This is a genomic window from Chryseobacterium sp. YR221, from assembly GCF_900176315.1.
Classification (GTDB): domain Bacteria; phylum Bacteroidota; class Bacteroidia; order Flavobacteriales; family Weeksellaceae; genus Chryseobacterium; species Chryseobacterium rhizosphaerae.
In genome coordinates this window covers 865,069-922,351 of sequence record NZ_FWXM01000001.1, presented here as the reverse complement: position 1 = coordinate 922,351, position 57,283 = coordinate 865,069, and the positions used below count along the sequence as shown (strand labels likewise).

At 36.9% G+C, this 57,283-nt stretch carries 60 protein-coding genes and 1 tRNA gene (2 of these 61 running past the window's edge); 29 read left to right on the top strand and 32 right to left on the bottom strand.

Features of this window, described 5'->3' with window-relative positions:
• Both B8967_RS04235 and B8967_RS04230 read right to left on the bottom strand, forming a co-directional pair.
• Window positions 1-637, bottom strand: the 5' portion of a protein-coding gene (locus tag B8967_RS04235; protein ID WP_047490539.1) for a hypothetical protein. It extends 77 nt beyond the left edge of the window; 637 of the gene's 714 nt are visible here — the first part of the coding sequence; the start codon lies at window positions 635-637; its stop codon lies off the left edge, out of view.
• 202 nt (window positions 638-839) lie between these two features.
• Window positions 840-1,721 carry a cupin-like domain-containing protein gene (locus B8967_RS04230; RefSeq protein WP_047490536.1) on the bottom strand — a complete coding sequence of 294 codons (882 nt, stop codon included), beginning with the start codon at window positions 1,719-1,721 and terminating at the stop codon, window positions 840-842.
• A gap of 381 nt (window positions 1,722-2,102) precedes the next feature.
• On the opposite strand from B8967_RS04230, the gene B8967_RS04225 reads away from it, so the two are divergent.
• From B8967_RS04225 to putP, 3 genes are all read left to right on the top strand, one after another.
• Window positions 2,103-2,522, top strand: coding sequence for a DUF4279 domain-containing protein (locus B8967_RS04225; RefSeq protein WP_084084641.1), 420 nt, complete (start codon window positions 2,103-2,105; stop codon window positions 2,520-2,522).
• A 393-nt stretch (window positions 2,523-2,915) separates the two neighbouring features.
• Complete coding sequence (locus B8967_RS04220; RefSeq protein WP_084084640.1) at window positions 2,916-5,480, top strand: M1 family aminopeptidase; 2,565 nt, start codon at window positions 2,916-2,918, stop codon at window positions 5,478-5,480.
• A 142-nt stretch (window positions 5,481-5,622) separates the two neighbouring features.
• Window positions 5,623-7,119, top strand: a complete 1,497-nt coding sequence (putP, locus tag B8967_RS04215; protein ID WP_084084638.1) for a sodium/proline symporter PutP — start codon at window positions 5,623-5,625, stop codon at window positions 7,117-7,119.
• A 93-nt stretch (window positions 7,120-7,212) separates the two neighbouring features.
• On the opposite strand, the gene B8967_RS04210 is transcribed toward putP, so the two are convergent.
• Both B8967_RS04210 and B8967_RS04205 read right to left on the bottom strand, forming a co-directional pair.
• Window positions 7,213-7,989: an MBL fold metallo-hydrolase gene (locus B8967_RS04210; RefSeq protein WP_084084636.1), complete on the bottom strand. Its 777-nt coding sequence runs from the start codon at window positions 7,987-7,989 to the stop codon at window positions 7,213-7,215.
• A 179-nt stretch (window positions 7,990-8,168) separates the two neighbouring features.
• On the bottom strand, window positions 8,169-9,311 hold the full coding sequence (locus tag B8967_RS04205) for an MFS transporter (RefSeq protein ID WP_084084634.1): 1,143 nt from the start codon (window positions 9,309-9,311) through the stop codon (window positions 8,169-8,171).
• Window positions 9,312-9,415: 104 nt separating this feature from the next.
• Between B8967_RS04205 and B8967_RS04200 the strand changes: the two genes are divergently transcribed.
• The 5 genes from B8967_RS04200 to B8967_RS04180 all read left to right on the top strand — a co-directional run bounded on the left by B8967_RS04200 (window position 9,416) and on the right by B8967_RS04180 (window position 12,565).
• Window positions 9,416-9,811, top strand: coding sequence for a winged helix-turn-helix transcriptional regulator (locus B8967_RS04200; protein ID WP_047496274.1), 396 nt, complete (start codon window positions 9,416-9,418; stop codon window positions 9,809-9,811).
• A 77-nt stretch (window positions 9,812-9,888) separates the two neighbouring features.
• Window positions 9,889-10,884 carry an MsnO8 family LLM class oxidoreductase gene (locus tag B8967_RS04195; RefSeq protein WP_084084632.1) on the top strand — a complete coding sequence of 332 codons (996 nt, stop codon included), beginning with the start codon at window positions 9,889-9,891 and terminating at the stop codon, window positions 10,882-10,884.
• Window positions 10,885-10,940: 56 nt separating this feature from the next.
• Window positions 10,941-11,519 (top strand): AAA family ATPase, encoded by a 579-nt coding sequence (locus B8967_RS04190; RefSeq protein WP_084084630.1) that lies wholly within the window; start codon window positions 10,941-10,943, stop codon window positions 11,517-11,519.
• Between the two features lie 56 nt (window positions 11,520-11,575).
• Window positions 11,576-12,001, top strand: a complete 426-nt coding sequence (locus B8967_RS04185; RefSeq protein WP_084084628.1) for a GNAT family N-acetyltransferase — start codon at window positions 11,576-11,578, stop codon at window positions 11,999-12,001.
• Between the two features lie 3 nt (window positions 12,002-12,004).
• Window positions 12,005-12,565 carry a DUF6624 domain-containing protein gene (locus B8967_RS04180; RefSeq protein WP_084084626.1) on the top strand — a complete coding sequence of 187 codons (561 nt, stop codon included), beginning with the start codon at window positions 12,005-12,007 and terminating at the stop codon, window positions 12,563-12,565.
• 112 nt (window positions 12,566-12,677) lie between these two features.
• Here B8967_RS04180 and B8967_RS04175 read toward each other — a convergent pair whose 3' ends face one another.
• From B8967_RS04175 to B8967_RS04145, 7 genes are all read right to left on the bottom strand, one after another.
• Complete coding sequence (locus B8967_RS04175) at window positions 12,678-13,166, bottom strand: DUF2938 domain-containing protein (protein WP_084084624.1); 489 nt, start codon at window positions 13,164-13,166, stop codon at window positions 12,678-12,680.
• 9 nt (window positions 13,167-13,175) lie between these two features.
• Window positions 13,176-13,475, bottom strand: coding sequence for a thioredoxin family protein (locus B8967_RS04170; RefSeq protein ID WP_052188805.1), 300 nt, complete (start codon window positions 13,473-13,475; stop codon window positions 13,176-13,178).
• A 103-nt stretch (window positions 13,476-13,578) separates the two neighbouring features.
• Window positions 13,579-14,658: a DUF418 domain-containing protein gene (locus B8967_RS04165; protein WP_084084622.1), complete on the bottom strand. Its 1,080-nt coding sequence runs from the start codon at window positions 14,656-14,658 to the stop codon at window positions 13,579-13,581.
• Window positions 14,659-14,759: 101 nt separating this feature from the next.
• A complete protein-coding gene (locus B8967_RS04160) occupies window positions 14,760-15,326 on the bottom strand; it encodes a Crp/Fnr family transcriptional regulator (RefSeq protein WP_084084620.1) in 567 nt (188 codons plus the stop codon).
• Between the two features lie 119 nt (window positions 15,327-15,445).
• Window positions 15,446-16,396 carry a helix-turn-helix domain-containing protein gene (locus B8967_RS04155; RefSeq protein WP_084084618.1) on the bottom strand — a complete coding sequence of 317 codons (951 nt, stop codon included), beginning with the start codon at window positions 16,394-16,396 and terminating at the stop codon, window positions 15,446-15,448.
• Between the two features lie 138 nt (window positions 16,397-16,534).
• Window positions 16,535-16,873 carry a nuclear transport factor 2-like protein gene (locus B8967_RS04150; protein ID WP_084084948.1) on the bottom strand — a complete coding sequence of 113 codons (339 nt, stop codon included), beginning with the start codon at window positions 16,871-16,873 and terminating at the stop codon, window positions 16,535-16,537.
• Between the two features lie 74 nt (window positions 16,874-16,947).
• Window positions 16,948-17,367, bottom strand: coding sequence for a GNAT family N-acetyltransferase (locus B8967_RS04145; protein WP_084084616.1), 420 nt, complete (start codon window positions 17,365-17,367; stop codon window positions 16,948-16,950).
• 187 nt (window positions 17,368-17,554) lie between these two features.
• Here B8967_RS04145 and B8967_RS04140 point away from each other — a divergent pair, with 187 nt between their 5' ends.
• The gene (locus tag B8967_RS04140) at window positions 17,555-18,325 is read left to right on the top strand and encodes a hypothetical protein (protein ID WP_179140027.1); all 771 of its coding nucleotides are present in this window, start codon (window positions 17,555-17,557) and stop codon (window positions 18,323-18,325) included.
• A gap of 67 nt (window positions 18,326-18,392) precedes the next feature.
• Here the strand turns inward: B8967_RS04140 and B8967_RS04135 are convergent, their stop codons facing one another.
• A complete protein-coding gene (locus tag B8967_RS04135; protein WP_084084614.1) occupies window positions 18,393-19,535 on the bottom strand; it encodes a tetratricopeptide repeat protein in 1,143 nt (380 codons plus the stop codon).
• Window positions 19,536-19,731: 196 nt separating this feature from the next.
• Here B8967_RS04135 and B8967_RS04130 point away from each other — a divergent pair, with 196 nt between their 5' ends.
• Complete coding sequence (locus B8967_RS04130; protein ID WP_084084612.1) at window positions 19,732-20,235, top strand: DinB family protein; 504 nt, start codon at window positions 19,732-19,734, stop codon at window positions 20,233-20,235.
• 195 nt (window positions 20,236-20,430) lie between these two features.
• Window positions 20,431-20,515 (top strand) — tRNA-Ser (locus B8967_RS04125).
• A gap of 234 nt (window positions 20,516-20,749) precedes the next feature.
• Here the strand turns inward: B8967_RS04125 and B8967_RS04120 are convergent.
• Complete coding sequence (locus B8967_RS04120; RefSeq protein WP_084084610.1) at window positions 20,750-21,400, bottom strand: DUF6624 domain-containing protein; 651 nt, start codon at window positions 21,398-21,400, stop codon at window positions 20,750-20,752.
• A 448-nt stretch (window positions 21,401-21,848) separates the two neighbouring features.
• On the opposite strand from B8967_RS04120, the gene B8967_RS04115 reads away from it, so the two are divergent.
• A complete protein-coding gene (locus tag B8967_RS04115; protein ID WP_143330462.1) occupies window positions 21,849-24,026 on the top strand; it encodes a prolyl oligopeptidase family serine peptidase in 2,178 nt (725 codons plus the stop codon).
• A gap of 121 nt (window positions 24,027-24,147) precedes the next feature.
• Window positions 24,148-24,414, top strand: coding sequence for a lantibiotic dehydratase (locus B8967_RS22760; RefSeq protein ID WP_084084606.1), 267 nt, complete (start codon window positions 24,148-24,150; stop codon window positions 24,412-24,414).
• Here B8967_RS22760 and B8967_RS04105 read toward each other — a convergent pair.
• Together B8967_RS04105 and B8967_RS04100 are read right to left on the bottom strand one after the other, a co-directional pair.
• Window positions 24,375-25,103: an NAD-dependent epimerase/dehydratase family protein gene (locus B8967_RS04105; RefSeq protein ID WP_084084604.1), complete on the bottom strand. Its 729-nt coding sequence runs from the start codon at window positions 25,101-25,103 to the stop codon at window positions 24,375-24,377. The two genes, B8967_RS22760 and B8967_RS04105, sit on opposite strands and share 40 nt — an antisense overlap.
• 148 nt (window positions 25,104-25,251) lie before the next feature.
• Window positions 25,252-26,439 carry an MFS transporter gene (locus tag B8967_RS04100; RefSeq protein WP_084084602.1) on the bottom strand — a complete coding sequence of 396 codons (1,188 nt, stop codon included), beginning with the start codon at window positions 26,437-26,439 and terminating at the stop codon, window positions 25,252-25,254.
• A gap of 88 nt (window positions 26,440-26,527) precedes the next feature.
• Here B8967_RS04100 and B8967_RS04095 point away from each other — a divergent pair, with 88 nt between their 5' ends.
• Window positions 26,528-27,373: an AraC family transcriptional regulator gene (locus B8967_RS04095; protein ID WP_084084946.1), complete on the top strand. Its 846-nt coding sequence runs from the start codon at window positions 26,528-26,530 to the stop codon at window positions 27,371-27,373.
• Window positions 27,374-27,643: 270 nt separating this feature from the next.
• On the opposite strand, the gene B8967_RS04085 is transcribed toward B8967_RS04095, so the two are convergent.
• Window positions 27,644-28,189: a hypothetical protein gene (locus B8967_RS04085; RefSeq protein ID WP_084084598.1), complete on the bottom strand. Its 546-nt coding sequence runs from the start codon at window positions 28,187-28,189 to the stop codon at window positions 27,644-27,646.
• A gap of 21 nt (window positions 28,190-28,210) precedes the next feature.
• Window positions 28,211-29,668: a DUF11 domain-containing protein gene (locus B8967_RS04080; protein WP_179140025.1), complete on the bottom strand. Its 1,458-nt coding sequence runs from the start codon at window positions 29,666-29,668 to the stop codon at window positions 28,211-28,213.
• A gap of 431 nt (window positions 29,669-30,099) precedes the next feature.
• On the opposite strand from B8967_RS04080, the gene B8967_RS04075 reads away from it, so the two are divergent.
• From B8967_RS04075 to B8967_RS04040, 8 genes are all read left to right on the top strand, one after another.
• The gene (locus B8967_RS04075; RefSeq protein ID WP_143330461.1) at window positions 30,100-30,852 is read left to right on the top strand and encodes a hypothetical protein; all 753 of its coding nucleotides are present in this window, start codon (window positions 30,100-30,102) and stop codon (window positions 30,850-30,852) included.
• A gap of 12 nt (window positions 30,853-30,864) precedes the next feature.
• Complete coding sequence (locus B8967_RS04070; protein WP_143330460.1) at window positions 30,865-31,626, top strand: hypothetical protein; 762 nt, start codon at window positions 30,865-30,867, stop codon at window positions 31,624-31,626.
• A 4-nt stretch (window positions 31,627-31,630) separates the two neighbouring features.
• A complete protein-coding gene (locus B8967_RS04065; RefSeq protein ID WP_084084590.1) occupies window positions 31,631-32,407 on the top strand; it encodes a hypothetical protein in 777 nt (258 codons plus the stop codon).
• Between the two features lie 260 nt (window positions 32,408-32,667).
• On the top strand, window positions 32,668-33,513 hold the full coding sequence (locus B8967_RS04060; protein ID WP_084084588.1) for a hypothetical protein: 846 nt from the start codon (window positions 32,668-32,670) through the stop codon (window positions 33,511-33,513).
• A 158-nt stretch (window positions 33,514-33,671) separates the two neighbouring features.
• Window positions 33,672-34,538, top strand: coding sequence for a helix-turn-helix domain-containing protein (locus tag B8967_RS04055; protein WP_084084586.1), 867 nt, complete (start codon window positions 33,672-33,674; stop codon window positions 34,536-34,538).
• A gap of 97 nt (window positions 34,539-34,635) precedes the next feature.
• Window positions 34,636-35,460: a helix-turn-helix domain-containing protein gene (locus tag B8967_RS04050; RefSeq protein WP_084084584.1), complete on the top strand. Its 825-nt coding sequence runs from the start codon at window positions 34,636-34,638 to the stop codon at window positions 35,458-35,460.
• 179 nt (window positions 35,461-35,639) lie between these two features.
• Entirely contained in the window at window positions 35,640-36,077 is a 438-nt protein-coding gene (locus B8967_RS04045; protein ID WP_084084582.1) for a transposase, read from the top strand.
• 27 nt (window positions 36,078-36,104) lie between these two features.
• On the top strand, window positions 36,105-36,419 hold the full coding sequence (locus tag B8967_RS04040; protein ID WP_084084580.1) for a transposase: 315 nt from the start codon (window positions 36,105-36,107) through the stop codon (window positions 36,417-36,419).
• Window positions 36,420-36,542: 123 nt separating this feature from the next.
• On the opposite strand, the gene B8967_RS04035 is transcribed toward B8967_RS04040, so the two are convergent.
• The gene (locus B8967_RS04035; RefSeq protein WP_084084578.1) at window positions 36,543-37,367 is read right to left on the bottom strand and encodes a helix-turn-helix domain-containing protein; all 825 of its coding nucleotides are present in this window, start codon (window positions 37,365-37,367) and stop codon (window positions 36,543-36,545) included.
• Window positions 37,368-37,776: 409 nt separating this feature from the next.
• Here B8967_RS04035 and B8967_RS04030 point away from each other — a divergent pair, with 409 nt between their 5' ends.
• Complete coding sequence (locus B8967_RS04030; protein ID WP_179140024.1) at window positions 37,777-38,607, top strand: helix-turn-helix domain-containing protein; 831 nt, start codon at window positions 37,777-37,779, stop codon at window positions 38,605-38,607.
• 1,154 nt (window positions 38,608-39,761) lie between these two features.
• Here the strand turns inward: B8967_RS04030 and B8967_RS22755 are convergent.
• Window positions 39,762-39,908, bottom strand: a complete 147-nt coding sequence (locus B8967_RS22755) for a bacteriocin-like protein (protein ID WP_410493777.1) — start codon at window positions 39,906-39,908, stop codon at window positions 39,762-39,764.
• Window positions 39,909-39,939: 31 nt separating this feature from the next.
• Complete coding sequence (locus B8967_RS22750) at window positions 39,940-40,083, bottom strand: bacteriocin-like protein (protein WP_157845090.1); 144 nt, start codon at window positions 40,081-40,083, stop codon at window positions 39,940-39,942.
• Between the two features lie 282 nt (window positions 40,084-40,365).
• On the opposite strand from B8967_RS22750, the gene B8967_RS04025 reads away from it, so the two are divergent.
• The 3 genes from B8967_RS04025 to B8967_RS04015 all read left to right on the top strand — a co-directional run bounded on the left by B8967_RS04025 (window position 40,366) and on the right by B8967_RS04015 (window position 42,303).
• Window positions 40,366-41,232: an alpha/beta fold hydrolase gene (locus B8967_RS04025; RefSeq protein ID WP_084084574.1), complete on the top strand. Its 867-nt coding sequence runs from the start codon at window positions 40,366-40,368 to the stop codon at window positions 41,230-41,232.
• Window positions 41,233-41,294: 62 nt separating this feature from the next.
• Window positions 41,295-41,888 (top strand): dihydrofolate reductase family protein, encoded by a 594-nt coding sequence (locus tag B8967_RS04020; protein WP_084084572.1) that lies wholly within the window; start codon window positions 41,295-41,297, stop codon window positions 41,886-41,888.
• A gap of 49 nt (window positions 41,889-41,937) precedes the next feature.
• A complete protein-coding gene (locus B8967_RS04015) occupies window positions 41,938-42,303 on the top strand; it encodes a VOC family protein (protein ID WP_084084570.1) in 366 nt (121 codons plus the stop codon).
• 134 nt (window positions 42,304-42,437) lie between these two features.
• Here the strand turns inward: B8967_RS04015 and B8967_RS04010 are convergent, their stop codons facing one another.
• Window positions 42,438-43,415, bottom strand: coding sequence for an alpha/beta fold hydrolase (locus tag B8967_RS04010; RefSeq protein ID WP_084084568.1), 978 nt, complete (start codon window positions 43,413-43,415; stop codon window positions 42,438-42,440).
• 94 nt (window positions 43,416-43,509) lie between these two features.
• On the opposite strand from B8967_RS04010, the gene B8967_RS04005 reads away from it, so the two are divergent.
• Window positions 43,510-44,373 (top strand): LysR family transcriptional regulator, encoded by an 864-nt coding sequence (locus tag B8967_RS04005; RefSeq protein WP_084084566.1) that lies wholly within the window; start codon window positions 43,510-43,512, stop codon window positions 44,371-44,373.
• A 136-nt stretch (window positions 44,374-44,509) separates the two neighbouring features.
• Here B8967_RS04005 and B8967_RS04000 read toward each other — a convergent pair whose 3' ends face one another.
• From B8967_RS04000 to B8967_RS03960, 8 genes are all read right to left on the bottom strand, one after another.
• Window positions 44,510-45,313, bottom strand: coding sequence for an SDR family oxidoreductase (locus tag B8967_RS04000; RefSeq protein WP_084084564.1), 804 nt, complete (start codon window positions 45,311-45,313; stop codon window positions 44,510-44,512).
• Between the two features lie 77 nt (window positions 45,314-45,390).
• Entirely contained in the window at window positions 45,391-45,948 is a 558-nt protein-coding gene (locus B8967_RS03995; protein ID WP_047496345.1) for a Crp/Fnr family transcriptional regulator, read from the bottom strand.
• 438 nt (window positions 45,949-46,386) lie between these two features.
• Window positions 46,387-47,331, bottom strand: a complete 945-nt coding sequence (locus tag B8967_RS03990) for an MBL fold metallo-hydrolase (RefSeq protein WP_084084562.1) — start codon at window positions 47,329-47,331, stop codon at window positions 46,387-46,389.
• A 172-nt stretch (window positions 47,332-47,503) separates the two neighbouring features.
• Window positions 47,504-48,091: a YciE/YciF ferroxidase family protein gene (locus tag B8967_RS03985; RefSeq protein WP_084084560.1), complete on the bottom strand. Its 588-nt coding sequence runs from the start codon at window positions 48,089-48,091 to the stop codon at window positions 47,504-47,506.
• A gap of 192 nt (window positions 48,092-48,283) precedes the next feature.
• The gene (locus tag B8967_RS03975; RefSeq protein WP_084084556.1) at window positions 48,284-49,408 is read right to left on the bottom strand and encodes an agmatine deiminase family protein; all 1,125 of its coding nucleotides are present in this window, start codon (window positions 49,406-49,408) and stop codon (window positions 48,284-48,286) included.
• A 69-nt stretch (window positions 49,409-49,477) separates the two neighbouring features.
• Entirely contained in the window at window positions 49,478-50,302 is an 825-nt protein-coding gene (locus tag B8967_RS03970) for an AraC family transcriptional regulator (RefSeq protein WP_084084554.1), read from the bottom strand.
• Window positions 50,303-50,443: 141 nt separating this feature from the next.
• On the bottom strand, window positions 50,444-51,262 hold the full coding sequence (locus tag B8967_RS03965; RefSeq protein ID WP_084084552.1) for a helix-turn-helix domain-containing protein: 819 nt from the start codon (window positions 51,260-51,262) through the stop codon (window positions 50,444-50,446).
• A gap of 115 nt (window positions 51,263-51,377) precedes the next feature.
• Window positions 51,378-52,793, bottom strand: coding sequence for an aldehyde dehydrogenase family protein (locus B8967_RS03960; protein ID WP_084084550.1), 1,416 nt, complete (start codon window positions 52,791-52,793; stop codon window positions 51,378-51,380).
• A 453-nt stretch (window positions 52,794-53,246) separates the two neighbouring features.
• Here B8967_RS03960 and B8967_RS03955 point away from each other — a divergent pair, with 453 nt between their 5' ends.
• Window positions 53,247-53,855, top strand: coding sequence for a DUF1062 domain-containing protein (locus B8967_RS03955; protein ID WP_084084548.1), 609 nt, complete (start codon window positions 53,247-53,249; stop codon window positions 53,853-53,855).
• Window positions 53,856-53,962: 107 nt separating this feature from the next.
• On the opposite strand, the gene B8967_RS03950 is transcribed toward B8967_RS03955, so the two are convergent.
• Complete coding sequence (locus tag B8967_RS03950; RefSeq protein ID WP_228406016.1) at window positions 53,963-54,877, bottom strand: PhzF family isomerase; 915 nt, start codon at window positions 54,875-54,877, stop codon at window positions 53,963-53,965.
• 89 nt (window positions 54,878-54,966) lie between these two features.
• Entirely contained in the window at window positions 54,967-56,085 is a 1,119-nt protein-coding gene (locus tag B8967_RS03945) for an FAD-dependent oxidoreductase (RefSeq protein ID WP_084084546.1), read from the bottom strand.
• 93 nt (window positions 56,086-56,178) lie between these two features.
• On the opposite strand from B8967_RS03945, the gene B8967_RS03940 reads away from it, so the two are divergent.
• Entirely contained in the window at window positions 56,179-57,135 is a 957-nt protein-coding gene (locus B8967_RS03940; protein WP_084084544.1) for a helix-turn-helix transcriptional regulator, read from the top strand.
• A gap of 107 nt (window positions 57,136-57,242) precedes the next feature.
• Here the strand turns inward: B8967_RS03940 and B8967_RS03935 are convergent, their stop codons facing one another.
• On the bottom strand, window positions 57,243-57,283 hold the 3' portion of the coding sequence (locus B8967_RS03935) for a DoxX family protein (protein WP_084084542.1). 361 nt of this gene lie beyond the right edge of the window; 41 of the gene's 402 nt are visible here — the last part of the coding sequence; its start codon lies off the right edge, out of view — the gene reads right to left on this strand; the stop codon is at window positions 57,243-57,245.

Genomic DNA, 57,283 nt, shown 5'->3' with positions numbered 1-57,283 from the left:
AACGGAAGTTTTCTTTCAGGATATAATGCAGGGCTTTGAACAGTTTAAAAAGACCGATAAGTCCTATAATGGTAAATACTAAGAAAACAATAAAAAATGCATAATCCCTGGCTCCATAGGTTTCCAGTTTTTCAAGATGGCCCAGGTAGGCCTGTACATTAACCGTCTGCCCAAGAAACATAGCCGAAAGAATAAGTAAAAAGAATGGAGTAGAGGTATAAACAGTTGTGTAGATGAAAGAAAACAGTAATGTACGAAAAGTAGGTGTATTTACCTTTTCTTTTTTATACCATAATAATATCACACTGAATAATACCGCTGTAAAATTATTGATCAGGAATATAAATAAGGCTTTTTCCACCATACTTAATCCTTTGATCTTGGAAATAAAACTTTGTTCACCACCGTAATCCATCAGCAATACAGAAATAATGACAGAGGTATATACCGAAAGTTTGATTGGCGATAAATAATCCTGGAAGCGTTCCGTTTCTTCTTTTTCCATTTCATGTACAGAAAAATCATAGCAACGCCTGGGCTCCTGAAACAATTTAAAGATAGTTACCGGAACCAATAGTATTTCGATAATAATCTGGAGACAGAGTTTCTCGAAGCTATCAATGAGTTTTTCAAACATATAGACCAAATAAAGAATGAGAAAATAGTTTGTCTATGCAATTTAAATAAAATTTTAATTGATATGATGGATAAAAGTAAAATTGTGTATTAAAGAGTAAAGAGTAAAGAGTAAAGAGTAAAGAGTAAAGAGATTTTCAGTTATAATACAAAAACAGGTTGAAAGAAGCTTCTTTCAACCTGTTTTTTAATGAGTTTATTACTTATTTTGGCAGTCCTTTTTTTAGGGCTATATGAGCTCTCTCCACAGCCTTTCTTTCTTTCCAGTCCATATATCTCTTTTTATAGCGTCCCTTCATGAAATTATCAAAGTTTCGCTGAACGGTCAGATTCCAAAGAGAATGTGCCTTTACAGCCCAGCTTTTGTCCCATGCACGAAGAGAGATAGAGAAAGATCCATCCAGGTATTTCATCCAGTGCCACCAACCGGTAGGCATGAATAAAGTGTCTCCATGTTCCAGATAACATTCAATTCCTTCAATCCCATCCAGTGCCGGAAATTTTTCAAAATCAGGATTGGCAATATCATAATCTTCCAAAGCATATGTTGCATAAGGGAGCTTATACAAACGGGTTTTCCATTTGTATTCAAAAAGAAGAACATGCTTTCTTCCGTTAAAATGAGTATGGAAAATATGAGGCATGTCTATATCATAATGAAGGAAGGTTACAGAACCTTTTCCTCCAAAGAACATACTTGGATATTTGTCCAAAAATCCTCCCATCAGATTTTTGGGTGGGATATAATCATCCAGTAATTTGGGCGCAAATTTAATAGGGTCAAAAAAGAAAATTCTCAGATCGGTAGGCTCCCGTTGAATCAAATCAATATAGTCTGCGAATTTCATTTTGGTAGTAGGGGTGTTGATGGGGGCTGCAGGATCAGCTTTAGCACTGTCATATAAAGGGACAGTCACATCACCTACGACCTCTTTCATGTACTCCATTGTCCATTTTTGATAGGCAGGCCACTTTTTAGCCATATTCTTGATTACCACTGGCTTACATGGCTTTAGATACTTCTCACGGAAATCTTCTTGTGAAATGTCATCTACTACATCAATTGGTTTAAGGAATAGTCCCATTTGTTTAAAATATTAGGCTAAATTATTAAATATTTATGACAATGGATATAATGAATTTAATTTATTTGGAACTAATATAAATAAACGGAGAATTGGGTGTTTCCTGCTTTGGTAATTTTAGCTTGTTTTTATATTTTGGTTGAGATTTTTTTATAAAATGAACAATTGCTAAATCATATTTATCAACATCCGGTAAATATGATTTAGTATATCATCCTGAGAATGTAAATATAGTAGCAATAGGAATTATTGTGACGTTGATCAGAAGATATTGGAAATAGCTGTAAATTTATAAACAAATGTCATGATTAACATGAGCTGGAATCTAGCTCTATTGGGGAACCAATACATACGGGTGAATATATAACTGACAAATAAATTATGGATTACAATACTAATATCAAGATAACTTTTTCAATATTTGGATGTTCTTTTAATCCAAACGATTTTACACTATTATTAGGAATTGTTCCTACCAATACATGGATGGAAGGTGAATTGATCCCAAATAATAAAAAAAATAAAAAGAGAGAGGAATCAGCATGGGAATATTCAGTATATTCTAGTACGGTATATTTTGAGGAAGTTTCAGATAAACTTGTTGCTGTTTTTAAAGAGAAGATGTCACTTGTGGATAATTATATAAATGAAATAAATCATCTTACAATAAAATTTGATATTGTGTTGGAAATAATAGAAGAACAAGGTATAGTATTATATTTTAATAAATCTTTTTTAAATATGGTAAATGAATTAAATGCAGAAATTGAAGTTGATACTTATATTTTAAAAAGTGAATAAGTATAATTTTATTTTAGAATTGTAATCTCCGTCGGTGGCACGAGTTTCCACCTGCTGTCCAGAATAGAAAAAGACCCTTAGCAATAGCGAGGGTTCTTTTTTACAACACAGTTATTTTCCCTATTCTAGAAGATTGGGCAGAAATATAAAATTTATGAAAGAAAAGTCGTACTAGGAATTATTGTGATGATTATCAGTAGATATAGGAAATAGATGTGAATTTATAAAAGAATGTTTAATTTAGACTTTAATGAAGATGGAGTGCTGGCACATCTTGCTCGTGCCCAGAATAATAAAAACTAAAGCCCTTACAATGCAAGGAGTTTGTTTTACAGTAAAATTCTGGTGGACGTTTCTATTTTCCATCACAGTTTCAATCCTTATATTTGAATTATGAAAAAAGGGGTACTAGCATTATGCTTTGTTATTTTTAGCAGTAGTTATCATACACAGGTAACATCTTTACCGAAGATTGAATCCGGTGTTTCATATGAATTGGCTCAGTTGAGAAAGAATACAATAAGTGAGATTAAATATGAGCTCAGTCTGAAGATTCCTGAAAGCAAATCGGAGAGGATTTCCGGGACAGAGGTTCTTAGTTTTAACTATAAAAAACAAAATGAAACCCCATTGCAGATCGATTTTAAAGAAGAAGCTTCTTCACTGATATCAGTGTTTGTGAATGGGCAGATGACAAAACCTGCTCTGGAAAACGAACATGTAATCATTGATGCAAAATACCTGAAATCAGGAATGAATCAGATTCATTTCACTTTTCTTGCCGGTAATGGAGCTTTGAACAGGCGTGATGGCTACTTATATGCTTTATTTGTACCGGACCGTGCGCGGACAATGTTTCCGTGTTTTGACCAGCCTAACCTGAAAGCTAATTATTCTTTGACCTTAACCATCCCTGAAAAATGGAGTGCCATAGCGAATGGAAAGCTTAAGGAAACAACTGTCTTGCAAGGGCAAAAAACCTTAGAGTTTAATCAGTCGGATTTACTTCCCACTTATCTCTTTTCTTTTGCTGCCGGAGATTTTAAGACCTCTACAGAAAAAATAGGACAGCAGGACTCCAGACTTTTATACCGTGAAACGGATTCCATGAAAATTAAAAACAGCATGGATTCTATTTTCTCGCTGTATAGAAACTCTCTTGCTTACTTCGAAAAATGGACTGATATTCCTCATCCTTTTCAAAAGCATGGAATGGTTGCCGTTCCTGATTTTCAGTTTGGAGGAATGGAGCACCCCGGAGCTATCTTATTTCAAAATTCCACATTGTTTTTAGATCAAAATGCTACTCAAAATCAATTGAATAACCGTTCCAATCTCATTGCCCACGAGGTGGCTCATCTCTGGTTTGGAGATATGGTGACCATGAACTGGTTTAATGATGTTTGGATGAAAGAAGTGTTCGCCAATTTTATGGCGGATAAAAGTACCGGAGCTTCTTCGGATAAAAGTGTTTATGACCTGAAGTTTTTAACAACACATTTCCCGGCTGCATATGGGATAGACCGTACATTGGGAGCAAATCCCATCCGACAGGTTTTGGATAATCTTCAAAATGCAGGGATGATGTATGGCCCGATTATTTATAACAAAGCACCGATCATGATGCGTCAGCTGGAATTGTTGATTGGAGAGGATAACTTCAAAAAAGGGGTGAGCGAATATCTTAAAAAATATGCTTACAATAATGCAAGCTGGCCGGATCTTATTGCTATTTTAGACAACCATACACCGGAAGATTTGCAAAGCTGGAATAAAGTATGGGTTAATGATCCCGGAAGACCTGTCATAGATTATGATGTGAAGTATAGAGATAATACAATTGAACACTTTAGCCTGTCTCAGCGTCCGGAATATGGAAAGGACCAAAAATTATGGCCTCAGGAGTTTCAATTAAGTCTGTTTTATACTGACAGGGTAGAAAAGGTTAACGTAAAACTATCCAAGAAACAACAGGAAGTTTCAGCATTAAAAGGGAAAGCAAAGCCTCTTTTTATCCTGCAAAATTCTTCAGGAATAGGGTATGGAGTATTCAAAACGGATCATGCTCTCATCAAAAACTTTTCTGTAGTAAAGGATCCGATCAACCGTGCCAGTGCATATATCTCATTGTATGAAAATATGCTGAATGGTTCAGGAGTGAATCCGCAATATTTACTGAACTTTTTTGCCGGACAATTATCAACAGAAAGTACAGAGCTGAACCTTCGTTTAATTACCGGTTATATCGCAACCATTTATTGGGAATTCTTACCTGAAAATACGCGACTGAAAGAATCAGGAAATATAGAAAACATGCTTTGGGAAGCGCTGCAGACACAAACGGCGAAAAACAACAAGAAAATTTTATTTGATGGATATCAGGGCGTTTTTCAGTCTCAACAGGCCTATGATAATCTGTATACGATCTGGAAGTCCCAGACTCCACCGAAAGATGTATCTCTTAATGATGAAGATTTTACTAGCCTTGCCCTTTCTTTAGCACTACGAAACACCAATAATAATGATTTGCTGCAGGAACAGTTGACCAGAATTAAAAATCCGGACCGCATAAATCGTTTTAAAATTATTATGCAAGCCGCTTCATCAGATCAAAAAGTTCGTGACGATTTCTTCAACGGCCTTATTCAAAAACAGAACAGAACGAATGAATCTGCTGTAGGTGCTGCATTGGGCTATCTACACCATCCAATGAGACAACAGACTTCTATTCAGTATCTGCCTAAATCCTTAGAACTGTTACAGGAAATACAGAAAACAGGAGATATCTTTTTCCCGGATAACTGGCTGCGGTCAACATTTAGTAATTATCAGAATCCAAAAGCACTAGAAACTGTTAATCAGTTTCTTTCGCAGCACCCGGATTATAATGTGATTCTAAAAAATAAAATTCTGCAGGCAACAGATAATCTGAAAAGAGCTCAGGTACTGCTGAAATAGTACGATCCTGTTTCTGAGATAAATACTAAAAGCCCTGGTGAATTTGCCAGGGCTTTTTATATTGACAGCATAGCCTGTTTCCGGACACCAACCTTCCATTTTTCAAAAAATAACTATCTTCGGGCTTCATAAAAAAAATGATATGCAAGTATATGAAGGGATTTCTGTGGGGTTGTATCTGTTATTGATGATAGGTATAGGCATATATTCTTATAGAAAATCAACAAGTAATTCGGAGGAGTTTTTAATTGGAGGTAGAAAAATGGGGGCGGCTGTTACAGCCCTGTCTGCCGGAGCCGCGGACATGAGTGGCTGGTTGCTGATGGGAGTTCCCGGTGCCATGTATTTATCTGGAATTTCCAGTTCCTGGATTGCGATAGGTTTAACGATTGGGGCTTATCTCAACTACATCATTGTAGCACCAAGGCTCAGGATTTATACCGAGGTAGCTCAGAATGCCATTACAATACCTGTATTTTTTGAAAACAGGTTTAAAAATAAAAACCATCTTCTGAAGATCACTTCTTCTATTTTTATTCTCGTATTTTTCACACTCTACACCTCAGCGGGAATGGTTTCCGGAGGAAAGCTGTTTGAATCGGCTTTTGGAATGGATTATACGGTAGGGTTACTCGTAACAAGCTTAGTTGTTGTCTTATATACCTTTTTAGGAGGATTCCTTGCAGTAAGTCTTACCGACTTTGTACAGGGAACGATTATGGTATTGGCCCTGGTTATTGTACCGATTGTAGCGATTTCTGAAATCGGAAGCTTTCAGGAGACGTTTTCACTGATTAAAGCGAAAGATCCTAAATATCTGGATTTATTTCAGGGAACTACCACAATAAGTATTGTATCTTTATTAGCCTGGGGACTTGGATATTGTGGGCAACCGCATATTTTGGTGCGTTTCATGGCGATAGATAAGCCGAAAGATTTGATCAAGGCAAGAAGAATAGGGATTACATGGATGATATTTACCGTAGCCGGAGCTTTAGCCATAGGATTGGTTGGGATCGCTTACCTGCAAAAGTTTGATCTTGCAACGATGATGAAATTTGATGGATCAAAGACAGAAGCAGAGACTATTTTCATTTATTTCTCAAGAATATTATTCCATCCATTTATTGCAGGATTCCTGCTTACGGCTATTCTGGCCGCTGTAATGAGTACTATTTCTTCGCAATTGCTGGTAACCTCCAGTTCATTAACGGAAGATATTTATAAAGCTTTTCTGAACAAAAAAGCAACACCAAAACAATTATTGATTACCAGCAGGGTTTCTGTATTGTTGGTTGCGGTTATTGCTGTTCTTTTATCATTGGACCCTAAAGACAGTATTCTGAACCTCGTAGGAAATGCCTGGGCAGGTTTTGGTTCCGCATTCGGTCCTTTGATCCTTCTGTCCCTTTTATGGAAGAAAACAACCTGGCAGGGAGGCTTTGCCGGGATGTTGGTAGGTGGAGTAACAGTACTGGCATGGGTCTATTTTCAGCATCCGTTTAAAGACTGGTACGAAATGATTCCCGGTTTTACCCTTTCATTACTTACCAATATCATTGTTTCTCTATTGACCTATAAACATGATACAGTGATTGAGAACGAATTTGATGAGGTGAATAAAATCATGAAGGATTAATATTTCCAACTGATATACAACATAAAAAAAACAAACCCTTGCGGACAGCAGGGGTTTGTTGTATACAGTAAAGAAATTAAGGTCTGCAAAAGACTAAACCCTTTCCTTTTCTACTGTAAATTTTGAAAACTCTTCGCGGTCATGATATCCGAAAATCTCTATCTCCGGATGTTTTCTAACCAGTTTTTTTAGCTTTTCTAACGATTCCAGACGCTTTTCATTGTCATCAGCTCTTGCAGCCGTCAATTCACTTACAGGATGGTATTCATCTTCTAATTCTGCTCTCAGATAATAAGCATCCCCTACATATAAAAGCCATTTTCCCTCCCAGTGTATGGCAACTCCACAATGCCCAAGGGTATGTCCAAATAAAGGAATTAGCAGGATTTCGGTCTCCAGTCCTGTATGGATTCTCCTTGCTTCCAACCCAAACCACTGTTTATCCGAAGCTGAATATTCAATGATTTCAGGATGGTGGGCCAGGTGGCCTTGCAGATAACGGGGATTTTCGCTATAAAAATTAATAAGCTCTTCCGTTGAGCAATGTACTGCAGCATCTGGAAAATCTGCCAGCCCTCCGGTGTGATCCGGATCCAGATGGCTTATAATACAGTGTTTTACGTGATCCGGATTTAATCCGAGTTTTTGGATTTGATGAAATGCTGTAAGCTCTATGTCCAGCTGAAAACCTACGGCCTCTATCAGGTCTTTTCCAAGTCTTTGATCAGGATTTTCAACATCCTGAATGCCCACTCCGGCATCAATCAGCACTAATTGGTCATTTTCCTCTATCAGCAGGCAATGTCCGATGACATCATCATTCATCGGTATAACTACTCTTACACAGTTAAGGTGGTGTATTCTCTTCATATTTTAAATAGACTGAAATTCACCTACAAATTACAAATTATACTTCATTTCTTATTGTTGGTTTAAGGTTTTTATCCTGTAATGCCGGGAGATTGAAAGAATATATGAGGAAAAGGATTTTAGCCCATTAAATATGCCTAAATTTTAAAATATCAGTTTGAATGAGGCGTAAACCTTGTTTATTCAATCAACTTTTTCTTTAAAATCAATATAAGCAGTGCTCCTGTTATGCATATAACACTTGACCATACAATATTTTTAATCCCATAATGGGAAATCCAGAAACCTCCCAGTAAAGTTCCTGCTGTTACGGCAAAATTGCCACAGGACGTAAAAACGCTGTTGATAAGTTCAGGAGAACCGGAAGTGGATGAGGTGACATTGATATTACTGATCAGAAAGCCTCCCGAATGAATCAACCCCCAAAAGCAGATGATCCCTATCATCGGAATGAAAAATCCTCCATAGTAGTAAATCAATAAATGGATACCGATCAACAGGATTAAAAAAATAAGGGTTGTTTCAAATGGAAACCGGGACATATAGTTTCCGGCCATTTTATTTCCAAAAATCCCCACAGTTCCAAACAGAAAAAGCATCATGCTGATCTGCGTGCCATTCATTAGACTCACATTCTTTAAAAAATCAGCCATATATCCATACGTAGAATACATTGCCGTTATGGTAAAAAATGCAAGAAAAAGGTTGATCCATAAGCATTTACTTTGTACTCTTGTACTGCTGAATCTGATGGGTGACTCACCGGTATTTTGGATAGAAGGTAAAAATAACTGAACGCCCGCCAGCGCCAGCATATTAATGAAAGCAGTCAGAAGAAAAGAGGATTGCCAGGAAAATAAGTCAGACATTAAAGTAGCTAGTGGAACTCCAAACACTGTTGCCAGAGTTAGTCCGGAAAAAATAATACTTACCGCCTTTGATTTGTTTTCTGGAGTTGAAGTTTTTTCAGCAACAGATAGTGAAATAGACCAATATACCGGGTGAAAAAATGCAGGAATCATTCTGGCAGCCAATAGTATATAGAAATTGGTAATACAAGCTGACAGAATATTAGCCACGGTAAAAATACATAGAGAAGCAACCAGTAGATTCTTTCTTTTGAAAGATGAAAAGAGAATGATCATAAAGGGCCCGAAAAGGGCAACAATCAACGCGAAAATACTTAAGAGCCATCCTGCTTTGTCAATCGGGACATGAAATGCAGAAGCAATTTCCGGTAATACCCCAATGACCCCAAATTCTGTGGTGGTAATTCCAAAAACACCTAAAGCAAGCACATAAAGATTTCTTTTTGATTTCATATTTTTTTGTGCAAATTTGCAAAATGGGCTATCAGAAAACTATATACTTACCTTTTAGTTCTATACTCACCTTTATGAAAGGGGATCTGTAAAAAATGATTATTATGCCAGAATTTTTTCATGATAAAAGACTGTATTATACACCTATTGAGTTTGGATTAAGCCACATTGGAGGAACCTGGAAAATGCCCATTTTATGGAGGTTGCAGGAAAAACCACTTCGTTTCAGTGAGCTTAAAAAAGATATTCCGCATATCACGGATAAGATGCTGACCAGTCAGCTTCGGGAGCTGGAAGCTAAAGATATGATTCATCGTGAAGTATTTCCGGTAGTTCCTCCAAAGGTAGAGTACAGCCTTACAGAAAAAGGAAAGAAAGCGATTCCTGTTATCGAAACCATTATGATGTTTGGATATGATCTTATCAAAGAGGAAGGAATAACCTTTCCTCCTAAAGAAGAAAAGAGTCTCAGTGAGAAAGACAGCATACCCGGTACATAATTTTAAAACTCAGTACATACACCAAACTTTCTTTTTTACTATCTTCACATGAATAGCTAAAAATCTGATTCAAGAGTATGAAATTAAAACTGGGGATATTAGATCAGTCACCTACCTCCATGAGTGGTAATGCATTATCAGCATTGACTAACAGTATTAATCTCGCCTTAATGGCTGAAGAAACCGGCTTCCATAGTCTAATGTATGCTGAGCATCACGGTGTAGAAGCATATGGCAGCTCAAGTCCCGAACTTTTAGCGGCTATTATTCTGAGTAAAACAAAACGGATAAAAGTAGGAACAGCCGGAATTATGATGAGAAACTATTCGGCTTATAAAATAGCAGAATGGACGAAACTGCTGGGAAGTATATATCCGGGACGCTTTATCCTCGGATTGGGAAAAGCTCCCGGAGGGCTGAAAGATGCAGTAATGGCCTTAAATAATCATAAGCCTGTAGTTTTATCCAATATGGAAACGAAGCTTGAGGAGATTATCCAGTTTCTCAAAGAAGAAAAAGGAGTTTATGAAAATCTTATTGCACAGCCTACGCATCTGGAGCAGCTTCCTGAAATTTTTTGGCTGGGTTCCGGTATAACATCAGCCAGTGAGGCCGCAAAACACGGAATAGGATATTCTTTTGCTGCCTTTATGAACAGTGAAAACGGAACAGAAAATATGGAGACCTATCTTCAGCAATTTGATCCAACCCAGTATACTTCCAGCCCTTCATTGCAGGTGGCAGTAGCTGTCTCGGTGGCAGAAACTATAGAAAAAGCCAGACGTAATGCATATGGAATGGCTTATCAGTTTTTACAGTCAAGACAGCTGGTCAGCCCGGAGGCCCTTTTTCCGCCTGAAATAGTAGAACAAAAGGTATTGGGGACTCAGGATGAGAAAGAGTTTTTCAGTATCTTAGATCGGATGATAATAGAGACACCTCAGTCGGTGTCAGTAAGATTAGAACATATTGCAGAACAATACGGTACGGATGATATTCTGGTTCTAAGCAATATGTACCGGGAAGAAGACCGGATCAATACCTATCAAAGCATTATTAAAAATAATACATAACTGCATTTCCGTTTCATATGGAAATGTATTCCAATCATTAACCCTATGAAATAAAAATGGAAAAAGAAACTCCAATATTATACGTTATTACCGGAGGTCCGGGATCAGGCAAAACCACATTGCTTGACGAGCTGGGCAGGAAAGGTTTTATAACCGTCCCTGAAGAGGGGCGGAGAATTATTAAAGAGCAGCTTAGTCTGAATGGTGAAGGATTACCCTGGATAAACAAAAATCTTTTTGCAAAGCTGATGTTTGAAGCTTCTGCAGCAGCCTATCAGAAAATAAGCCGGATTCCTGATTTGAAAACGGCTTTCTTTGACCGGGGAATATTAGATACAATCGGTTATCTCAAAACAGAAAATATTCGTGTTCCGGAGGAGATGAAAACACAAGCCGGAGCAATGGCTTATCATAAAAATGTTTTTATTCTTCCACCCTGGCATGAGATTTATGAGAACGATCCGGAAAGGAAGCAGACCCCGGAAGAAGCAGTACTTACCTTTGATTGTATAAAAGAAACTTATCTGGAATTTGGATACCATGTAATAGAGGTTCCTAAAGATACGCTACAGCGAAGACTTCAGTTTATTCTTGAAAAAATTGGGGCAGATAATTCTGATTCAGCGGTTTCGTAGATTATTATTTTGTAACTTGATCAGGTCATTGAGTTTCCTTTTAAAATAATAACGCTATGAATATCAGAAGAATGAAAGAAGAAGATCAGGAATTTGTTATAGCATTGCTGGATCAGTTGGGATACCCTGATACAGGAAAATTTCTTTCCCAAAAAGTAAAAAAACTTTTACGTGACCCTAACGAATATCTTGCCGTTGCAGAGAACTTAGACGGTAGGGTTGTTGCTTTTATTTCTGTTCATATTATTCCGCAGATTGCTCTTCAGGGAGATTTTGCAAGGATCAGTTATTTTTCAGTAGATGAAAACTACAGAAGTTCAGGAATCGGAAAGCTTCTGGAAGAATACTGTGAAAAAGTGGCCCGTGAGCAAAGCTGCGATAGAATAGAGGTGCATTGTAATGTCAATAGAGAAAAAGCACATCAGTTTTATTACAGGCAAGGCTATACAGAATCACCTAAATATCTGATCAAAAAACTTTAAATAATGGAGTATCAATTCTCAAAAGAACTCATAGAACTTGCCAATCATGATTTGTCCGTAAGGGAAAGGCTGGCGGCCAAAGGAGAACTGTCCGGAGGGTATCACCCTGAAATGGAAGCTGTTCATCAAACCCATGCAAAACGGCTTAGAGAAATTATTAAAGAAATTGGCTTTCCAACGATTTCAAAGGTAGGAGAAGAAGCAAGTGATGCTGCCTGGCTGATTATCCAACATTCTATAGGAGAGCCTGCATTTATGAAAGAATGCTATATTATGATGGATGAGAATAGTAATGACATCAACCCCAAAAACAAAGCATATTTATACGACCGGATTCAGGTGTTTCAAAGTAAACCTCAAAAATATGGAACCCAGCTTATTCCTGAAAGAAGACTATATCCTGTAGAAAATAAAGAGAACATCAATGAAGAACGGATTAAAGTAAGCCTGCCACCATTATCCCCGGAAGATATCAACCGGATTCCCGCCTCTGAAGATATTCCTGAAATGGACGCCAGAGAGAAAGAATATACATTATGGAGAGAAAAGGTAGGTTGGATATAAAAAGATAAAATGGAGTATGATGATCTCAGCTTCTGTTCCTTTGTACTCACAAAAAATGAACCAGAGCATTCGCTCCGGTTCATGAAATATATAAAACCAATGTCTTTACAGTCTATGTAAAAAGGATTGAAATAAATAGTCCTGACAGATATAGCCCGATTCCATAAACTAAATGTACCTGTATACTCCGTAGCCTGGCCATAGAAGGATTAGGAAGCTTGGAAGCGGCAATCCCAAAGCCAAATGCAGGCTGCATCATCAGCCAGGGTGCTAACGTGGTAACAAGGCCAATAGCAATAGCTGGGAAAAGACGAGGCTGTATCAGCCAGTTTTCACCCCAGATCAAAAGAAGGGCATAAGCAAAGATAATCCCTATAGAATAATGAGCCACCCAGCCAATCACTTTTTCATTACGAATAGGAGGGGCCTGGATAATATTGGGATGACTGAATATTCCATTTTTAAAATGCCCAATCCATCGCCCAACAATCCGGTAATCTAAGGAAGGAATATTCCACAGTTTTTTGATAATAAGGGCGAATAGATCCATAAAAGCAGTTGCTCCTAAGCCGAGTAACACGGCATTTATTAACATATTCATTTTGACTTGTTATTTTAAACTGATCAGTTTCTGTTCTAAAGCATCTTCCGAAAGAACTCCTGAGCTGCGCCAAACCTCTGTGTTGTTTTTTAAAACCACAAAAGTAGGGACAGATCTGATTCCATACTTCACTGCAAGTTCCTGCTGTTGATCCACATCTACCTGATGCACATTCAGCCAGTCTTCCAGTTTTACTTTTAAAGTATTGACTACCGGCATCATGACTTTGCACGGAGCACACCATTCAGCATAAAACTGAAATAGCATTAATGAATCAATTTCCTGTACGTTCTGATTTCTCTGTATCATTGTTATAAAATTTATAAGAACAAAATTAGAGAAGTTGCAGGCTGCTCAGCTGACACAAATCAGGGTGAAAATGGCACAAATCAAAGATGATCCGGCTGGTGAATTAACCGGTTATTTTCCTCATGAGCATTTCCAGAGGCCCCTGCTTGTATTTTCTGCCCCAAAGTTTACTGAAATAAACATTTACAACAAAGAAAATAACAGAGTAGAGTAAAATGTAAACAGGTGACAGTGGTTTTTGGGCTGTCATTATTCCTGTATAGCCGTTCTCCTGAAATAAGGCAAACAATACGAGGCCTATACTGAGATGAGATACGTAATGAGTCAGTGTCATCTGACCGGTTCTTGCAAGATCCTGGGCCCATGTTTTTTCAGAGATATACTGGCTTACAAACATGAAACCTGCAATAAGCATCATTCCGAAACTCATGGTATTGAGAATAAAAGGCAGTACCGGAGGAATATAATCAGCATTAATGAATTCACGTGTTTCGGCACTCAGATTCATAAAAGTACTGGCATACCGGAATCCCTCTATACCAATGTATACCGCCAAACCGATACCAAACATTTTTTGTTGGGTTTGTTTCAGGCTCCAGTCCAGTCTTCCGAGGTAAAGACCAACGGCAAAATAAGCAAACCATGGGAAAATAGGATTCCATCCGTTGTAGAAGGTATTTCGTAAAAAACCGGAAACAGTCCGGAAATCAGTATACTCCAATGTTTCAAAATTCCATCCGGTTTCAAAAGGAATGAGTAACAATAGCAGGTGAAAAATAGCAATAGCTATGGCTGCAGCAATCAGATAATATTTTTTATCCATGAATATCAGCATGGCTCCTATGCTCATATACCCTCCATAAAGATGCAGAATGTCTGCAGGCCACCATTGGTAAAATAACATTCCAAAGACAAAGAGGAAAAGGGCTCTTTTAAGAATAGTTTTGCGGAGCTTTTTCCGGTCTTCATAAGTATAATCCTGAATCCGATTGGTCATCAGGGCAACCCCCATACCGGCAAGTATCACAAAAACAGTACTTGAATGTCCACTGAAAAGCACCAGAAGCTTCCCGGGTAATGAGGTATCATCATGATTTCCAAATACCATATTGAAATTTACGATAAACATTCCAAAAATGGCATAAGCCCTTGCAAGATCGAACCCGATAATTCTTTTTTTCATATTACATGATCATTTGTGGCAAAAATCATGAATATGAACGGGCATTCCTTTGATAAAAGTCAAATAATAAACTGAACCGGTAGTAAGCTTACAGAGTAGTATCAGATTTTAGCCCTGATTCTGCTTAAGGTTTCCAGGGAAATTCCGAGATAAGATGCAATATGGGTAAGCTTCAGGTGATGAAAGTATTCAGGTGATTTTTTCAGGATACTTTCATATCTTTCCTTAGCACTTAAAGCATAAAAATCAAAAAGCCTGTCTTCGAGCCATATTGTATACAGTTCAGTCATTAAAATATCATATTCCATTAATTGTGGAAACTGTTTTTTTACCGTTTCAAAGGCAATATAATCTACTGTTTCTACCGTTACATCTGTCAGGCATTCAATAATTTCTTTACCTGGCTTTTGATAGATATAGCTTTTAAAAGAAACCGCCAGATCATCTTTAAAGAAAAATTCCGTTGTTATCTCTTTTTTATCGGAAAAGAAAAATTTTCTGGCAACACCATGAATAATATGACGGCTTTTTCGGCATATTTCCCCTTGATGCAGGAGTACTTCCCCTTTTCTAAATTGTTCAACTACCGTTATTTTGCTAAGAGCTTCAAGAGTTTCCTGATCAAAAGAGGAAATTAAGGCCCGGATTTTTTCAATATGTTCTGTCATTTGGGATTTAAAATAAATTTTTCACAGTTGAACTTTCTGTATACTAATGATATTTTTGGAGATTCAGGAGATATATGATTCCATCCAGCAATTGGGTTAAAATCAGTTTTTTAGCTGTGTTAATGTTTATGGTTTTTTCGATATTGAAGAGGGGTCACACCGGTTTGTTTTTTGAAAAAACGACCGAAATAAGAATCGTCGGTAAAATTAAGATCCATGGCAATCATAGAAACCGTAGCATTGGTTTGGAGAAGGCGTGATTTAGCTTCCTGTATCAATTGTTTTTGTATAAAATGGCTTGCCGGAAATCCAGTGACTTCCTTGATGGTATCATTTAAATGATTGGGATGTATATACAGCAGGTCAGCGTAGTCTGCCACCTGTTTTTTTTCTATAAAATGCTGGTTCACCAATAACTGAAACCGGGCTGTTAACTGGTCTTTTCTTGATAATGAAAAAGGTTCTTCAGCGGTATTTTTATTATAAATCCGCTCTGCTTCCAGAAGGATGATATTCAGGAACATCCTGGTAAGAAGATCATCATTGAAAGTTGTTTTCTGACATTTTTCACTATTTAATTTCCAGAACAGGTGCTCCATCATTTCAGTTTCACGTTCGGAAAGTTCAATAAAAGGTTTCCGGGTCATCTGAAAAAAAGGAAACTGATTGAGTTTGATCTGATGCTTGATACACAATAGAAAATAATCAGCGTCAAACATACAGAAAACACCTTTCACATCTTCACTCCAGCGATTGATAATATGTAGCTGGTTCTCACTTACAAAATATAGGGTTCCTGCTTTGAAGTGATAGGTTTGATGCCCTATGGTTTCTTCTATTGTTCCTTCGGTAAGAAGGATAATGCTGTAAAATTTTCGCCTGGTCTGTTTCCCTTCTATTGCTTTTTGCCCTTTTTTAAGACCTTCCAGCTTGGCAATTTCCAGAAAACCATTCCCGTGGGTATAGCTGACACTGTTGCATTCTTCGCAAAATGACACAGGAGCATCATTCAAATAAAAATCTTTAAAATCCTGTTCGTTTCGCAATTCTTTAATGTCGGAATGTCTCATTTTCAATTTCTCTTATTTTCCGGAGTTTGTTGACGGTTAAAGATAAGCATAGATGATGATTCCCGACGCAACAAAAACATCTATAAGCTGTATAGATGCTTTGTATAAAGGCAGTGTTCACTGATCAATCCGATTGTGTTATTGATCATTTAATAATGGTCTGGGATCAAAAAGAACCTGTAATGACTGGATCTTTTCATCTTTGATCTCATACCATCCTGATGCCAGTATTGTTTTTTCTCCCATAGTGATCTGATACCAGAAGCATACATCTTCACCGGCTGTAAATGCCTGAAGAATCTCGTATTTAAACTTCATCTGCTTCATGTCTTTGATGTACACCGAAGCATTATCCCGGCTTCCCAATACTCCTTTGAATTTAAATTCCGGGTCAAGACAGTTTTCAGCTTCATCAAAATTTTCGTCATTTAAATACTGGATAAATCGTTCTGCTAATTTTTTGGTTTTATTGTCCATACCTATTTGTTTTTCTGAAGACAAAATTAAGGGATTATTGAGCATATACTTTGTGATTATCGTCACAAAAGTATTTATAACAAGCTTTTTCTGTAGTAGTACTTTTCAAAACCCTTAGGAAAGTCAGTTTCAATCCCAATCCTTACAAATCCCAGTTTTTCATAAAATTCAGGAGCCTGGAAACTAAAAGTATGTAATGAAATATAGTCGCATTTTCTGGCTTTACCTTCTTCTATAGCAGCTTTTATCAGTTGCTTACCCAGTCCCCGACCTTTATAATCTTCAGAAACTGCAAGTTTGTGTATTTCAAGCGTTCCCCAGATCGAACGTCCATACAGTCCGCCGGCAATTTTTTCATTGTCCTGTATGATCATTTCTAAAGGTTTGTTGATTGAGTCAATATGAACTGTGTTCTTCAGATTATGCTGATACAGTAAATCTGATACAGCTTCATAATATTCTTCTGTAATACTGTCTTTCTGGGCTATTTTCATTATGATTCAAGAATTTAATTGGGTTTAAATTACAAAAAATGTGAAGGATGAAAAGCAAAAAAATTGTAAATATGCTCTTGTTAAGTATGGATGCTCCATTTTTCTTCAATTGGATATTGAATCATATGAAAACATAATAAGCATTCACAAAGCAAAAATTAAAAAATAAAGCAGATAATCATAACCTATGAATACAATAATTCCTCATTTTTTTAATTATAAATGGTTGTTAATCATTGCAACGATGGTGATGTGTGGCTGTTCTGAGTCTGGTAAGAAACAAAATATTTCGGAAAAAAATAAACAGGAAGTTGCAGTGACAAAACCGGCACCGGCTATACCTGTTGCAGATACCCGGAAAGAACCTGCTGAATTTGTGCCCAAAGGATTTAGTGTTTTTGAAAAAGTCTATGGAGATTTGAATAAAGATGGGGTAGAAGACTGTATTCTCATCATAAAAAAAATTGACAAAGAGAATATTATTACTGATGAACACCGGGGAAAACTGGATCGGAATCGCCGCGGTATTATTGTCCTCTTTAAAACAAAAGAGGGGTATGAATTAGCCTCAAAAAATAATAATTGCTTTTCATCAGAGAATGAAGAAGGAGGAGTATATTACGCCCCGGAGCTGATGGTATATGCTGAAAAAGGAAATTTAAATATCCATTATGCTCATGGCAGATATGGCTATTGGAAGTATATTTTCAGATATCAGAATTCTGATTTTGAGTTGATTGGATATGAGGATAGTTCGAATACAGGTCCTACGGTCAACAGTACCACCAGCATTAATTTTTCTACAAAAAAGAAGCTTACAAAAATAAATACCAATGAAAATGCTGAGAGTGGGGATGAAGTTTTTGAAAGTACCTGGACAGCCGTTACAATGCCAAAGTTACTCAGGCTTTCAGAAATTAAAGATTTCGATGAACTTGAGCTATCATCTGCTGAATGAGAGCAAATTAAAAAACCTGTACAGGATAGAGGTACAGGTTTTTTAAGACTAAAAAGTTTTAATGCTCCTATTTAACACCTGTTAAAATAGCAATCCTTGTTTTTGCATACGTTATCTGTTCTTTTTCCTTCTCCTGTTCCGGTTTGTTTTTAAGGTATAAATGATAATAGACTATAGCATTTTTGGGCTGCTTAAGACTGAGATCGTAGAGAAGCCCCAATCGGTAGTAAATACCATAGTTAGCTTTAAATGTTAATCCTCTTTTATAGGCTGTTAAGGCTTCATTAAATTGATTTTTAGCTTCATAAATTCCTGCCAGTGTACTGTAATAAAGAGAAGTATGCTCTGATATGGCTTCATCAATGGTTTTTTGAGCATAAATTGCTGCTTTGTCATAATCTTTCAGTTCTCGGTAGCTCAGGGCTATATAATATAAAGTGCCTTCATTCTGCATACCCAGCTCTTCCAGTGCCTGATAAACGGTAATGCATTTCCGATATTCCTGTAAATGAAAATAAGCTTGCCCCATTTCGTTCATCACATTAGCATCGGTGTGGTTTTTCACTAGCTTTTCACCTACCTCAATAACTTCCCTATATTTTCCAAGCTGATTGGATAGGGGTAATTGAGCCTGCTGTAGCGTAAAGTTTTCTGTATCTGAGGCTATAGCTGTTTCCAAAACATTGTAAGCCTGCTGATATTGTTTAAGATCTTTATAAGCCGTGGCTAGATCATATGCCACATCAGGATCTTTAGTATTCAGAGTATTGGCTTTTTTAAGTAAGCTCAACCTTGCTTCAGGAGCATCTTCATAAGCTGCCAGTTGCTTATAGGCACTGAAATTAAGACTGTCGAGATGAATAATCTGCTGCAGGTAAGATTTTGCATTAGCAATATTACCCCGTTTGGAATTGATATGAGCCAAACTGAATAAAATAGGAAGATGGTCAGGCTGAATGCTATTCGCTTTAAGATAGCTTTTCTCTGCTTCCGGCAGTTTTCCTGCCATCATATGGCAATAGCCGATTTGAGTCAGTGCTTTACTGTCCCGGGAATCTTCCGGATATATACTTTGTAAATATTGTGCGGCATCACCGTAACGCTGTGTTTCGTAATATTCGAGAAGTTTTTCGGTATCTATTTTTGCTGTTTGAGCTGTAAGGTGGATCGAATGGTAGAGGATGATTAATAAGAGAAACCGTATTTTCATGCTTGTTATTTTTTTTAACTAAAATATAGGATGTTTATTAAGTTTACAAATTTAGCGGTCACTTATTGGTGATTTTTTTAAGCTTAAAATAATGCGGTCAAAAAAAGTAAGGATATTTCTGTCCAAAGATTTCTTATATTCACCATAGAGAAATCTAAAAAACTTCAATCTATCCATTCATTTAAAACGGACTATAATGGAAATAAAATCTGTACAATCTTTTGTCGACTATTATGAAAAAATCCGGGCAAGAACTATCCGTATTATAGAAGTAGTGCCGCCGGAGCATATCAATTTTTCTTATAAACCGGGAAAATTCACGATAGGAGATCAAATAAGACATATTGCGGCTATTGAGCGCTATATGTATGGAGAAACGATCTCAGGACGGAAAAGTGCTTATCCGGGATGCGGAAAAGAGCTGGCTGATGGTTATGAAAATACCGTTGCTTATTTTAATGAAATGCACAGGCAAACCATGGAGATTATTAACGGTTTTTCTGATGAAGACCTTAACCGGAAATGTTTAACCCCTGCAAATCACGAGATTTCAGTGTGGAAATGGCTTCGGGCAATGATAGAACATGAAATTCATCATCGTGCAGAATTATATATTTATCTCAATATGCTGGATGTAAAGACACCTCAGATCTATGGTTTATCCGCAGAAGAGGTGCAGGAAATGAGTGTAAAGCTGTAATACCTCTATCTTTAATGATCCAGAAAAAGTATAGACAAAAGAAAAATAAGCTGGAAAATACCGGAAAAGCCTGATGTATAGGAGGGAAATAAGGAAGGCTAAGAAAATATTAATTTTTGTTGAAAAATATTTTGCCAGGAATAAAAAACTTTCTATATTTGCACCACTGAAAACAACGATAGTATCGGAGTTTAAGGAGAGATGGCAGAGTGGTCGATTGCGATAGTCTTGAAAACTATTGACTGTAACAGGTCCGGGGGTTCGAATCCCTCTCTCTCCGCAAGAAAAAACCTTAGAATAATTTATTCTAAGGTTTTTTTTTATTGTTTAGAGTTATCCAAAATAGGCTAAAGAAGTATAATTGAAAGGAAACCATTCAGTGAATCATCTTTAAATAGCATTTTGACTCACTGAACAACAAGCAAACAGGTACTGATGAGATTTTTCAATTGTGAATTTTATGAAAATTAGAAAATAACCTATTTTTAATATTTATTTTTTTGCGATTTATATATTATTTATAAAATACAGGTTCTGTAATGCCTTCTTTTACTAATATATTCTTATTCATATTAAAATGCCTTTCGGTCATAAAGTTTAGATATTTCTTTAAAGAATCAAGACTATATTTTTTTCTCAAATTATCTACATTAACAGTATCAATAAGTCCTATTTTAGGCTTAGCTTGTCCATTTTCTTTGTAATCTACTTGTGTTCCAAATAGCTGCTTTTCACCGTTGTTAATCTTAATCCTATCATATAAAAGCGCATAATTTGCAGGGCTTGCATTTTTTTTATCAACTTCCTTTTCTAAGGATTTTAAAACTTTATTTTGAAAATCAACGGATTTGTCAGAGTGTTGGACAATTGCCCAAAACTGTGTTTCTCCTTTTTCTCCTACCTTATCAAATCCTAAATAGCCATATTTTTTATAAAGTAGCTCTGCTCTTTTTGTATTATCTGCCATAACACTGTCTTTAAATGTATTCCATTTTTCACGAGAGTAATTTGCATACTTTCCTTGGGGGATGTATGCTGCTACCTGATCAATTGTTCCCATAGCATCGATTTCATTTGTTAAGTTTCTTTTCTCAGTTGGTGACAATGTACTTTTACAACTGGTAATGAGCAATAACAGGGAAATAGCAATTATTCTTTTACTCATACTTGTTTTTTTAATAAATATAACTTTTATTTTTTCACCAATTTTGACAAATCGTAAAACTTTATTGATTCCTGTTTAATTGGATTTTCACTCCACTCATCCCATTTCCCCGTATAATTATAGCCACATTTCAAAGGTTTGGAAACATCCAGCCCATCATTATTGTTTATGGTCCGTTTTTAAGTTTAGTAATATCAAGGCTTTATGTTAGTGTAAGTAATGTGGATTTATAAATCTATATATCTGTTTGTGTATGGTTTTAGAATATTTACTTTCTTTGTAATGACATTTAAAAACATTCAATAACGAAAAAACACAACTAATGAGACTTAATGAGATGAAAACAATTATAGGAGGTATCGGTAGCCAAGCTGGCCTTAATGACGTGAGAATTGATCTACTTCCTGCTCCTCTTCAAATAGCCAGTAATAAGTAATTTCCAATAATAATGAAAATAAGAATATTTATTATTGTCTGTTTACTATCAGCTTTTATTAATGCCCAAAAAAATACTTTAGCTCCGTCAAAACCAGTTACTGATGAATATTTTGGAATTAAAATCGTAGATGAGTACAGAAATTTAGAAGATCTAGAAAATCCTAATACAACGAATTGGATGAAGTCACAGACTGCTTATACCAATTCTGTTCTTAATCTCATTCCTAAAAGGAATTATTATGTAGATAAAAGGCTAGAGTTTGATAAGAGGCAAGGTTATTCCGTATCTGATTTGAAAATTACAGATAACAACAAATATTTTTATTTAAAGAAAAAGGGAGATGAAAAGGTAGCTAAATTATATTATCGAGAAGGATTTCAAGGAAGAGAAGTATTGCTTTATGATCCTGTTAACTATAGAAGTTCAGAAGTGAATCATGATTTTGTAATCAATTACATTAGTCCTAGCTGGGATGGTAACAAAATTGCTGTTTCAATGGCAGAGAAAGGAGTAGAACTTTCAGACTTAATTATTATCGATGTTAAAAAAAATCAAATTTATCCCGAATTTATTGCAAACACAGCGCCTGCTACTCTGGATGGGGTGAAGTGGTTAGATGACAATAATGGTTTTTTTTATGTTGCTTTGTCTACAACCGATTCAAAATCTAAAGATTTTTATAGAAATACAAAGACTGTTTTATATAAAATAGGAACAGATCCCAAAAAAGTAATTGATGTTTTTTCTGCTAAAAATAATCCTGATTTAAACATTAGTGAAGATCAGTTTCCTATGATTTTAGGCTCTGATATTAATGCCGAGTATTATAAAGGAATGCTGGTGGATTTTCAATCCTATAGAAAAACATTTATAATTAGTAAAAAAGATTTATTAGCAGGTAAAAAAAATTGGAAACCTTTTTCTGAATCAAGTGATAAGGCTAAGAATTTAAGTTTTTGGAATGATAAGGTTCTTTTTCAATCATCTTATAATTCATCTTTTAATAAACTATGCTGGACCCATATTACTAATCCGAATTTTAAAAATGCTGAAATTTTAGTTCCAGAAAAAAAAGACGAAATTATTAAAAGTTATAGGATCACTAAAGATGGTATTTATTACACGACTACTAAAAATGGAGTAGAAGCTAAACTGTATTTATATAAAGATGGGAAAGATAATCTTATTCAACTTCCTTATCCATCAGGAAATATTGACTTAGAATCTAAGGGAGAAAAGTTCTCGGATATTTGGATAACGTGTTCTGGCTGGGCAAATGATGAGCAACGTTTTAAATATAATATAAACACTAATACATTCAATCCTGAAAATCTAGCTCCTATAGGAGAGTATCCTGAATTCAAAGATATTGTTGTTGAAGAGATTGAAATAAAAGCACGAGATGGAGAAGAAATTCCGATTTCTTTGATTTACAATAAAAATATTAAGAAAAATGGCAAAAATCCTTTATTGATTGATAGTTATGGTTCTTATGGGATTTCTACTAATCCTTTCTTTGCTAGGACTTATTTGTTATGGGTAAATCAAGGAGGAATGGTGGCTGTAGCTCATGTAAGAGGGGGCGGAGAAAAGGGGGAAAAATGGCGTTTGGGGGGATATAAAGAAACTAAGTCAAACACTTGGAGAGATTTAATAGACTGTACAGAATTTTTGATAAAAGAAAAATATACATCTAAAGATAAAGTTGCTATTTGGGGAGCTAGTGCCGGAGGAATTACAGTAGGAAGAGCAATGACCGAGAGACCAGATCTTTTTAAAGTTGTTATTGGTGAAGTGGGTTCACTGAATATGCTTAGAGATGAAGCAACAATCAACAGTCAACCAAAAGAGTTTGGAAGTGTAAAAGATCCAAAAGAATTTAAAGCTTTACTAGAAATGGATGCCTATCATCATATTAAAAAAGGAATTAAATATCCTGCAACATTTATAACAGGAGGAATGAATGATCAAAGAGTAGCAGTATGGGAACCTGTAAAATTTGCAGCCAAATTAATGGCCGATAACTCCTCTAATAATCCTATTCTTTTGCAAATAGATTTTAAAGGAGGGCACTCTGGTAATGTTCCTGTTGCACAGCGATATGCTAATTTAGGAGATATGTTCACATTTGCGTTATGGCAATTAGGCCATCCTGATTATCAGCCAAAAGAAAATACGAAAAAGTAAAATATCTTGTTTTCCTTATCATTTTTTTGCTGAGTATGTTGTTCGGACTTCTTTGTTCTCGGTCAAAAACTTTCGAGAGTAGCTTAATAAAGATGATACTTCAGGTACCGTATTAAAGAAAATATGCAGCGATCCTATTTTTCAAGAGGCTATCTATTGGGTTTTGCCAAATTTGTATGATGAGATTAATAAATGGTTTCGCTCGGAAAAACAATTTTCTCCTAAAGAAGATCAAAAACCAAAACAAATCATACTAAAGTATTATAGCCGAATGAGTACACGCTGTACCTCATTCGGCTTGTTTGCAGGACTAAGGTTGGAAAAATTGGATAAAAATGTTCTCTTACTTTATTTTTTAAGCCTGAACAGATCAAAAGAATTGTATTGAGGATCGTAACCTGTTAAAAGTTTGGTCTTCTGGATATCAAGTCGTTTATACCTATTGTTGGAAATGGCATTTAGTATTTCAAATTTTATATTTTTAGATTCAATACACAGATGCAGGAGTTGATTTAAATCATCGGGATGCAGATAGGCGCTTAAATCCCGCGCGTTCATTTCTGTGAAATCCTCCGGAAATTCATAGGCTCCGATTCTAAGACATATGGCGCTTAAGTCACTGCTAAAACAATGGTAGGAAAGCAGGGCCTCCCCAAAACATTTAGAAACACCATATAAGTTTCCGGGCTTTATAGGCATCTCGGGATTAAGCTGAACGTCTTTGGGATAACCTTCTATCGTTTGTGCACTGCTTGCATAGATGATTTTTTTACAACCGGCTGCAATGGCAGCATCAATAACATTCTTTGTTCCAATGATATTGGCATCCAGTAAATCATCAAATGTGGCATCTGGATTGGCAATGCCACCCAGATGAATAACAATTTCCACATTTTCACAAGCCTTCATGAGGCTTTCCTTATCTGTAAGATTTCCTTGAAAATATTCAATGGATGCATCTTGAATTTTGGGTGGATGGAGATCAAAAATTCTAATTTCATGTTGATCTGAAAAAGATTTGATAAAGTGGCTTCCAATTTTTCCGGAGCCACCAGTAATTAATATTTTATTACGCATACGTATTGTTGAGGAAATTATATAAGTGGTTTAAGATAGTGATAAGTCCATGGTCACTACATGGAGGTTTCTATGGACAAATAAGGGAAAGGTTTACTGGAGAACGAATTGTTTCTTAACGGGAAACAGTTCGTTGGTTATAAAATACCTAGCTCTGCTCACATGCAGGGGCAACATGTTTCAATTGTTTTGCCTTTTCATTTTCTGCAATACTTTTCGGAAAGGTTACAAAGCTCAGAATAAATGTTACCGTCAACAGCAAAATACTCACCCATAAAACATACTGAACTCCATAATAAGCACTTACTATTCCGCCGAGAAATGCACCTAAGGAAATCCCAATATTATAGGATGAAGTCAATAGACTGTTAACGAATTCCAGTGCATGATGCGGAATAGACTGTGTGGTCCGGATATTTGAAACCAGAAATCCACCGGTATGGATCATACCCCAAAGGGAGATAATGATGACCATTGGAGTAAAAACTCCCCCAAGGTAATAAGCAAGAATCTGTACCGACATTAAGAGAAGTAAAAAGAGTCTCGCAGTTACAAGGACGTTGCGATTCAATGCTATTCCCATGAGCCAGTTCCCCAGAGTTCCCATGCCTCCGAAAAGAAGCAGCATCATGCTGATCTGTGCCCCGTCCATTTTTGTAATTTGCTCAAGATAGGCGGTAAGGTAAGTGTAGCTGGCAAACATTGCTGCTAATGTTGCTATACTGGAAATCAGGTTGAGCCAAAGAAGAGGACTTTTCAATATGGCTAGCTGATTTTGTGTGGATTTTGTATGATCTGCCGGAATAGAGGGGATAAAGAGCAACAGGCCGATAAAGGCAATTAAGCTTATAGCACTGCTAAGGAAAAATGATGCCTGCCAATGATGGAAGAGGTCTACAGCATAGGTTGTCAGGGGAATACCGAGCACTGTGGCTAAGCTTAATCCCAACATTACGGTAGATACTCCTTTTGCTCCTTTTTCTTTGAATGCAATGGCAATAGAAATATTCCAGAATAGAGGATGCAGTATCGCCGGTAATATTCGGGCGATCATCAGCGTTGTAAAATTTGTGGAAAAAGCAGAGATTAGGTTAGAAATAACAAATATGCTCATGACCAGGCACAGCAGGAACTTTCTGTTTATTTTGGTTGTAAATGAAGTGATAAAGGGGGAGGAGACGGCTACAGTTATCGCAAAGGCACTAAGCAGCCATCCGGCAGTATCGATGGATACGCCGAATTGTCGACTGATAGTCGGTAGGATCCCAACGATCCCGAATTCGGTGGTAATGATGCCAAAAGCTCCCAGTGCCAGGACGTAGATTGATGTTTTCATTAATGCTTACAATTTTAATATAGCAAATTTGAACAGAAAAATTGTAAAAAATCAGTATATTTTAATGATAAATGGGTATTTTTGTCTTATGAAAAGAGAGAATATAGATCAATTGGTAAAGGTAGAATACCATCAGGCTGCCAACTGTCCCTTAAAAGACAGTCAATTCTCCTTTTTCCAGATTGTATATGTCATTTCAGGAAAAGGATTTCTTAAGATCAATAATAATATGGCCTCTTACAGTGAAGGAAGCCTGATTCTCCTGACACCCAATGATCTGCACTATCTGGAAATTATTGAAAAAACAGATCTTTTGTTGGTGAAGTTCAGTGAACGGTATGTAAAGGAATACAAGTGGAACAGTATTAATTCGATGGAGTGTCTGTTGTATGGAGCTTCTTTTTTATCCGGATGTATTTTGCAGAATAAGCCTGACATTGTCTTGGTTGATTCAATCGTCGTTTCGTTGCTCCATGGCCTGAATCATCCTGACCTCTACCATGAGGAACTGACTCTGCATTATGTGAACGCATTGATTGTAATAGCAGCCAGAAATATTTCAAAGATGAGAGCGGAGAATGTAGCTTCCAATACCGATAAAAGAGTCCTTGATATCATTGATTATATCCAGGGAAATATCCATGATCCGGCATTGTTAAAGGTTTCTGCGATCTCCCAGAAGTTTGGGTTTTCTGAAAGCTACCTGGGGAGCTACTTTAAAAAACAATGTGGAGAAACCATACAGCATTTTATATTGAATTATAAAATAAGATTGATCGAGCACCGCCTTCTTTTCAGTGATATGCGGGTCAATGAAATTGTAACCGAGTTTGGTTTTTCAGATGAAAGCCACCTGAATAAATTTTTTAAAAAACGACATCATATGAGCTTAACGGAGTTCAAAAAGACAAAAGGTCTTGTATCAATGGCTTAATGATCTTATTCTCATTTCTAAATTTTTGAGATTACAATAAATACCATGAAAAACCTTGAATTAATAATAGTATCTGTTTTAAATGCAGCTGTCCCTGTTTGCTTATATTACATGATTATCTTTTATTTGTTCTTTACCCATACTCATTCTTGGCAGCAAGAAAAACAAAAAAATAACAGAGAAAAGAATAGATATCCTTTCTCCGTTTTTCAAGGTTTGTGTTATAAATTTGAATGAGGTAAGGTGTTTTTTAAGAGACAAATAGTTGATCTATATGGCGGCCATCCAATATGACCACTTACTTCCATTAAATACAGCAAGTCTTTTGGCTCCGTTTTTACGGATAAAAACAATCATTCCGGGAGACGGGTTGGGAATCTCGTCCGTAGTTTCTGCCGCAGGAAGAAGCATAGCCTTTGTTTGAGATTCCAACACCAGTACTCCGTTGGCTGAGGAACTATTGGAACCGATAATAACCTTTGCATTCGATTCTTCTGAGACCTGAGCACTTGTTGGCTGGTTGGAAAGAGTGGTGCTGATGTCAGCATCCTGCCCACTCAGATCAATCCAGGACCCGTTATAATATTTTATTCTTGCTGCAGTATTTGCAGACGCATCAAGAAGTAATGTCCCTTCGGTAGGGGATGAAGGAAGACTGCGCGTATAAGGAAGGATGATTCCTTTACTTTGTCCTTCCGGAAATTCGAGCAAAACAGATGTTTTGTTAGCTGCTGAACCTGTTGCATTTCCAATGATAACCTGTGAAAACATCATGGTTGAAAATATCACAGATAGAGTAGTAAATAGCTTTTTCATAACTTAATATTGATTTCGTAATTATGGGCAGGTGGGAGTTGAAAAACAGCTCCATACTCCATCTGCATATACTTTAAGGCACTTGTCAGTCGTATCATATACCATCATTCCTTCAACGGGATTGGTAATATTTCCTAAAGAAGCTTTGGGGATTCGGCTGATAACAAGCCCTTTCGTATCGGATTCCAGGACCAAATGGGCTGAATTTCTTATCGTTGGCCAGGTATTGCTGCCTGCTCTTTGTAAAGTGGTAATCCCGAATTTAGAGCCAATACCTGCTGAGGCTGTGTTTCGGTCCTCATAACATACGGTCTGTACATTCGGGGTAGAAGAAGAACTGTTGTCTGAAGAATCAGCTTCACTCAGATCACCGCCAATACTAGCTGTATTAGTAAAATTCCCAGAATAGTTCACCTTTGCAGTGATATTTAAAACAGAAGAAGCCCCATCATTTAGATTTCCGATATCCCATATTCCTGAGGTGGTATTGTAAGATCCTGTTCCTGCTGTGGCACCGATGAAGCTGTAACCGCTCGGAAGCTGATCAGTCACTTTGATATTGGTGTTGTTTGAAGCACCGTTATTTTTTGCTGTTAGGGTAAAAACTACATTGGAACCGCTTTTAGGAGCTGGATTATCTACAGTTTTGGATACCGAAAGATTGCTCTCCAATGTAGAAAGTCCTATCGTAATACCATCTGCTCCTCCCCAGGAAGAGGCATTACCATCCCCTCTGATTCCCACTCTCAACGTTAAAGTAGTTATTCCCTGACCGTTGACCAATACTGATCCGGATGCTGAATTGGTGCCATTAGCTGTAGGATTTACAGCAGAATTTTTGATAGCGGAAGAAGTTATCGTAAAACTTGCACTGTTACCGGAAAGCCTTGAAAAGGAAACCGGAACATTGGATGAGACATAGTCAAATCCTCCTGCAAACCCCAGATTTCCCTGGAACCCACCCATTCCTCCAATATGGAGAATAGGATTGCTCACAGGTCTGTTGAAGGTAATGGTCAGATCTGCCATCGGATAGTTTCCATTAGTGGGACGTCCGGATAATGCAGCTGCATTTATGGTAATATTAACTCCTCTGTTATTGGTAACATTAATCCCTGTTCCTGTTGCAGCACCGGAAGACGTGAAATTATTATTGGACGGTGCTCCGGCAGAATTCATTAATGGATAAATTAAAGCCCCTGCCGAACCAGTCCAGCCTATTCGGGCTGCATTGGAGTACGTTTGGTTTGAAAGGCTAAAAGTAGCACTTAAAACAGGCTGATATAATGCAAAAGAGGTCCCTGAAGGATTATTGGTATTTTTTCCAAAATTAATCGTTGTAGTGGTTACAGGACCGTTCCCGGTAGGATTTCCATCTCCTGATACAGTAGCAAATTCCAGATTGGGAGCCGTCTGGCCAAACAATGGAAATAGAGAACCGATCGAGAATAAGAGAAGGATGGGTAATTTTTTATCCATAATATTTATCATTTAGGTAGTGAGGAGGTAGTTGTTATTTTTTAACGTGACAAAAGTACCTCAATACTTTACCGAAGAGCGGCAGCAAATCATTCAATCGGTTATGAATTTTATATCAGATTGAATAGACGGTTCTCTGATTTTACAATATCTTTTTTTCATTCTCTAATCCCTTAGTTTTTTTCAGATTCTATAGGTAGTGGGTTATAATATCTGTAACTGATTGAATGATTTACGACATCTTATGCCGCAGAATTGTTGATAATTTAGATGTTATAATTCATGAAAGCATCTGGGAAGATGGCACCTGTTTTTTAAATGATTATTCGCTCTCATCTTCTCAAAATGCCTGGTGAGGGGTCGTGTACTATTTGCCTCTGGCAAGAACTCAGACCCCGCTATCATATAAAACCATTTCTAAAACTATCAATATGAAAAAAGTACTACTTATCTGTTGTTATGTATCCCTGACAGAAGTTCTTTCAGGACAAGTGGGGATTGGTACAACGCAACCGGATCCATCCGCAGTACTGGATATTGTTTCCGGGAGTAAAGGACTGCGGTTGCCCATCGTTAATTTGTCTTCAACGGAAGACCAAAGTACGGTACCTTCTCCCGTAAAGGGATTTATCGTCTATAATCAGGAAGAAAACGGAACAGGTTATACAGCTGTTACCAAAGGATTGTATTCTTATAATGGAAGCCGTTGGAATAAACTCCTTAGCCATAAAAATGCAGAGGAGAAAATTTTAGAAATTCCTTTTCTGGCTCCCATGTTTGTTGCAAGTAATTTGGTGACGGGGGTTCCGGCGACACAGAATGCAGACTCAACTGTATTGCTGACGTTTAACAAGCTTGACTACAATTTTCAAAACGGAGTGACAGGAACAGCTCCTGATTATGATGGATATACCATTCCGGAAGACGGAGTTTATTCTATATCTTTTGCGGTTGATATGAGGAATACTTCCGGAGATGCCAATGGGGAACAGGTTGTTTTTGTAAGAAGAAACGGAACAAACATCTGTGCATATGGCATGCAGCGGAAATTTCAGTTTGGAGGAATATCTAATGATTGTACCTCTTCATTGTCAGCCGGAGATATTATTTCTTTTACCGCAAGATCTACCGGAGCCGCATATCAAATCTACAATACCAATGTTTCCATTTACCAATCACATTAAAAATATTCAGCTATGAAAAAGAAAATAATACATATACTTTTTAGCCTTTTGGTAAATCAGGGGCATGCACAAATGGTTATTGGCTCAGATCAAACGTCTGAAGCTGCTGTTTTGAAACTGGATATGGGAAATAAAGCATTGAAAATCCCGGTTCTGACAATTTCTGCAAAAGGGGATGCACAGATTCCGGTACAGGATCCTGCAAGGGGACTGTTGATGTATAATGCGCAACAGAATATTTCAGATAATCTGGATGATGAAGTTTCTTATTGGGGAAATGGCAATCAGTATTATTCTCTTACTACAGCACAAGGAATAGAGGATGTGATCAATGATAGTCATATTCCTTTAATGATTTTCAGTACGACAGTAGGACAGAAAAATAATATACCCTGTGGTGCAGGAGCATGCTCAGGCTGGACCTGGACTCCCTTTAACCCAACACCAGCCGAAATTCTTATTGATTCTTATACAGCATGGAATACGGGAAATAATACCTATACGATCCCGGCTACCAATACTTATGTAATTGAATACAATACCAATATTTCAAATAATTCAAACGGAGACGGTACATCTTCCCAAAATATTTACAGAAATGGCAGCGGAATCAATAATGCTTCAGGAAGGTATATTACATCTACCAATCGGGCATATACTACAGTGATGATGGTTCAGGAATTTACAAAAGGAGATGTGCTGGACTTTAAATACGTCTACACCCAAAACAATTACCGGCTGCAAACCGGAACAGTTAATATTTATAAATACTAATACAATGAAAAATAAATTATTCAATGCCTGTTCCTTAATCATGCCCCTTTGGGTATTAAGCCAGGTGGGCATCGGGACCTCCACTCCTGCACAGGGAAGCGTACTGGATGTGGTAAGTGATGATAAAGGGATGTTGATTCCCCGCTTACAGCTCAATGGGATTAATGATATAACCACTGTTTCCGTTACGGGCGATGATGTGGGAATTGTGGTATATAACCTTCAAGATGCGGGGCAAAACCCGTCCAATGTGCTTAAAGATACTTACTATCTATGGAATGGATCCGAATGGGAGGATATGAGTACCTTAAATTATTCCAGAGATGTGATCCGGGATAATAATGTGTCTACGACGCTTTTTGTTGGTCGCCCGGCTGCCACTGTTACGGCAAATGCTTCTACTGCGTATACGGCATGGACGAATGTCAATTTTGCTAATGAATCACTCGATAGTCAGAATATGCATGATGCGGGTACATTTACCATTCCTGAAGCAGGTTTGTATGCCTTTTCAGGAGGAATCAATATTGCCCGATCCAATAATTCAGGAGCTAATAAATATTTTGGAGGAAGAATTTTACTGAACGGAACTGCAGTAGCTACGTCAATGTTTGGAACATCAGGAGGAGGGAGTGGTGGATTTATTCCGTTATATTGGAATGCCTGGCTGAATACGGGGGATATTGTACAAGTACAGTACAGAATGCGTGATTCTACTGCTACAGGTACTTTTACATTGAATGTAGCAAGTAATATAAGTGTTATTAAAAATTCAAATTAGAATACACCAGAGTAAATGTTAGTAAATTGTTTGAGTTATCTTTTGGCAGGCCTTTATGAGTAAGGTCTGCTTTTTATATGTGAAAATTGATAAGTAGTAGTATTCAAATGATAAACATTGTTATAATTTGAATAAATTGATGAATAATATGTATAATAAATAAAAAAGAATGACTCCCTAATTTTGCAGAGAAAGACTTAATCCTCATTTGGAATTCACGAAAAGGATATTTCAAGTACTTACAGCTTAAACAAAATCTTATGCAAAATCTTAAAAAAATACGACTTACTTCATTGCTTTTTTTCATCTTGTTAACTGCCGTGAAAGCTCAGATTGGTATAAATACAGTGTCTCCCAAGGCTACACTGGATGTAACGGCTACAGCAGATGATATACAGAAAACAGATGGTATCATTGCCCCAAAACTGACAGGGGATCAGCTTAAAGCTAAAGATGCTCTGTATGGATCAGCACAGGATGGAGTTATTATTTATGTTACCAATCCTCTTCAGCCTAATAATACAAGCTCCAGGACTATCAATGTTCTGGAAAAAGGATATTATAATTTTGATGCTTCCAGGGGAACAAATGGAGAATGGGTCAGATTATTTCACCGTTATTCTCAAACACTCGCAGGAGGAGCAACGGGAAGTGCAAATGGAGGAGGGGCTGTGACTATCAACTCTGCGAATGCTTCGAACGGAACCGCTACGTTAGTGAGTAGAAGTTTTACATTAACCCGCCCGGGTCTTGTTAGCTTTACTTTTTCAATACCTATTACCAATGTTGCACTGGCTAATGGTTCGGCTCTGAATGGTGGAATTTCAAAATTACTGGCCGCGAATATGTTCATTACCGGAGGCTCTTTAAATAATTATTTGATAGTAAGAGATGGAATTTCCATTGCCAATGCTAATTCAGGAGCTTATACAAACAGCGGGTATCAGGTCAATGGAAGCCGTACGCTTTTATTGGGAGCCGGGACGTATACTGTTACATTGAACCCTCTTGTTTTTGCTCAGGATTCCGGAGGAATAAGAGCTACTTTTGGAGATAATGGGTATGCAGACACAGTGCTTGATATTATAAATTTTCCGGTACCATAATCCTTGGTAAGACAAGTTAAATAGTTCAGTTTTAAGTTTGGAAACGGAACCGGAAGTTGAAACAGCTTATTCCATTGATTAAGGAGCTCTCATATACTAAAGCGTCCTTCTCTAAAATTAAATTTCTTTTTAGTCTAATCATTTTTTTACCTGTTTTTATGATTGAAAAAATAAGTCCTCAATCTACTGATTTGGATAAGTTTCAATACGATTTTAATGCTTACAATGAGGTTAAATATCACGAATTAAAAGATGACATCTTGCTTTCCAAAGATATATCACATGATTTTTTTTCCATTTTTTTATTTGAAAAAGTTGAAGGTAATCATACAATAGAAGGTAGAGAGTTTCCATTACAAGACTTTCAGATGCATCTTGTTTTTCCTGGCCAGATTCATAAATGTGAATATGAAAGATGCACCAAAGCCTATCGGTTTATTGTCTCAAAACAAATACTTAATATGTTTGGAAATTATCTGATGTTTCCTTTTTCATTTTATAAAAAACATCCCAGTTTTGAGCTTTCTTCTGAGGTATTTTATAAACTGCTTTATGAATTTCAATGTATTTATTGTGAGCTCCAGAGAAATGAAAATGTCTGGGAAATTGTATTGCAGAGAATACGGGTCATTACCCTGATGATCAGTAAAGAAGCCTGCAGGCTTTTCTTTATAGATGATGAAAATGCAGCTACCAAAAGACTGGCAGATTTTTTCAAATTGGTCATAGAGCATTTCAGAACGGAAAAAAATGTAAAATTTTATGCAGACAGGATGTCGCTAAGTCCTAATTACCTTAATATCATTTGTAAAAGGTATTTTGATAAGACTGCTTCATCAATCATCAATAATGAATTGATTCTTGAAATTAAAATGCAGCTAATCAATTCTAATAAATCAATAAAAGAGATTGCCTTTGATCTTGGATTTAAAGATCTATCTGGTTTCTCAGGCTTTTTTAGCAACAATACAGGCATGTCTCCCCGCGATTTTTTGATAAAATATAACAGAAGCGGAATCAATTAATTTTTTAAATCAGGCTTTTCCGGAGAAGAAAATTGACTGTGTTGAGAGATACGGCCGATAGAATGATGATGACCTTATATTACTTAATGCTTTTAGGATGAAACACTTATTGGGGAAAAATAATAAAAACAATGACATTATATATGTTGAATGTACTGATAAAGATATTCACAAAATAGAAATGATCATGAAAGATGATTCATTGTCTCTTTTTTTATTTGAAAAAGGAAAAGGAGTTCATGTGATAGGAGAAAAAGAATATTCTGTTGAGGCAAGGCAGGTTCATATTGTATTTCCCGGTCAGGTGCACCAGCTTAGGCTTCCGGAATCATCCCTTTTTCACCTTATTCTCATCTCTAAACATAGGTATGCAGAAATTACAGGAGGGATACAGATTCCGTCAATGGTATGTCAGAAATACCCTGTCATCAATATTTCTCAGGAAACGTTTAGTCTGCTGACAAGAGAATGTAGAGATATTGCCTTCGAAATCATTGAACACTCTTGTGTGATGCAATATATCGTTGATACCAAAACTAAAATTATTTTACAAAGCATCAGCAGGGAGATACGGAGAACTTCCGGAGATTTACAAATTTATGATCAACATCCGGTGTTGTTTATGTTTATCGTATTAATAAGGAAACATTTTAAAGATGAAAGGACCGTGAATTTTTATGCAGGAAATTTAGGTATAACAGCCAATTATCTCAATGTATTGTGTAAAAAGCATTTAAAACAAACAGCATCTGCGGTTATAGATAAGGTAATTATACCTATGATTAAAAAAGATATCATGACTTCAGATGACTTGTTGGTTAATATAGCTTACGATTATAGCTTTCAGAACTATGTTCACTTTTCCAGATATTTTAAAAAGTACGTAGGCCTGTCTCCAATGGCTTACAGAAAGAAGGCGTAAGGTGCAAAGTGTCACGGGATATACAAAGGAGGGAGTAGCTTGTTCCAAATCCCTTCTTGTTATAAAATCAGAAACCGATTGAATAATATCTGCTATCTAAAAACATCTTATAATGCTACTTTTGAAATTGTACGGTGAAAATATAGCCAGAATATACTAACTCCAGAATCTTTCATAATATGAATTTTAAGGACATCCATATTGGACAATTAATCAAACTAAGAATAGAAGAGTCAGGTCTTAACGAAGACAGAATCGTTAATTTTTTTAAGCTTCCGCTAGCAGAAATTGAAGCCATGTACGAGAAGCAGGATATCTCCGTTGAACATTTACTGAGATGGTGTAAAATCCTTGAATATGATTTTTTCAGGTTGTATTCTCATCATCTTATTTTGTATTCTCCGTTGTCGAAAAATATAAAGTCAAATACAACTAATGCTTTGCCGGTCTTTAGAAAAAATATTTACAGCCAGGAGCTGATCAGCTTTATTTTAGAACAGATTGAAAGTGGAGAAATGACCGGAAATCAGGTGGTTAAAGAATATGGGATTCCAAAATCAACGTTATCGCGATGGAATTTTAAATATTCTGAGAATAAACTGGATTCTGAGTCCTAAGTTTTTTTAACAGACAATACGTGAACAATGAAAAATATAAAAGAACCTGACTATAAAAGAATTTATTCGGATCTCATCAAAAAGAAACTCCCATACAAGGAAGAATACTGTCGTAAAATTTTGTCGAAAAGCAAACTGGAGATTTTAGATGTGATTCATCTGAACAAAATCCTTTTTGGAAGTCATCAGGCTAACCAAAAGTATAAAGCCTATGATGAAAAGACGATCAGAGAGATTCTCACTTATCAAAAAAAGCATAACCTGAATAATCTGCAATTGGCGAAGATGTTTTCCTTGAGTCGGAATACGGTTACCAGGTGGAGAAAGACCATATTAATTTAGAATATACTTTCTTTAAATGCATCGCAGATCGTTTTAAGGTGCCTGTTTATTCAATTGGGTTCAGGTTATTTCCCGGATATTTTGACTCTAGTGTAAAGACTAATTAGGTCTTTGTATCCTACACTATGCCCTGTATTCTTTTGGTGAAAAATTGCTTTTCTTCTTAAAAAAAGAAGAGAAGGCTGCCATATTATCAAAACCAAGATTAAAGGTGATTGTTTTGATGGAATCCTCCGAAAATCTCAACTGTTTTTTTGCCTCCTGCATAATTTTATAATGGATCATATCCGTAGCGGTCATATTCATGTGTTTTTTACAAAGAATATTGAGGTAATTAGGGGTTACAGCCAGTTTATCTGCATACCAGCTTATAGATTTATGTTCAATATAATTCTCATTGATAAGGTCCCAAAACTTTTTTGTGATGGCGTTAGTTCTAGGGAGAAGGTTGTCTTTAATATAACTTTCTGCTTCCCTTCTCATCATTGATGCAAGGATATCCATACGCAGCTGTAATATTCTCTTCCATGAATCATCATGATTCAAAAATGTTACGTCTCTTTTAATACCTTCCATTTCAGCATCTACATGGGTAAACATTGTTTCTGAAAGCTTAAAAACAGGATTGAGATTATGTCTCATAAAGCTAAATTCATCTGAGCTTGAAAATGTTTCAAATATTTTCTGACCTACCACAATTTTATGGGCAATAGTTTCCGGGCCTGTAACCCAGTGGTGATGCTGTCCGGGAAATAAGAAGTGAAGTTGATTATTAGCAATGGGAAATTCACGGTCATCGATATAATGGATTCCACTTCCTTTGATAAAGAGCACCACTAAGAAGTAGGTACATTTGGTCGTCTTATTATAGCTATCGGTACCGCGGATCTGCTTATAGGCTACAGCATCATCCGCCAGTTTAGCAGGCGTTGGGTTGGTTTCGTCCATAGTGTAGGTTTAGTACTTAAATTTATTACTTATAAATAATAATTGTGCCAATTATCTGTCATTATTTTTTTGAAAATTTCATATATATTTAATTTCTTACCCTGTTTATGTAATCATACTTCAGAAATAATCAATATATCGATTTGTAATAAGCATAGGTTTTAGCCTACCTCGGTGTGCCCACTTTTTTACCTTCTAAAATTTTCCTGTATTTCTAACATACTTTAGTTTATGAGTTAAAAACAGTACGTTCAATACTTTTTGTAATATGCTTCTGGCAGGTTGATTATATCATCATCTGTTTATGATATTAAAACATTCAATTGCTTTCGGTTTTTATTGTTTTTTTTATCATAATTATTAAAGGGTATGGATGTTGAATTGATAAAATGAAATAAAAATGTACCGAATGAACAATAAGTTTATTGAGAAGGATTTTGAGTTTGAGGCTCAGATTAAAGATCATATTGCATATTTTCCTTTAGCTGGTGAAAGTGAGATTTCTGGTTTTAGAGCACCGGATAGTTATGTTTTTATATTTTTTGAGAAAGCTTTCGGGAGCCATTTTATTGATTTCGTTGAGTACGAAGAAAAAGACAATCAGGTTCATATCTCATTTCCCGGACAAATTCATTCCTGGAAAACAGAAAAAGGAGCTAAGGGCCATAAGCTGATTTTATCCAAAGAGTTTATAGAGATGAAGCTATACAATTCAAGATTTTCATCGTTACTTCTCAACAAATTTCCAGTTCTTGATATTCCGGCAAAGATCAGCAAAAAGCTGTCGCGTGAGTTTAAAATGATCCAGGAAGAGTTTGGAGAAGAGCCTGTCAACTGGGATGTAATAAGCTCGAGGGTAAAAATTATATTCTCATTTATTAATAAGTGTATTGATGAAGCAGAACAGGATGCCCTCGTGATGAACAGAAGAAGTCCGATTATCTTAAATTTTATTGAATTGATTGAGGTCAATTTTACTGAATCAAAAGCAGTAGCGTACTATGCAGATAAACTGGCTGTAACCCCTAATTATCTCAATATTCTTACAAAAAGCACACTGGGAGTTACTGCCAAGGAACTTATTGATGCAAGAATAGTGCTGGAAGCCAAGCGGCTTCTAAAGGGTTCTGACCAGACAGTTAAAGAGATTGCTTTTAATCTGGGCTTCTATAGTATTGCATCATTTTCTTCATATCTTCAGGGGAAAACGGGGCTATATCCCACCAAGTTTCGCGAATAAGAGTATAGGAGTATCATGATAAAGTCATCTGACTCTGGTTTTAGGTGATGGAGTATTTCCTGTATGACCTCTTCTAAGTTGCCTGATATACTTTCTAGTCATATATATTAGCATATATAGTGTGACAGGAATTATAAGATGAATTAAAATACTGGTTATTTTCATTGAATTTCATTGTTGAGATATTAAAAAAAGCGGCTTAAAAAGCCGCTTTCCATTTGTGTTTTAGCAAAACAGAATTTAAATTCTGCTCGCCTTGAAGAGGGAAAGGTATTGTGTTTTAATCCTGTTTTTTCCAGTATGACCATTTATTTCCATTACATACCGCAAGTCTTCAATAAAAGAGGTTGTTTAATTCTAAGCATTCCTTACAGTTTGATTTTTACGATGCAAAGGTATCTGATATGGAAAGGATTGGACTTATATAAATTATTTGCATGTTTAGTGTAATTATAAATAAAGGTTTTAACAGTGTTTATAAAGGAATCAGAAAGTTAATCAATAAACAAAAGTTGATGTTGAGCATAAGAGGTGGAGTCTGAATATATTTTCCGTGTCTTGTGCTTGAAAATTTCACTGATCAGCCTTTTGAGAAAATAGATAATGGGATTGTATTGTGGGAGAGAATTTCAAAAACCAAAAAAAGCCGGCCTAGAAAAGTAGAAATGAATATGGAATGGCCGGCTATTTTTTTGGCCCTCATAATAATATATTGAAAAAGTGATGCTAATGTATCAATTATACTTCGCAATGGTGATGATTGAATGTATTCAGGAACTTTAATGAATTATAACTGAAGGTCTTTTATCCCATTTGAACCTATTCCAAATATATGTTTTTACTCCCATGAATAGTATTTGCAAATAATGGAATAGTTCTAATAATCTTATAGCGTAAGACTCATCTTATTTTTACAGACCGGATTTCAGTTACATTTACTGGTTTCCAGTTAGTCACATTATTTCATAAGTTGAAGCCGGCATCTATGTGTCGGCTTTGTGGGTATCTATTTACCAAATTGATAGTAGGGGTACTTTAAATATAAAAAGTAGTAGAGAGTATCCTATGAGGAAACTTTTATAGGTTTTGATTCTTCACAAAGAAGCCTTAGGATCAGAGATCCTAAGGCTTCCTGTATTGATAACTTTTTAGTTTTAACTTAATATATCACAAGGTGCTATACAAATCACCCATGGACATCTTTTTATTCCCGGTGGTGGGCAGCATGCTTCGGAACAACCTGATGCTCCACCATTAATACTTTTTAACTGATCTCTTGAAATTTTCTTACAATTTTTCATGATAAAGTCATTAACTGGGTTCAACGTAAAACTAAGGCTGGTTTCCACCACCACATCCGTCATATGGCATACATTGCCACTTTCCGCCGATTAAGCATATTTGACCACCTGGGCAGTTAATTCCCCCTTTGATTGATTTCATTTCCTGTCTTTGGATTTTTTTTAAATTTTTCATAATATTAAGCTTATTTGTAATTCGAAATTAATCAATTTTTATTAACTGAAGTGAAATTATTCTGAATTTTTTATCTTTATTGAGTTTGTGATATTGGTGTTTTGTCTTAAAATTTGTTAATTAAATAATCCGAAGAGGCCTGGATGCGTGTAGAAATACCTGTTTAAACGGAATGCAAAAAATGATTGTATCAGGATAAAATCTTGTCTTGTGGCAAGTGAGTTTTCCCAGGTACTTGGTAATTTTGAATAAGAGTTTTTTGATTAACCTAAACATCATATTATGAAAAATTTATTTAAGTTTCTTACACCCTTGCTCATTGTGCTCTTCATGATGCTGACAGTATCAGAATTCTACGGGCAAAAGCTAACCCCATCTGGTAGTGGTTATGTACCCGTTAACAATACCAAAGTATATTATGAAGTGTATGGTGAAGGTAAGCCTATTGTATTATTACATGGTGCTTTTATGACCATTGATATGAATTGGGGACAGCTGATCCCGGAGCTGTCGAAGACCCGTAAAGTAATAGCCCTTGAATTGCAGGGACATGGGCATACACCGTTTTCAGAAAGGAAATTAGCGCATACTACTTTAGCCGGCGATGTAGCCAAGGTCATGGACTATCTTAAAATTGAAAAGGCCGATGTTCTAGGCTATAGTTTTGGCGGAGCCGTGGCTTACCAGTTTGCCATACAGAGTCCTGAAAGAGTAAATAAACTGGTGATTATTTCTGCTACCTATAAAAGTACCGGTTGGCTTCCTGAAGTAAGGAATGCTTTTAAGGTGATGAAACCGGATCTTTTTATGAACAGCCCTATGCAGGAAGCTTATAATGCTGTAGCTCCAGATAAAACAAAATGGACAAAATTTCTGGAGCAAATGATAGCATCTGCCGGACAGCCATTTGATTTGGGGGATTCCAATATTTCAAAAATTTCTGCACCCGTTTTAATCATATCCGGTGATAATGATGGCCTGGATAAAACGGAGCTTGCAAAAACCTATACATTACTGGGTGGAGGTGTCTCCGCTGATATGGCTCCCATGCCGAAATCTCAGCTGGCGATTGTTCCGGGACAGGGACATGTCAGCCTGATGATGCAGACTGCAACGATCCTCAGCTATCTGAACGGTTTTTTAAAATAACTTAATATGTTACCCGGTAAAGTTAGATGACAGATTTTATCTTAATTCATAAATAGATCAATATGAGAAAAATAACCGTTTTATCAATGATTACACTGGATGGTGTAATGCAGGGACCTGGCGGTCCTGAAGAAGATGTATCCGGAGACTTCAAATATGGTGGCTGGACAGTATCTTATGGTGATGAACTTTTTGGGCGGATCATGCATGAAGAAATGAAGCCGGCTGATTATCTTTTGGGAAGAAAGACATTTGATATTTTTTCATCGTACTGGCCGGATCATGCTAAATTTTGGCCGGCTATCAATGAGGGAACAAAATATGTACTGTCCCAAACTATGGAACAGTCGGATTGGAAGCATACCGTTTTTCTCAGAAATTTGACGGACATACAGAATCTTAAACAGTCTGAAGGTGCTGATATTCAGGTTTGGGGGAGTAGTGAGCTTATTCATTTGTTGCTGAAGCACGACCTTGTGGATGAACTTCGGCTTAAAATTTACCCGGTGATTCTTGGCGAAGGAAAAAGACTGTTTGACCACAATGCAGTTCCGGCAGCCTTTATCCTGGCAGAGAGTCATATGACCTCAAAAGGAGTGATCATCGCTCATTATAAACGGGCCGGTGAGGTTATAACAGGTAATATTGAAATCTAGGTAAGCTTATCTATTGAATTATATTGTACAATTACTGAAAACGTATACTATGGACACAAAATTTGAAGCAGGAATTAATATAGCCATAAAAATTCCCAAAAGTAAATATGAAAAAACACTTGTTTTTTACAGAGACATTTTGAAATTGGAGGTCGAAGAGAAACCCATTGATAATCCCACTGTGTCCAGAACACATGAAGTGAAATTCGGCAACAATATAATATGGTTAGATTGTGTGGATAACTACACGCACTCTGAAACCTGGTTACAGCTTACCGTTCCTAACGTGGAAGAGGCAGCAGAATATCTGCGGTCAAACGGTGTGGAAACCTGTGACGAAATTGAGGAACTTCCTGAAAATATGCATTGGATTACCGATCCTGCAGGTACAGTGTTTAATATACAACAAACATAATAACAGTACATGCCAATTTCAGGCTAATGGGAGTTGGCATCTTAGAACTTTTTACAGCATATTCGGGGTAAAGACCCTTACAAAAAAGCAGAGATCAAATGATTTCTGCTTTTTTTGGAATCTTATTGATTCATTTATTCAGGTACTGTCTCCATAAATTTGAGTATTTCTTCTCCGATTTCTTCGGCGTTAGTTTCCAGTGCGAAGTGTCCGGTGTCATAAAACGTAAGCCTGGCATTCGGTATATCTTTTTTATAAGCTTCAGCTCCTGCCGGTAAAAAGTACGGATCTTTGTTTCCCCATACCAATAGCATTTTGGGTTGGTGTTTCCTGAAATACTCGTGGAATTTAGGATATAAGGCTACATTGGTTCTGTAATCTTTCATTAAATCCAGCTGTATCTCTATATTGCCGGGTCTGTCAAGGAATTTCTGGTCCAGCGTGTAGGTTTCCGGAGCTATTAAAGATGGATCAGATACACCATGATGGTACTGAAACTTTGTCACTTCTTTAGATACAAAGCCTTTCAGTGCAGTCCGGTTGGCTTCCGATGGATCCTTCCAGTATTTTTGGATCGGATTCCATTCATTACTTAAACCTTCTTCGTAAGCATTTCCATTTTGGGAAATGATACCCGTAATCTTTTCCGGATTGTTCATTGCCAGGCGTAAGCCTACCGGTGCACCATAGTCAAAGATATAAATAGTAAACCGTTTCATTTCCATGGTATCAACAAACGCCTGTATGGTGGCAGTAAGATTGTCGAATGTATAACTGAACTGTGTATGATCCGGAGCATCCGAATAACCGAATCTAGGTAAATCGGGAGCTATTACGTGATAATTTTTGCTGAGCATAGGAATCAGATTCCTGAACATATGAGATGAGGTAGGGTAGCCGTGCAGTAAAAGTATAGTAGGCGCCTGTGAAGGGCCTGCTTCTCTGTAAAATAAGTTTAACCCGTTTACTTTAACGTTGCAATAATGGATGGAATGGTCTTTCATACTGTGATTATTTAAATTTAACTTTTGATTGGATTGTGCCAGCGTCAAATGGTTTACGGATAAGCCAAGTGACAAACCTACAATTACCCGTTTACATATTCTTTTCATTTATTTTTTTTGAACATTCAAAATTAATACGGATATTTGATTATTAAAAACGATTAGTTTTGATTATTGTAATCACTTTTTATGATGAATTGAGATGAATACAAACGATTTGAAAATATTTGAAGCTGTAGCAGAGAGTGGAAGTTTCACAAAAGCAGCTTCCACGATGTTTACCGTTCAGTCCAATGTCACAGCGAGGATAAAAAGCCTTGAGGATGAGTTTGGGGCTAAACTTTTCTCACGTACATCCCGCAAAGTAGAACTTACTTCCGAAGGGATCATCCTGATGCAGTATTGTAAACAGATTCAGCATTTGATGGAGGAAGCAAAGCGCAACATCCTAAGCAGTAGTCATGTGAATGGCAGTCTGAAAATAGGATGTATAGAAACAACGATGGCATTAAAAGTACCTGAAATGCTCAATGCTTTTGAAGAAAAATATCCCGGTATCGAATTAGAATTTAAGTCAGATACCCGGAATTCACTGATATCCGATGTTCTGAATTATAAGCTTGATGCAGCTTTTGTCTCAGCTCCTCTTACGATCAACGGATTGGAAAAGATAAATATAAAGGAGGAACGGCTCGTTATTTTGTCATCTTCGGAAGGACCATCGCTACAGGCCCTTATGTTAAAAGAACCATTGAAAATTATAGTTTTTGATGAGGGATGTATTTTCAGGGGGAGATTAGAATCCTGGCTAAGCCATAAAGGGATTCTTAATTACAAAAGTACTGTACTGAATTCTATAGAGGGAATTATCAACTTCGTGGAAGCCGGCCTGGGAATCAGTTTACTGCCGGAAGAAGTGATCTCCAACTATTATTCGGGGAGGAAAATAAAGAGCTATGGTCTGAACAGGCAATTGGGAACAATGAATACTGTACTTGTTTTTAGAAAAGACGGCCCTCAGTCAAGAGCTTTACAGTGTTTTATAGATATGTATTCACCATTATGAAAAACTAGGGTGTTCAATAAAAAAAGGGATAATGAATATCCCTTTTAAAATTGTTAATCCGCTTAGAAGTGTGAAAAAAAGAATAACTTCCATTCTCTTTATAAAACAATATTGTTATATTCAGATATAGGTACTTTTACCTGAAAAATCGTTTTTGCATACTGTCAATTACCGCATCAATTCCATCTTTTCTTAACCATGTGTACTCTGTTGAGGCGAGATCACCAGCTGTATAATGCAATTGTTTTTTACCATCTGTAGCTGCTTCATACACTATGTTTGCAATACTTTCGGGAGTGTCACGCTGGGCGGCAGCATCTCCTCTCATCGCAGTAATATATTGATCAAAAACCTCCTGATAAGCTTCATGGGTAACCATTTGTGCATTACTACCAAAATTGGTCTGCATATAAGCGGGCAGTATGGTTTTGATCCCTATACCCAGTCCGTTTAATTCATAACTCATTCCTTCTGTCCATGTTTCCAATGCCGATTTTGTTGCCGCATAAACAGCAACAAATGGATAAGGAATGTTTGCGGTAGAAGATGTTACTGTAATAATGGTTCCGTTTTTTCTGGTTCTGAAATAGGGAAGGAATGCTTTTGTAACAAGGATTGTTCCTAAAAAGTTGGTATTGATTTGCTGGGCCAGCTGTTCATCGGTAGTTCCTTCAAAAGCACCCATAAGTCCATAAGCCGCATTGTTAAACAGCACATCTACCGGGCTTATTTCCTCTGCTTCAGATGCTGCCTGAACAATTTGTCTGACATTGCTGATATCTAATTTCAAAAGATGGACGTTGGCTAGCTGCGTAAGTTCTGTTTCTTTTTCGGGGTGTCGCATCGCAGCAATTACAGTCCAGCCTTTTGAGGCAAATAATTGGGCGGCTGCTTTTCCTAATCCCGAAGAAGCTCCTGTAATGAAAATTGTTTTGTTCATTTTTAAATTTTTACAATTGATACTGCAAAAATGCATCGTTAAAAAATGAACCTGTTTACCATTTGGTAAAAAGCAGCTTAACGTATATTTTTTCTTATTCTGCTTAACGATTGTTGTGTAATTCCCAGATAAGAAGCGATGTATGAAAGGGGAATACGGTTGACAAGTGTTGGATATTTTTCCATGAACTCCAGATAGCGTGTGGTGGCATCTTGTGATACCAAGGGGCTTACCCTTTCAAGTTTTTGAGCCAGCGATTTATTGGTAATTTTCTGAACAATATTTTCCCAGTCCATGATGGTGTCGGAGATTTCTTTCCAGTCGGAATTGGAAAATACAAGAAGCTTACAATGTGTTGCTGCCTGAATATATTCCGTAGAAGGCACATTTTTGAGGTTAAACAGCAAATGCTTTTCTTCTATGAAAATTTTGGTAATTTCTTCCCCTTTATTGTTGTAATAGCAAATACGGAATATGCCGTCAGTAATAAATCCGACCTGTCTCAAAACCTTACCCGCTTCTGCAAAATATTCATCTTTGTTAAGCTCTATTTCTTTTGCTTTACTTGTAATCAGATCTATTTGCTGTTGGTTCAGGTTACCAAACAGCAGTATGTATTCTATAAACTCTTCCATTACCATAAAATTAGCAATAATTGCTTTGTGATGAATTACCATTTGGTAAAAAGTATTTTTTTAATCCCTGGAGGACTATAGGATAAAGTACCTGAAATCTCAGAGATAGCATCTGTAATTTTTGATTAAAAAGATCATGTACTGCTGATGTGTTTTTCTAACGCAAAGCTTTAGCTTCATTATCCATATTTTCGGGGAGTAAAGGATAGAATCAACGAAGTTGATTCGTCAAAACGTATGGATAAGCATACATCTTCATCAGCGACGAAGTCGCGTCACTTTGCCGGCTTAAAATAAAGCGAAATTATTCATAAGCTTTGCGTTCATCTTTTTAATCAAAAAATAATTTCAAACTGACCTATTGAGTGCTCTCCTTATGTATGCGGACATGAGTAATAAAAAAGATGAGACAGGGATAGTCTCATCTTTAATAAATTGTTAAGGTAAATTAATTTTTTTGCCTTGTTCGGGGAAGATGTAATTTACTTTTAACGGATTGTTTTTCAGTAATTCTTCTTTAATAATTTCAGGATTGTCTTTTGTCGGCTTTCTGTGGGTAACTACAATATTTAAACCTTCCAGATTCTTTTGTCCTGTTTTTTCTTTCAGTTTCTGCAGTTCTTCCAACAGCAGATTAGGAGTGAGGTGGCCAAACAGAAGTTTTTCAGGTTGGCTGTTTGGGAAAGAAACTTCTATTAATATCGTGTTTAACTGTCTTTTTCTTATAAGTGGGGCTACAGTGTTCCAAAGCTTATTGAGCTGATCAGATTTTTCAACCCGATCGGCACCGGTATCCCCTAAATAAAGCAGATAGTGGTCGTCTTTTCTGACCAGTGCGGCACTGCTTTTATAAGGATTGACATGGCTTAGTTCATATGCCGTTATAAAAAGAGGTGTTTTCTGTACTGCGATTTCTTTTCCCTCCTGAAGTTCATTATAATGGTATTTTCCAAGCATAGGCTTTTGGCCCTGATCGGCAAAATTAATCCAGGTATCTGTGATAAAATAATGATTTTGCAGAATTTGAATAACCGGAGCTATAGCAAAAATATCCTTTTTTGCATCAGCCGGAGAATTGATAATAAGCCCTGATAAATGATCCAAATGACCGTGTGAGATAAAATATCCTTTTATTTGGTTTTTTAGAACGGTCTCTTCCGGTCCGTTAAGGCTTTTCAATTGAATTGCCTTCCGTATTCCTGTATTTATTGTTCCTGCATCAAGGGATAGGAACGTACTGTCTTTCGGTGTTCCCACTAAATAAGCTGATAGGTTATCTTCTTGCTCTCCACCATATATACCTAACGGTATAAGGTCAAAGTTTTGAGCCTGGCAGGCCATATGCATCAAGAAGGCCAGTAAAGAAAATGCTGTTTTTTTCATGTGATCTAAAGCTAAGAATCTACCTTTTACGGTAGGATAGGGCAAATTTACATTATTTTTTGACGATTATATCCCTTATTACATTCATAAAACTACTCCTATGAAGCTGAGATAAAAACGAAAAGAGATCTATAACAGACCTCTTTTCATCATATTTTAAACAGCGCATCGGCTATAAAGCTTTAGTATTAAGCCTTGTATCTGCTACTTTTGTTAAAAGGGCATCGCATTTTTTTTCTTCGTTAAGGGTGGCCAGGAAATTTTTGAGACAGAAATTTTCTTTAAGAACCTTAGCATAGGCTGCCAATGTTCCGTAAGTAGCAATTTCATAATGCTCCACTTTTTGTGCTGCAGCGATAATACCGGCATCCCTTACCGATCCGGGAGCTGTTTCTTCCATAATACTTTTACCTTCATCCAAGAGCCCCTGCATGGCATCGCATTTTTTTGCCGTTGCCTTTTTTTTCAGGGATTTAAAACATTCTTCCAGTCTTTTTACATGAATCTGGGTCTCCATTAAGTGATTTTCAATGGCTGTTTTAAGTCTTTTATCTGTTGCATTTTTTTGCATCTTAGGTAATGCCTTAACTAATGCTTTTTCCGCCCAATAGATGTCTTTCAGCGAATCTTCAAACAGATCTTTCAGCTCTTTGGCTGCATTTTTTTTAGCCGGAGTTTTGGCTGTTTTTTTAACTGGTGATGATTTGCTTGCCGGTGCTTTTTTGGTGACTGTTCTTTTTGTGGTGGTTTTGGTTGCCATAATATTAGATTTAGTGTTGTTCACTGTATACCTACAATTTTAAGACCATAGGGGCTTCATAGTAGTGATTTTGAAAAAAACCGAAAGAAGCAACAGTACTCTGGAAAAACAGATTCTTTACATTAGCTGTAATAATATTGAAAACCTGGTGATCAAATCTGACCGCCAGGTTTTTAAGATATATATGATTTTTTATTTCGGCTGCTGCTGTGTCACACAATGTACCATTCCTCCGTTGGCAAATAAATTACGACAATCAATGCCGACTACTTTTTTATCAGGATAGAGGCGCTGGATGATCTCGTTGGCTACTGCATCATTAGGATCGTTATAATTAGGTACTAATACACGGTTATTAGCGATATAATAGTTAATATAGGAAGCACGGCCTACATTTTTTCCATAGGTGGTCATTACATCATATTGAGTCAAAGGAATCTTTACAAACTGATAAGCGGCGCCATTTTTTCCTGTAGCACTGTACAGTTGGGTAATATCACCATCGGGAACCTGCCAATAGGCCAGATCATCAGAGTTCATGGTAACAATGGTGGATGAATTGGCAAATCTGGCAAACCCGTCAATATGCATATCTGTGATGTCCAAGCCTGCTTTTCCCTGCAGCCAGATAAATTTCGTTACTCCTAAGTTTTTGGTAAATATAGCTTCTGCCTGCTGTTGGGTCATTCCCGGGTTCCTATTGGTATTAAGGATAGAACTCTTACAAGCCATTAATACTCCGTTTCCATCAATTTCTACACTTCCACCCTCATTAATCATTACGGAATTGAGATCAATTTTTGGAATATTGGTATCTGTGGCTATTTTAGAAGGAACTGAATTACAGTTGCTGTATTCCGCCTTATTACCCCATCCGTTGAACCCCCAATCCTGAATAAATAAGTTTCCATTGTTGTCCTTTACATAAATGGGACCGTTATCTCTTACCCAAAAGTCATCCGTTGGATACAGTTTAAAATTGACATTCGTAAGTGGAACGCCTGCATTGGTCAGTAATGCTGTGATACGCTGTTTTTCTGTATTATCATACGCTATAATATGGACTTTTTCGCTCTGTACCAACTCCTTGGTCATGGCTACCCACGTTGGATCCAGGCGCTTGCGGTAGGTGGCACCATATTGATATTCATGTGGCCATTGAAGCCAGGTTCCTTCATGTGGAGCTGATTCTTCAGGCATTTTATAAACAACAGTGCCTGCTGGATCAGCCGTACCCTGATTATCTGTTACATCTGTTTGTGTACAGGAGAATAAAAGAACGGGTAATAATAAGAATGGGATTTTCTTTGTTTGCATAATGAATCTGTTTTTGATAGGGCAAAATTAGATCGATTGATGCTTTCAAAGTTGTCCGAAATTGACAACTTACTTCAGAGGTAAAAAAATATAAGTGAGCTGTTCTTCCTGATTATCTGTATGATCAGCATGTTTTTCATATTTTTCTATAATAGGGGTGTGAGAAAATTCGAGACCGGAATTGAAAATCCAGCGGGAATAGATTTTCGTGTAGGTTTCATCTATCGTTTCATAGCTTCCCATATGGGTAAAACGGGCATATTGGCCCCCGAATATCTTTTTTGAAGGCAATTTTTTATTTTGAGCCTGCATGCTGGCACAGGCATCATAGCGACAGTTTATCTCAGTTTTGATCAATGGTTCATCTGCAATAACCCCGAAATACTCAGTGCCGGAAACAGGAAATTCATTTTGTGTAAATTTTTCCCATAATACCTCAATCTCCTCATTGTTGTAATAAGTTGGGGTACTTTGATAATATACGGGTATTGATTTTAGGTATACAATTTCAGGCTCCAGCAATATATCGGATGTTACAGGAATCAGATCTGGTCCGCAAAGGAGCTTTTCCCTGCTCAGTTTTGCTGCTTTAGGGGAAATGCCAAAATGCTGTTTGAAAGCCTTCGAAAACGAGGCTATATTGGCAAATCCTACTTCAATACCAATGGCCGTCAGACTTTCCTGGGTATAAAGGATGCGTTTATAGGCATTTTCCACTTTCAGCCTTTGCTGAAAAGCCCCTATGGTTTCTCCGCAACTGTACTTGAAAATACGCTGTATATTTCTGTAAGAGTAGTGGGATACATCTTCCAGATCTTTTACAGAGATCTGCTGGTCGTAATTGTTCTCCATAAAATGAATGACCCTGTAAATACAGTTTAAATTGTCTTCCATAAACAAGGGTTTTTATTTTCTACATTTTATTAATCCAATTTTTTGAAAATTCAGTTAATCCTTATACTGCTCATTTAGATTCTTCATTTTTGTTGATGATGCAATTTGCTTTCAAATATAAGTAATAGATAGGATCCGTCTTTATTTTTTTAGCTTTTGGGCCTGAACTGTACTGGGAGAATACCCGAATTGTTTTTTAAATGCAAAAGAAAAATGGGAAAGGTTTTCAAACCCCAATTCCAGATAAATATCAGAGACGGGTTTATCTTGTTGTGAAAGTAAAATATGCGCCTCCTTCAGTCTCCGAAGCTGTAACCATTGTCTTGGCGGTATCCCAAAACTCTTTTGAAAATCCCTTTTAAAAGTAGATAAGCTTCTTCCTGTTAAATAAGCAAAGCGTTCAATCTTGGCATTAAAATGGAAATTTTTATCCATAAATGATTTAATATCAATCTTATAAGGTTCTGAAAAGTCAAACAGAACATCTTTAAGATCTGGATCATAAGCGAGCATCAGAATTAATGCTTCCTTTTGTTTCAGGCGAATAAGCTCTGTTGAGGTGGAGGTACTCAATAATTCTTCGTAGGGAAGAAGAGAGCGCATAAAAGTGAGCAATGGCTGGCTGTCCGGTTTTATAAATGTGGAGATATTTTCTTTTTTCTCTGCCGAATATCCATATTCTCTGCTGAAATCCTGTAATACAGCATCGTCAAAATATAGGGTTACCGTTTTAATCTCCCCATTTTTGGGGGGATATTTTGCAAATTTTAAAAGACGGTTTTTACGTGCAGAATAAAGTTCTCCTTCTTTAAAGATGGTTTTTGTACTTCCATCATCCAGTTCCATTTCACCGGAAAGGACTAACCCCAGACTGTGAATTTGTGTGAACTGTTCTCCTTCCCGGAACTCTGAAAAGTGACAGGAGTAATTAACAGGCCAAACTGCTTTCTGATCATTCATTGCTTAAAAGGTAATTTTCTATTGATTCTTATTCAAACTTACAAACTTTTTCCCCATTACAGGAACGTATAAAAAGTTTATTCCTCACAGCCTGGCTGCAAGGAATAAGCTTTTGTTATGCTAAAATGGCTTTGGGTTCTAAATAGGCTTCCAATCCAAAAACACCATATTCACGGCCGATACCGCTTTGTTTAAAACCACCGAAGGGAGCAAGCGGATCATGGGCAAATCCATTAATGCAGATTCTGCCTGCATCAATCTGAGCGGCAACATGTTCTGCATGTTCTTTGCTGGAAGAACTGATATAAGCTGCTAATCCATAAGGGGTGTCATTCGCGATTTTGATAGCTTCCTCTTCGTTTTGATAAGGAATGATAGATAATACAGGACCAAATATTTCCTCTCTGGCAATACGCATATCATTACGAACATTTGTAAAAATAGTGGCCTTTACAAAATGACCATCCTCAAGACCTTCAGGTTTTCCTTCACCTCCTGCCAGTAGGGTAGCACCCTCGCTTTGTCCCAGTCTGATGTAAGTCTGTACCCGTTCATATTGTTTTGCACTGACCATGGGACCAACGGTGGTATCTTCTTCATTTGGCTGTCCTACCTTCACATTCCGGACAGCCTGTTTTGCGAGCTCGTTGACCTCATTCAGTTTATTTTGAGGAACGAGCAGACGGGTAGGGGCGATACATGCCTGTCCGTTATTCATATAAGCTCCAAAAACAGCCATGGGAACAGCCTTGTCAAAATCTGCATCCTCCAGAATAATATTAGGAGATTTTCCCCCAAGTTCCAGGGTTACCCTTTTCATGGTATCCACCGCTCCTTTAGCAATGGTTTTTCCAGTAATTGTGGATCCTGTGAAAGATATTTTAGCAATATCAGGATGATTTGTAATTTCAGTTCCTACTACATTTCCTAAACCATTAACCATATTAAAAACACCCTTTGGTAATCCGGCTTCATGGAAACATTCTGCAATTAGCTGGGTTTGTTGGGCACTCATTTCACTGGGTTTGATCACTGCCGTACAGCCGGCAGCGATTGCTGTAGCCAGCTTATTGCATATAAAGCTGTTGCTGGCATTCCATGGAGTAATAATTCCTACCACACCTAATGGTTCAAAACGTACTTTTGAATGTCCTGCGGTTCTTTCAAAGTCAAAAGATTCCAGTATTTCAATAGTGGTTGTAAAAGCGGAAATGGCATTTTGTACACTCATTTTACAAAACTGAAGAGTGCCCCCATATTCTTTAACCATTGTGGATACTAGTTCTTCTTCCCGCTTGCTGACTGCCTCATGAAGCTTTTTCAGTAAAACAATACGTTCTGCTTTGGTCGTCTTTGAAAAGGTTTTAAAAGCTTCTCTTGCTGCAGCAATGGCCGCTTTGGTATCTTCTTCGTTTCCCAATATCACTTCTCCGGTTTTCCGGTTGGTCGTAGGATCAATAAGATCAAAAGTATCTGTCCCTTGTGGCGAAACAAATTCGCCGTTGATGTAAATTTTATTAATCTGTATCATTTTGTTTGATTTTAATACCACAAAGTTCGTCTGAAATACAAAAGATAATTTTGTTGTACAGTTCAATTTTTGTTTGTTGTATGGTTCATTGTGATTTCAATAGATACAAGTACCTGAGCCTAATACTGATAAACATTAATTTATTTTTCAGCTGTTTGATAAATATTCACTATTTTTACTTCATTAATATAAATAGATCAACGTTTTGGGAACGACTCGTAAACCTATATTCGCTTAGTATCAGCCTCACAAGCCACAGGCTGATCATTCTTTTGTTCAGGTAATTCTACCTGGGCAGGTTTTCATTTAAACATAGTATTCATTTCGTTGCTTTTTTAGAAGCAACAAAATCTGATATTTCAGCTTTTGATCCATGATCTTAATGCTGTAATTCCTTTGACTGCTATGTTAAAACTTAACTAAAGAATACTAAGCACGATTATAGAATAAGTAATGAGTCAGCAATATATATGGGAGGTAAAAGCTAAAAATACCCCCCTCTTAAAGAAGAAATGCAGTCATTGTAATAGCGACAGGTTTTATTGCAGTGATAAATTCAGACTGAACGCTCAAAAAAAGAATATTGATATCTGGTTGATATACCGATGTGTACAATGTAAAAATACTTTTAATATGACCATTTTCTCCCGCGTCAGAACAGAATCAATAAACAAAAACCTCTTCATTAAATTTTCAGAAAATAATACAGAAACTGCCTGGGAATATGCATTTTCCCTCGAAACAAGAAGAAAAAATAATGTTGAGTATGATGCGGAGAGCGTCGAATATGATATACAACATTCCACACTGGATGATATTTTAAATTCCGGGTATGAAATACTACCGGTTACAGTTAAATCCCCTTTTGATTTTAGTCTTAAAGTATATTCTGTGATCCGGATATGTTTAGGTCTTTCTGTCAGTAAATTAAATCAGCTGATAGAAGCTGATGCCCTATCTTTTCAGGGTAAGTCTATACAAAAGAGTCATAGAATTAAGGATGGAGGTATTGTGTATATTGATATAGAAAAATTCAGAAATATTTGTTTTGAAAACGGATAGAATTTCAGTCATAATTCAATCTGACAAACAGAGCCTCCGGATCAGTAGTCCGGAGGCTTTTGTTATTGAAATATTTTATTTTTTACGATGTTTTGTGGTCGAAAATATTAGATATGCATCACAGTCCTGAATACATTTACGGCATTGCCTGTAATGCTGATAATATCGGGAATAGCACTGTCTTTTAGCTTAACTTCCACCTGCACTTTTCCAATACGGTTGATAGCTTCGCCCTGTGTCCCTGTAAATTGGAAAGTATTGTCGGCAGTACTGATGATTTTATTTTGAATAAGATAGCCTCCCAAAGGTCCATTGGCATTTCCGGTAACGGGATCTTCTGAAATGCCGATTGCCGGGGCAAACATTCTTCCATAGGTCAGGATTTCCTTATCATCGGAATCAAAAGTAAATACAAAATAGCCATTGCAGCTGATCACTTTACTCAGCTGGGCTAAAGCCATAAGATCAGGCTGAAGATGATTTAAAATGTTCCGGCTTTTAATACCGATCATAACCTTTGAGTGGCCTGTCGAAGCAATTTGTACAGGGCATTTCTCATCAAGATCTTCCATTGTCAATCCTAATGCATGAACAATATTTTGCGTCGTTAGCGGATCAAAGATGGGGCTTAACTCAAAACGTCCCTGTGTCATTGTGATTTGATAATCGTGATCCTGTTTTTCAATCCTAATAGGTAAAATTCCGATTTGGGTCATTATTCTGATGGTACAGGAGTCCAACTGATCTTCCATTGCTTTTGCATATAATGCCGCAATAGTGGCATGTCCGCAGGAAGGAACCTCTGTTGTTGGAGTAAAATACCTTACATGATATTCGAAATTTTGTTCCAGAGTAGTGGGGCGGAAAACAAATGCTGTCTCTGAATTGTTGAGTTCCCGGGCTATCAATTGCATTTCTGCAGTGGTCAGATTTTCAGCATGTAAAACTACCCCCGCAGGGTTTCCTTTGAATTTTTCTTTAGTAAAAGAGTCAATTTGATACACAATTACTTCCTTCATCATACAATATTAAGTTCAATGTAAAGGTAAGGATAAATGTGTTGTAAAATGCCTTTTTTCAGAGGTATATTTGCGTTTTTAGAACAAATGATCTAGTTGATTAGCTGGGTAAAAGAAAAATCAGGATGGCGCATTTCTATTTCATTTCTGGAAGATGAAATCTGGGCTTCGGAAGCATAGATAAACATTTGCTGTTCGTAGTCATTAATAGCTGTCTGTAGAGAATCATAGTTTCCGCCAGTGAGATTTCCGGATAATATGAGAGCATCCATCAATCCTGTATTGACGCCCTGGCCGGCAAAAGGAGGCATAAGGTGAGCAGCATCTCCGATAAGGGTTATCGGTAAAGGGCGGTCGGTCTTCCAGGGGGCACTCACCGGTAATTTTCTGGTTGGTAAGCTCAAAAAAGAGGGTGTCAGCTGAACCAGGTTTTGATAACGTTTGTCCCAAAGGGCGAAATTTTTCAGGAGAAATTTGCGGATATCGTCTGTATCCTGGAGATTATCTTCGGCATTATCAGGTTTTTTGAAGATTACACCATAAGTTAATGCACCGTTATTGTCAGGGTTTACGACCAATAGTTTACCCTGAAAAGCTGCCATCAGCCTGTTTCCGTTGCATAACTGATAAAATTCGGGACAATCTGTTTCAGGGTGAGGAATATCTCCCTGAATAATGATGGTTCCGGTTTCTTCAATTGCTGTGTCAGTCACAAACTTCCTCATGGCAGACATACCTCCGTTGGCGCCAATGACAAGATCTGCTGTAGCTTGTAATCCGTTCTCAAAAAGCAGTAGCCATTTCCCGCCGCAAACCTTAAGGTCGATGCATTTTCTATCCCAACTTACTGAATCATGGGGTAAGCTTTCAAGGAGTATTGTTCTCAGATTATTTCTGTTGATTTCAGGATTGTCAAACTGGTTTTCAGGGGTAATTGGTTTGGTGAACAGAGTTTTCCCTTGTTCGTCAGCGATGGTAATGCCCATGGGTAAAGCGGCTTTATAATAAGCTTCCAGTAATCCTGCCTTTTTCATAGCTTTCTGTCCGGAATCTTTGTGCAGATCCAGCGTTCCTCCCCAGATTCTGGCCTGGGGATCTTTATCTCTTTCATATACGGTCACTTCAATACCTTTTTGCTGAAGTAATTTTGCCATAGTCAGCCCAACAGGACCGGCTCCAATAATGGCTACTTTTTTGTCTTTGAGTAACATAATTTTGCGCTATTAAATATGGATACAAATTTCTGTGTCATTTTAGAGATAAAATAATTATATTAGACTTAAAAATAGCTGTAAAAGACTTTTATGGATACGATTGATCAAACGATTCCCCATATTCTGAAAAACCTGGCCGGTTTACTGGGCTCGGAAATAAAACAGAGAAAGCTGGAGATTCCATCCCGGTTTGGAAAAGGATATTGCACAGGATTGATCTTTAATAAACATATCCGGATGCTTATTAGTAATTATGAGCTGTATGAAGATCTGATCATTGAAAATCCGGATGTAAATATTGCTAAAAGGATGCTCTTTTTTAAGTTTCAGCATATTTTTCCCAAAACAAAAATTTCCTCGGGAGGAAATCCGGTTGAAATGCCTTCTGTTATGGTGGCAACGAGCCGCCTTAATACCGATAAGTTTATTCCTATCCATTCTAATAAAAACACGATTAATATAGAAGTGGATGCGGATTACCTGAAAAGCTTGTTTCAGGTATCAGATCAGTCACCGGTACTGAAAAGCCTGGTGGAAAACACGGAACCCTTTCTATTTGAACATATGATCGATCCTTCTCTGCAAAATGTTGTCAATGAGATCATTTCTGAAGAGATAGATGAGACTTTTAAGCTGTTTTTTTTAAGACTGAAAGCTGAAGAGTTGATTTGCAGACTATTGATAGAATTGGAAAAGCGGAATGAAAAACATCTCTACGCACTGAATATCCATGATATTGAAACTATGTATATGATACGGGCAAAAATTCTTGAGCAATTGGAAATTCCTCCTGTTATAAAAGAGCTGGCTGCAGAAGCCGGAATGAGTGCTACCAAGCTCAAACGACTGTTCAGACAGATTTTTGGGAACAGTATTTTTAATTATTATCAGGAATTCAGAATGAAGGAAGCTGCGCTATTGCTGAGAGAGAAAAAGTATTCTGTTTCAGAAGTAGGATACAAAATGGGATTCTCTAATCTGAGCCATTTTTCAAAAATATTTAAAGAGCACATCGGGATGAACCCAAAACAGTACTCAATGGTTTAAAAACTGAAACCACAAAGGCCGTTTCAAAAATGAAATGACCTTTGTGATAAAATTAAATCTGAATTTTAGGATTTGTCAGAATAAAAGGGGAATCCGTTTATCCGGTTTTAATCCCATCGAGTATGATTTGAAACGGCATATTTTCCGG

Bases quoted from the DNA above. Each gene is read 5' to 3' on its own strand.
- B8967_RS04230 (WP_047490536.1), bottom strand. From the start codon at position 1,721: ATGGGACTATTCCTTAAACCAATTGATGTAGTAGATGACATTTCACAA.
- B8967_RS04225 (WP_084084641.1), top strand. From the start codon at position 2,103: ATGGATTACAATACTAATATCAAGATAACTTTTTCAATATTTGGATGT.
- B8967_RS04220 (WP_084084640.1), top strand. From the start codon at position 2,916: ATGAAAAAAGGGGTACTAGCATTATGCTTTGTTATTTTTAGCAGTAGT.
- putP (WP_084084638.1), top strand. From the start codon at position 5,623: ATGCAAGTATATGAAGGGATTTCTGTGGGGTTGTATCTGTTATTGATG.
- B8967_RS04210 (WP_084084636.1), bottom strand. From the start codon at position 7,989: ATGAAGAGAATACACCACCTTAACTGTGTAAGAGTAGTTATACCGATG.
- B8967_RS04205 (WP_084084634.1), bottom strand. From the start codon at position 9,311: ATGAAATCAAAAAGAAATCTTTATGTGCTTGCTTTAGGTGTTTTTGGA.
- B8967_RS04200 (WP_047496274.1), top strand. From the start codon at position 9,416: ATGCCAGAATTTTTTCATGATAAAAGACTGTATTATACACCTATTGAG.
- B8967_RS04195 (WP_084084632.1), top strand. From the start codon at position 9,889: ATGAAATTAAAACTGGGGATATTAGATCAGTCACCTACCTCCATGAGT.
- B8967_RS04190 (WP_084084630.1), top strand. From the start codon at position 10,941: ATGGAAAAAGAAACTCCAATATTATACGTTATTACCGGAGGTCCGGGA.
- B8967_RS04185 (WP_084084628.1), top strand. From the start codon at position 11,576: ATGAATATCAGAAGAATGAAAGAAGAAGATCAGGAATTTGTTATAGCA.
- B8967_RS04180 (WP_084084626.1), top strand. From the start codon at position 12,005: ATGGAGTATCAATTCTCAAAAGAACTCATAGAACTTGCCAATCATGAT.
- B8967_RS04175 (WP_084084624.1), bottom strand. From the start codon at position 13,166: ATGAATATGTTAATAAATGCCGTGTTACTCGGCTTAGGAGCAACTGCT.
- B8967_RS04170 (WP_052188805.1), bottom strand. From the start codon at position 13,475: ATGATACAGAGAAATCAGAACGTACAGGAAATTGATTCATTAATGCTA.
- B8967_RS04165 (WP_084084622.1), bottom strand. From the start codon at position 14,658: ATGAAAAAAAGAATTATCGGGTTCGATCTTGCAAGGGCTTATGCCATT.
- B8967_RS04160 (WP_084084620.1), bottom strand. From the start codon at position 15,326: ATGACAGAACATATTGAAAAAATCCGGGCCTTAATTTCCTCTTTTGAT.
- B8967_RS04155 (WP_084084618.1), bottom strand. From the start codon at position 16,396: ATGAGACATTCCGACATTAAAGAATTGCGAAACGAACAGGATTTTAAA.
- B8967_RS04150 (WP_084084948.1), bottom strand. From the start codon at position 16,873: ATGGACAATAAAACCAAAAAATTAGCAGAACGATTTATCCAGTATTTA.
- B8967_RS04145 (WP_084084616.1), bottom strand. From the start codon at position 17,367: ATGAAAATAGCCCAGAAAGACAGTATTACAGAAGAATATTATGAAGCT.
- B8967_RS04140 (WP_179140027.1), top strand. From the start codon at position 17,555: ATGAATACAATAATTCCTCATTTTTTTAATTATAAATGGTTGTTAATC.
- B8967_RS04135 (WP_084084614.1), bottom strand. From the start codon at position 19,535: ATGAAAATACGGTTTCTCTTATTAATCATCCTCTACCATTCGATCCAC.
- B8967_RS04130 (WP_084084612.1), top strand. From the start codon at position 19,732: ATGGAAATAAAATCTGTACAATCTTTTGTCGACTATTATGAAAAAATC.
- B8967_RS04120 (WP_084084610.1), bottom strand. From the start codon at position 21,400: ATGAGTAAAAGAATAATTGCTATTTCCCTGTTATTGCTCATTACCAGT.
- B8967_RS04115 (WP_143330462.1), top strand. From the start codon at position 21,849: ATGAAAATAAGAATATTTATTATTGTCTGTTTACTATCAGCTTTTATT.
- B8967_RS04105 (WP_084084604.1), bottom strand. From the start codon at position 25,103: ATGCGTAATAAAATATTAATTACTGGTGGCTCCGGAAAAATTGGAAGC.
- B8967_RS04100 (WP_084084602.1), bottom strand. From the start codon at position 26,439: ATGAAAACATCAATCTACGTCCTGGCACTGGGAGCTTTTGGCATCATT.
- B8967_RS04095 (WP_084084946.1), top strand. From the start codon at position 26,528: ATGAAAAGAGAGAATATAGATCAATTGGTAAAGGTAGAATACCATCAG.
- B8967_RS04085 (WP_084084598.1), bottom strand. From the start codon at position 28,189: ATGAAAAAGCTATTTACTACTCTATCTGTGATATTTTCAACCATGATG.
- B8967_RS04080 (WP_179140025.1), bottom strand. From the start codon at position 29,668: ATGGATAAAAAATTACCCATCCTTCTCTTATTCTCGATCGGTTCTCTA.
- B8967_RS04075 (WP_143330461.1), top strand. From the start codon at position 30,100: ATGAAAAAAGTACTACTTATCTGTTGTTATGTATCCCTGACAGAAGTT.
- B8967_RS04070 (WP_143330460.1), top strand. From the start codon at position 30,865: ATGAAAAAGAAAATAATACATATACTTTTTAGCCTTTTGGTAAATCAG.
- B8967_RS04065 (WP_084084590.1), top strand. From the start codon at position 31,631: ATGAAAAATAAATTATTCAATGCCTGTTCCTTAATCATGCCCCTTTGG.
- B8967_RS04060 (WP_084084588.1), top strand. From the start codon at position 32,668: ATGCAAAATCTTAAAAAAATACGACTTACTTCATTGCTTTTTTTCATC.
- B8967_RS04055 (WP_084084586.1), top strand. From the start codon at position 33,672: ATGATTGAAAAAATAAGTCCTCAATCTACTGATTTGGATAAGTTTCAA.
- B8967_RS04050 (WP_084084584.1), top strand. From the start codon at position 34,636: ATGAAACACTTATTGGGGAAAAATAATAAAAACAATGACATTATATAT.
- B8967_RS04045 (WP_084084582.1), top strand. From the start codon at position 35,640: ATGAATTTTAAGGACATCCATATTGGACAATTAATCAAACTAAGAATA.
- B8967_RS04040 (WP_084084580.1), top strand. From the start codon at position 36,105: ATGAAAAATATAAAAGAACCTGACTATAAAAGAATTTATTCGGATCTC.
- B8967_RS04035 (WP_084084578.1), bottom strand. From the start codon at position 37,367: ATGGACGAAACCAACCCAACGCCTGCTAAACTGGCGGATGATGCTGTA.
- B8967_RS04030 (WP_179140024.1), top strand. From the start codon at position 37,777: ATGAACAATAAGTTTATTGAGAAGGATTTTGAGTTTGAGGCTCAGATT.
- B8967_RS22755 (WP_410493777.1), bottom strand. From the start codon at position 39,908: ATGAAAAATTGTAAGAAAATTTCAAGAGATCAGTTAAAAAGTATTAAT.
- B8967_RS22750 (WP_157845090.1), bottom strand. From the start codon at position 40,083: ATGAAAAATTTAAAAAAAATCCAAAGACAGGAAATGAAATCAATCAAA.
- B8967_RS04025 (WP_084084574.1), top strand. From the start codon at position 40,366: ATGAAAAATTTATTTAAGTTTCTTACACCCTTGCTCATTGTGCTCTTC.
- B8967_RS04020 (WP_084084572.1), top strand. From the start codon at position 41,295: ATGAGAAAAATAACCGTTTTATCAATGATTACACTGGATGGTGTAATG.
- B8967_RS04015 (WP_084084570.1), top strand. From the start codon at position 41,938: ATGGACACAAAATTTGAAGCAGGAATTAATATAGCCATAAAAATTCCC.
- B8967_RS04010 (WP_084084568.1), bottom strand. From the start codon at position 43,415: ATGAAAAGAATATGTAAACGGGTAATTGTAGGTTTGTCACTTGGCTTA.
- B8967_RS04005 (WP_084084566.1), top strand. From the start codon at position 43,510: ATGAATACAAACGATTTGAAAATATTTGAAGCTGTAGCAGAGAGTGGA.
- B8967_RS04000 (WP_084084564.1), bottom strand. From the start codon at position 45,313: ATGAACAAAACAATTTTCATTACAGGAGCTTCTTCGGGATTAGGAAAA.
- B8967_RS03995 (WP_047496345.1), bottom strand. From the start codon at position 45,948: ATGGAAGAGTTTATAGAATACATACTGCTGTTTGGTAACCTGAACCAA.
- B8967_RS03990 (WP_084084562.1), bottom strand. From the start codon at position 47,331: ATGAAAAAAACAGCATTTTCTTTACTGGCCTTCTTGATGCATATGGCC.
- B8967_RS03985 (WP_084084560.1), bottom strand. From the start codon at position 48,091: ATGGCAACCAAAACCACCACAAAAAGAACAGTCACCAAAAAAGCACCG.
- B8967_RS03975 (WP_084084556.1), bottom strand. From the start codon at position 49,408: ATGCAAACAAAGAAAATCCCATTCTTATTATTACCCGTTCTTTTATTC.
- B8967_RS03970 (WP_084084554.1), bottom strand. From the start codon at position 50,302: ATGGAAGACAATTTAAACTGTATTTACAGGGTCATTCATTTTATGGAG.
- B8967_RS03965 (WP_084084552.1), bottom strand. From the start codon at position 51,262: ATGAATGATCAGAAAGCAGTTTGGCCTGTTAATTACTCCTGTCACTTT.
- B8967_RS03960 (WP_084084550.1), bottom strand. From the start codon at position 52,793: ATGATACAGATTAATAAAATTTACATCAACGGCGAATTTGTTTCGCCA.
- B8967_RS03955 (WP_084084548.1), top strand. From the start codon at position 53,247: ATGAGTCAGCAATATATATGGGAGGTAAAAGCTAAAAATACCCCCCTC.
- B8967_RS03950 (WP_228406016.1), bottom strand. From the start codon at position 54,877: ATGATGAAGGAAGTAATTGTGTATCAAATTGACTCTTTTACTAAAGAA.
- B8967_RS03945 (WP_084084546.1), bottom strand. From the start codon at position 56,085: ATGTTACTCAAAGACAAAAAAGTAGCCATTATTGGAGCCGGTCCTGTT.
- B8967_RS03940 (WP_084084544.1), top strand. From the start codon at position 56,179: ATGGATACGATTGATCAAACGATTCCCCATATTCTGAAAAACCTGGCC.